Origin of the sequence: Yoonia sp., assembly GCF_046292185.1 — a bacterium.
GTDB lineage: Bacteria > Pseudomonadota > Alphaproteobacteria > Rhodobacterales > Rhodobacteraceae > Yoonia.
Genome location: NZ_JBKBQY010000010.1, coordinates 1 through 49,887 on the forward strand (window position 1 = coordinate 1; position 49,887 = coordinate 49,887).

General features: G+C 59.0%; 46 protein-coding genes and 1 pseudogene. 28 read left to right on the top strand and 19 right to left on the bottom strand.

Annotation, left to right across the window (positions count from 1 at the left end):
* Positions 1 to 224, bottom strand: a 224-nt coding sequence (locus ACK4TM_RS03350; protein ID WP_409696705.1) for a carboxymuconolactone decarboxylase family protein, incomplete at its 3' end; no start/stop codon positions are given.
* Between the two features lie 224 nt (positions 225 to 448).
* Entirely contained in the window at positions 449 to 1,645 is a 1,197-nt protein-coding gene (locus tag ACK4TM_RS03355; protein WP_409696707.1) for a LysR family transcriptional regulator, read from the bottom strand.
* 290 nt (positions 1,646 to 1,935) lie between these two features.
* Between ACK4TM_RS03355 and ACK4TM_RS03360 the strand changes: the two genes are divergently transcribed.
* The 4 genes from ACK4TM_RS03360 to ACK4TM_RS03375 all read left to right on the top strand — a co-directional run bounded on the left by ACK4TM_RS03360 (position 1,936) and on the right by ACK4TM_RS03375 (position 5,746).
* The gene (locus ACK4TM_RS03360; protein ID WP_409696710.1) at positions 1,936 to 2,670 is read left to right on the top strand and encodes a PIG-L deacetylase family protein; all 735 of its coding nucleotides are present in this window, start codon (positions 1,936 to 1,938) and stop codon (positions 2,668 to 2,670) included.
* Between the two features lie 132 nt (positions 2,671 to 2,802).
* Entirely contained in the window at positions 2,803 to 3,474 is a 672-nt protein-coding gene (locus tag ACK4TM_RS03365; RefSeq protein ID WP_409696713.1) for a 4-carboxy-4-hydroxy-2-oxoadipate aldolase/oxaloacetate decarboxylase, read from the top strand.
* Entirely contained in the window at positions 3,467 to 4,585 is a 1,119-nt protein-coding gene (locus ACK4TM_RS03370) for a 4-oxalomesaconate tautomerase (RefSeq protein ID WP_409696716.1), read from the top strand. Before ACK4TM_RS03365 ends, ACK4TM_RS03370 begins: the two co-directional genes overlap by 8 nt.
* Positions 4,586 to 4,777: 192 nt before the next feature.
* Positions 4,778 to 5,746, top strand: a complete 969-nt coding sequence (locus ACK4TM_RS03375; RefSeq protein ID WP_409696835.1) for an AbrB family transcriptional regulator — start codon at positions 4,778 to 4,780, stop codon at positions 5,744 to 5,746.
* Here ACK4TM_RS03375 and ACK4TM_RS03380 read toward each other — a convergent pair.
* From ACK4TM_RS03380 to ACK4TM_RS03390, 3 genes are all read right to left on the bottom strand, one after another.
* Positions 5,736 to 6,455 carry a transporter substrate-binding domain-containing protein gene (locus ACK4TM_RS03380; protein ID WP_409696719.1) on the bottom strand — a complete coding sequence of 240 codons (720 nt, stop codon included), beginning with the start codon at positions 6,453 to 6,455 and terminating at the stop codon, positions 5,736 to 5,738. The genes ACK4TM_RS03375 and ACK4TM_RS03380 overlap by 11 nt on opposite strands.
* Entirely contained in the window at positions 6,452 to 7,561 is a 1,110-nt protein-coding gene (locus ACK4TM_RS03385; RefSeq protein WP_409696722.1) for an isocitrate/isopropylmalate dehydrogenase family protein, read from the bottom strand. Before ACK4TM_RS03385 ends, ACK4TM_RS03380 begins: the two co-directional genes overlap by 4 nt.
* A gap of 113 nt (positions 7,562 to 7,674) precedes the next feature.
* Positions 7,675 to 8,727: an Ldh family oxidoreductase gene (locus tag ACK4TM_RS03390; RefSeq protein WP_409696725.1), complete on the bottom strand. Its 1,053-nt coding sequence runs from the start codon at positions 8,725 to 8,727 to the stop codon at positions 7,675 to 7,677.
* Positions 8,728 to 8,843: 116 nt separating this feature from the next.
* On the opposite strand from ACK4TM_RS03390, the gene ACK4TM_RS03395 reads away from it, so the two are divergent.
* Both ACK4TM_RS03395 and ACK4TM_RS03400 read left to right on the top strand, forming a co-directional pair.
* Positions 8,844 to 9,767: a GntR family transcriptional regulator gene (locus ACK4TM_RS03395; protein WP_409696728.1), complete on the top strand. Its 924-nt coding sequence runs from the start codon at positions 8,844 to 8,846 to the stop codon at positions 9,765 to 9,767.
* A gap of 106 nt (positions 9,768 to 9,873) precedes the next feature.
* Positions 9,874 to 10,566, top strand: a complete 693-nt coding sequence (locus ACK4TM_RS03400) for a transporter substrate-binding domain-containing protein (protein WP_409696731.1) — start codon at positions 9,874 to 9,876, stop codon at positions 10,564 to 10,566.
* On the opposite strand, the gene ACK4TM_RS03405 is transcribed toward ACK4TM_RS03400, so the two are convergent.
* On the bottom strand, positions 10,561 to 11,313 hold the full coding sequence (locus tag ACK4TM_RS03405; protein ID WP_409696734.1) for a sulfite exporter TauE/SafE family protein: 753 nt from the start codon (positions 11,311 to 11,313) through the stop codon (positions 10,561 to 10,563). The two genes, ACK4TM_RS03400 and ACK4TM_RS03405, sit on opposite strands and share 6 nt — an antisense overlap.
* Positions 11,314 to 11,402: 89 nt before the next feature.
* Here ACK4TM_RS03405 and ACK4TM_RS03410 point away from each other — a divergent pair, with 89 nt between their 5' ends.
* Positions 11,403 to 12,344 (top strand): LysR family transcriptional regulator, encoded by a 942-nt coding sequence (locus ACK4TM_RS03410; RefSeq protein WP_409696737.1) that lies wholly within the window; start codon positions 11,403 to 11,405, stop codon positions 12,342 to 12,344.
* On the opposite strand, the gene ACK4TM_RS03415 is transcribed toward ACK4TM_RS03410, so the two are convergent.
* The 6 genes from ACK4TM_RS03415 to ACK4TM_RS03440 all read right to left on the bottom strand — a co-directional run bounded on the left by ACK4TM_RS03415 (position 12,304) and on the right by ACK4TM_RS03440 (position 20,582).
* Positions 12,304 to 13,299 carry an NAD(P)-dependent oxidoreductase gene (locus ACK4TM_RS03415; RefSeq protein WP_409696740.1) on the bottom strand — a complete coding sequence of 332 codons (996 nt, stop codon included), beginning with the start codon at positions 13,297 to 13,299 and terminating at the stop codon, positions 12,304 to 12,306. The genes ACK4TM_RS03410 and ACK4TM_RS03415 overlap by 41 nt on opposite strands.
* Positions 13,296 to 14,978, bottom strand: a complete 1,683-nt coding sequence (locus ACK4TM_RS03420; RefSeq protein ID WP_409696743.1) for a thiamine pyrophosphate-binding protein — start codon at positions 14,976 to 14,978, stop codon at positions 13,296 to 13,298. The genes ACK4TM_RS03415 and ACK4TM_RS03420 overlap by 4 nt, the downstream gene beginning before the upstream one ends.
* 129 nt (positions 14,979 to 15,107) lie before the next feature.
* Complete coding sequence (locus tag ACK4TM_RS03425) at positions 15,108 to 16,193, bottom strand: 4-oxalomesaconate tautomerase (protein WP_409696746.1); 1,086 nt, start codon at positions 16,191 to 16,193, stop codon at positions 15,108 to 15,110.
* A 10-nt stretch (positions 16,194 to 16,203) separates the two neighbouring features.
* The gene (locus tag ACK4TM_RS03430; protein WP_409696749.1) at positions 16,204 to 18,144 is read right to left on the bottom strand and encodes a tripartite tricarboxylate transporter permease; all 1,941 of its coding nucleotides are present in this window, start codon (positions 18,142 to 18,144) and stop codon (positions 16,204 to 16,206) included.
* 148 nt (positions 18,145 to 18,292) lie between these two features.
* Positions 18,293 to 19,372 (bottom strand): tricarboxylate transporter, encoded by a 1,080-nt coding sequence (locus ACK4TM_RS03435; protein ID WP_409696752.1) that lies wholly within the window; start codon positions 19,370 to 19,372, stop codon positions 18,293 to 18,295.
* A 130-nt stretch (positions 19,373 to 19,502) separates the two neighbouring features.
* On the bottom strand, positions 19,503 to 20,582 hold the full coding sequence (locus ACK4TM_RS03440; protein ID WP_409696754.1) for an AbrB family transcriptional regulator: 1,080 nt from the start codon (positions 20,580 to 20,582) through the stop codon (positions 19,503 to 19,505).
* A gap of 28 nt (positions 20,583 to 20,610) precedes the next feature.
* Here ACK4TM_RS03440 and ACK4TM_RS03445 point away from each other — a divergent pair, with 28 nt between their 5' ends.
* From ACK4TM_RS03445 to ACK4TM_RS03495, 11 genes are all read left to right on the top strand, one after another.
* Complete coding sequence (locus tag ACK4TM_RS03445; RefSeq protein ID WP_409696757.1) at positions 20,611 to 21,318, top strand: GntR family transcriptional regulator; 708 nt, start codon at positions 20,611 to 20,613, stop codon at positions 21,316 to 21,318.
* A complete protein-coding gene (gene tcuA, locus ACK4TM_RS03450) occupies positions 21,311 to 22,714 on the top strand; it encodes an FAD-dependent tricarballylate dehydrogenase TcuA (RefSeq protein WP_409696760.1) in 1,404 nt (467 codons plus the stop codon). The genes ACK4TM_RS03445 and tcuA overlap by 8 nt, the downstream gene beginning before the upstream one ends.
* Positions 22,704 to 23,816 carry a tricarballylate utilization 4Fe-4S protein TcuB gene (tcuB, locus tag ACK4TM_RS03455; RefSeq protein ID WP_409696763.1) on the top strand — a complete coding sequence of 371 codons (1,113 nt, stop codon included), beginning with the start codon at positions 22,704 to 22,706 and terminating at the stop codon, positions 23,814 to 23,816. Before tcuA ends, tcuB begins: the two co-directional genes overlap by 11 nt.
* A 17-nt stretch (positions 23,817 to 23,833) precedes the next feature.
* Positions 23,834 to 24,742, top strand: coding sequence for a DUF1932 domain-containing protein (locus tag ACK4TM_RS03460; RefSeq protein WP_409696766.1), 909 nt, complete (start codon positions 23,834 to 23,836; stop codon positions 24,740 to 24,742).
* 648 nt (positions 24,743 to 25,390) lie between these two features.
* Complete coding sequence (locus ACK4TM_RS03465; protein WP_409696769.1) at positions 25,391 to 26,044, top strand: TetR/AcrR family transcriptional regulator; 654 nt, start codon at positions 25,391 to 25,393, stop codon at positions 26,042 to 26,044.
* 42 nt (positions 26,045 to 26,086) lie between these two features.
* Complete coding sequence (locus tag ACK4TM_RS03470) at positions 26,087 to 27,022, top strand: TAXI family TRAP transporter solute-binding subunit (RefSeq protein WP_409696772.1); 936 nt, start codon at positions 26,087 to 26,089, stop codon at positions 27,020 to 27,022.
* Between the two features lie 13 nt (positions 27,023 to 27,035).
* Positions 27,036 to 28,979 (top strand): TRAP transporter permease, encoded by a 1,944-nt coding sequence (locus ACK4TM_RS03475; protein WP_409696775.1) that lies wholly within the window; start codon positions 27,036 to 27,038, stop codon positions 28,977 to 28,979.
* Between the two features lie 2 nt (positions 28,980 to 28,981).
* Positions 28,982 to 29,857 carry an amidohydrolase family protein gene (locus ACK4TM_RS03480; protein WP_409696778.1) on the top strand — a complete coding sequence of 292 codons (876 nt, stop codon included), beginning with the start codon at positions 28,982 to 28,984 and terminating at the stop codon, positions 29,855 to 29,857.
* A 19-nt stretch (positions 29,858 to 29,876) separates the two neighbouring features.
* Positions 29,877 to 30,608 carry a PIG-L deacetylase family protein gene (locus ACK4TM_RS03485; protein ID WP_409696781.1) on the top strand — a complete coding sequence of 244 codons (732 nt, stop codon included), beginning with the start codon at positions 29,877 to 29,879 and terminating at the stop codon, positions 30,606 to 30,608.
* A 147-nt stretch (positions 30,609 to 30,755) separates the two neighbouring features.
* Complete coding sequence (locus ACK4TM_RS03490; RefSeq protein WP_409696784.1) at positions 30,756 to 31,427, top strand: 4-carboxy-4-hydroxy-2-oxoadipate aldolase/oxaloacetate decarboxylase; 672 nt, start codon at positions 30,756 to 30,758, stop codon at positions 31,425 to 31,427.
* Positions 31,420 to 32,478, top strand: coding sequence for a 4-oxalomesaconate tautomerase (locus tag ACK4TM_RS03495; protein WP_409696787.1), 1,059 nt, complete (start codon positions 31,420 to 31,422; stop codon positions 32,476 to 32,478). Before ACK4TM_RS03490 ends, ACK4TM_RS03495 begins: the two co-directional genes overlap by 8 nt.
* Before the next feature lie 164 nt (positions 32,479 to 32,642).
* Here the strand turns inward: ACK4TM_RS03495 and ACK4TM_RS03500 are convergent, their stop codons facing one another.
* Complete coding sequence (locus ACK4TM_RS03500) at positions 32,643 to 33,665, bottom strand: LacI family DNA-binding transcriptional regulator (RefSeq protein WP_409696790.1); 1,023 nt, start codon at positions 33,663 to 33,665, stop codon at positions 32,643 to 32,645.
* A 223-nt stretch (positions 33,666 to 33,888) separates the two neighbouring features.
* On the opposite strand from ACK4TM_RS03500, the gene ACK4TM_RS03505 reads away from it, so the two are divergent.
* From ACK4TM_RS03505 to ACK4TM_RS03525, 5 genes are all read left to right on the top strand, one after another.
* Positions 33,889 to 34,410 (top strand): TRAP transporter small permease, encoded by a 522-nt coding sequence (locus ACK4TM_RS03505; protein ID WP_409696793.1) that lies wholly within the window; start codon positions 33,889 to 33,891, stop codon positions 34,408 to 34,410.
* Positions 34,407 to 35,684 (top strand): TRAP transporter large permease subunit, encoded by a 1,278-nt coding sequence (locus tag ACK4TM_RS03510; RefSeq protein ID WP_409696796.1) that lies wholly within the window; start codon positions 34,407 to 34,409, stop codon positions 35,682 to 35,684. The genes ACK4TM_RS03505 and ACK4TM_RS03510 overlap by 4 nt, the downstream gene beginning before the upstream one ends.
* A gap of 42 nt (positions 35,685 to 35,726) precedes the next feature.
* Positions 35,727 to 36,734 carry a DctP family TRAP transporter solute-binding subunit gene (locus tag ACK4TM_RS03515; RefSeq protein WP_409696799.1) on the top strand — a complete coding sequence of 336 codons (1,008 nt, stop codon included), beginning with the start codon at positions 35,727 to 35,729 and terminating at the stop codon, positions 36,732 to 36,734.
* Between the two features lie 144 nt (positions 36,735 to 36,878).
* A complete protein-coding gene (locus ACK4TM_RS03520; protein WP_409696802.1) occupies positions 36,879 to 37,778 on the top strand; it encodes a DMT family transporter in 900 nt (299 codons plus the stop codon).
* Positions 37,775 to 39,556, top strand: a complete 1,782-nt coding sequence (locus ACK4TM_RS03525; RefSeq protein WP_409696805.1) for an IlvD/Edd family dehydratase — start codon at positions 37,775 to 37,777, stop codon at positions 39,554 to 39,556. Before ACK4TM_RS03520 ends, ACK4TM_RS03525 begins: the two co-directional genes overlap by 4 nt.
* Positions 39,557 to 39,586: 30 nt before the next feature.
* Here the strand turns inward: ACK4TM_RS03525 and ACK4TM_RS03530 are convergent, their stop codons facing one another.
* Together ACK4TM_RS03530 and ACK4TM_RS03535 are read right to left on the bottom strand one after the other, a co-directional pair.
* Positions 39,587 to 40,324, bottom strand: coding sequence for an SDR family oxidoreductase (locus ACK4TM_RS03530; RefSeq protein WP_409696808.1), 738 nt, complete (start codon positions 40,322 to 40,324; stop codon positions 39,587 to 39,589).
* Positions 40,321 to 40,458 (bottom strand): NAD(P)-binding domain-containing protein, encoded by a 138-nt coding sequence (locus ACK4TM_RS03535; protein ID WP_409696811.1) that lies wholly within the window; start codon positions 40,456 to 40,458, stop codon positions 40,321 to 40,323. Before ACK4TM_RS03535 ends, ACK4TM_RS03530 begins: the two co-directional genes overlap by 4 nt.
* Positions 40,459 to 40,631: 173 nt before the next feature.
* Here ACK4TM_RS03535 and ACK4TM_RS03540 point away from each other — a divergent pair, with 173 nt between their 5' ends.
* The 5 genes and pseudogenes from ACK4TM_RS03540 to ACK4TM_RS03560 form a co-directional block, all read left to right on the top strand.
* Positions 40,632 to 41,771 (top strand): fumarylacetoacetate hydrolase family protein, encoded by a 1,140-nt coding sequence (locus ACK4TM_RS03540; RefSeq protein WP_409696814.1) that lies wholly within the window; start codon positions 40,632 to 40,634, stop codon positions 41,769 to 41,771.
* Positions 41,768 to 42,751: a D-erythronate dehydrogenase gene (denD, locus tag ACK4TM_RS03545; RefSeq protein ID WP_409696817.1), complete on the top strand. Its 984-nt coding sequence runs from the start codon at positions 41,768 to 41,770 to the stop codon at positions 42,749 to 42,751. Before ACK4TM_RS03540 ends, denD begins: the two co-directional genes overlap by 4 nt.
* A 296-nt stretch (positions 42,752 to 43,047) precedes the next feature.
* Positions 43,048 to 43,596 (top strand): helix-turn-helix domain-containing protein, encoded by a 549-nt coding sequence (locus tag ACK4TM_RS03550; protein WP_409696820.1) that lies wholly within the window; start codon positions 43,048 to 43,050, stop codon positions 43,594 to 43,596.
* 28 nt (positions 43,597 to 43,624) lie between these two features.
* Positions 43,625 to 45,577, top strand: a complete 1,953-nt coding sequence (locus tag ACK4TM_RS03555) for a serine hydrolase domain-containing protein (protein WP_409696823.1) — start codon at positions 43,625 to 43,627, stop codon at positions 45,575 to 45,577.
* A 142-nt stretch (positions 45,578 to 45,719) separates the two neighbouring features.
* Positions 45,720 to 45,785 (top strand): annotated as a pseudogene (locus ACK4TM_RS03560) (DUF2087 domain-containing protein); the annotation flags it as partial.
* A 58-nt stretch (positions 45,786 to 45,843) separates the two neighbouring features.
* Here the strand turns inward: ACK4TM_RS03560 and ACK4TM_RS03565 are convergent.
* The 4 genes from ACK4TM_RS03565 to ACK4TM_RS03580 form a co-directional block, all read right to left on the bottom strand.
* On the bottom strand, positions 45,844 to 46,848 hold the full coding sequence (locus ACK4TM_RS03565) for a LacI family DNA-binding transcriptional regulator (protein WP_409696826.1): 1,005 nt from the start codon (positions 46,846 to 46,848) through the stop codon (positions 45,844 to 45,846).
* A 65-nt stretch (positions 46,849 to 46,913) separates the two neighbouring features.
* Entirely contained in the window at positions 46,914 to 47,972 is a 1,059-nt protein-coding gene (locus tag ACK4TM_RS03570; RefSeq protein WP_409696829.1) for an ABC transporter ATP-binding protein, read from the bottom strand.
* A gap of 3 nt (positions 47,973 to 47,975) precedes the next feature.
* Complete coding sequence (locus tag ACK4TM_RS03575; protein WP_409696838.1) at positions 47,976 to 48,809, bottom strand: carbohydrate ABC transporter permease; 834 nt, start codon at positions 48,807 to 48,809, stop codon at positions 47,976 to 47,978.
* A gap of 44 nt (positions 48,810 to 48,853) precedes the next feature.
* Entirely contained in the window at positions 48,854 to 49,885 is a 1,032-nt protein-coding gene (locus ACK4TM_RS03580; RefSeq protein WP_409696832.1) for a carbohydrate ABC transporter permease, read from the bottom strand.
* Positions 49,886 to 49,887: the final 2 nt, after the last annotated feature.

Below are 49,887 nucleotides of genomic sequence, written 5' to 3' on the forward strand. Positions count from 1 at the left end.
ATTTCTTCAAAGGTGCCGGTGGCCGCCAGCAAGGCCAGCGTGATCATCGAACGTTCACGCAGGGTAATCGCCTCGGACGCCCATACAGTGCCCCATGCCGCTTCGGTGATAAGCGACTGAAAGCTCGCATCAAAGTCGGTTTTGGCAGCCTCGGCACGATCCACATGCGCATCACCCAATACGGACCGGCGCACGCGCATGCCTTTTTCAAAGCGGTCAGTCATCGTTTCAGTATCCCTTTCTGGCGCGTGGATAGGCAGCACAGGCCTTGCCGTAAATGTCACACGTGCGATAACGCATCTTTGTTACCATACCGCACAACAGGATAGCCATGATAGTCACCGCGCGCGATACGATGACCGGACTGGCCAAGGGATTGGCAGTGATCAGGAAATCAGCAGCTTGTTATTCCGCGCCAGTGTTGACATCAAATCAGAAAACGGCGCGTTTACAATGGCAAAGCGCGTCGGTCGGGCCGCGTCCTGCACGCAATGTCGCGAATGAGATCCAGTATCAGCGCCTGACCCTGCGTCGGCATCCACCCTACGCGGGATGTGAGCCCGATCATCCGGCCAGCCCAACTGCTGCGCACATCCAGCCGGGCCAGCAAACCCTTGGCAACTTCCGCTTCAGCCTGTGCGCTTGAGATGCAGCCAAGGTGATTGCTGATCAGCAAAAGTTCGCGCATCAGCAGGATCGACCCGGTTTCGATGACAGAAGGTGGCAGCGTGCCTTCGGCAAAGCTTGAATCGAATTGCTGGCGCGCAGGCGTGCCATCCCTTGCCACCACCCATTGGTAATTCACGAGGTCAGCCAGACGCAGGTCCGGCGTGCTGGCCAGCGGGTGATCGGGGCGGGCGAGGATTGACAGCCCGTCATTAAATAGCGGCTCTTGCACCACATCGCGGATTGGCAGTGGATCACGCAAGGCACCCAGCATCGCGTCAATGTCACCGCGGCGCAGGCCACCCAACAGTTCGTCATACAGCCCATCTATCACGGTGATCTTCTGGGTAGGGCGCAGGATACGAAACTGGGCGAGCGCCTGCGGCAGGATGATCGATTGGGACAATGGCAATGCACCCAGGACGATGCGGCCACCCTCGCCACCGTCCAGCTCGGTGATTTCTGCGCTGGCCTGACCAATCTCGACAAAGGCAAGGCGGGCAGCAAGGCAAAGATCGCTGGCCTGCCGTGTCGCCAGCAACCCGTATGATGTGCGCTTGAACAACAGGCGCTTGGATTCCTGTTCAAGCCGCGCAAGTGCGCGGTGCACGGTCGGCTGCGCAAGGCCAAGACGCCGCGCAGCAAGCGTCACATTCTCGACCTCATGCACCGCAATCAGCGCGTCCAACTGCGCCGTCGTCACGGTCAAGGGCATCCGTGGCGAAAGTTCTCTGAGTGCCGGATCAAGATAGGCGAAAGCTCTTTTGAGTCGCGCGCGCAGAATCTCGCCGCATGGTGTCGGAAACAGCCCTTGTGGCGTCCGGTCGAACAGGGGCAGCCCCAAACCTTGTTCCAGCTTTTTAAGGGCTTGCGTCACCGCAGGTTGGGAAACATGCGACAACGCGGCGGCGCGTGTCACTGATGCGGTCTGTGCAATTGCAAGAAAGATGCGCAGGTGGCGCAGGTTACGATAGATCACAGCAGGGCCGGATATCTGATGCCACGCTCATGGTGCGACTGGAGTGGGGGTTGCTGCGCCAGCTTGCGCCAACGTCGGGCGTGGCCGTCCAAAGCTGATGAAAACGCATGGTTTGGCAGTCGCCGGCGTGGAGGTCATGAACTCTTTTCCGCGTTGTGCATAATGTGCCGTTCTTATCATCTCGGTGCGATCTGCAATAGCGAATACTTATAACGTCTCACGCACTTTGGAATTGAAAGGCGGTGTTTCTTCGTGGGATCAATCATGCATATCCAGCAAAGGAAGCCGCAATGCCCGCGAACAAAAGCGCACTTGTCATTTCTGCCCATGCGGCTGATTTCGTCTGGCGATGCGGTGGGGCAATCGCGTTGCATGCCGAAATGGGCTATGACGTGACAGTTCTCTGCCTGTCCTTCGGAGAGCGTGGCGAAAGCGCCAAGCTGTGGAAGGATGAAGGTATGACGCTGGACCGCGTCAAGGACGTGCGCCGAAAAGAGGCGGAGGTGGCAGCCAACAAGCTTGGCGTGCATGACCTCGTCTGCCTTGATCTGGGCGATTACCCTCTCGAATTTACGCGCGAGAACAAGATGAAGATGGTGGACGTGATCAGAAAGGTGCAACCGGCCTTTATGCTCAGCCATTCACGATACGACCCCTACAATACAGACCACATGAATACGACACAGGCGGCGCTGGAATGCAGGATGATCGCACAGGCCTGGGGGCATAATCCGGGGGAAAAGGTGCTGGGCGCGCCGCAAATGTATCTGTTTGAGCCGCACCAGACCGAGCAGATGGGCTGGAAGCCCGACACCTTCCTCGACATTACCCCGGTCTGGGACAAAAAGCGCGCGGCGATCGAGGCGATGCAAGGGCAGGAACACCTGTGGGAATATTACACCCGCGTCGCGATCAACCGAGCAAACCACTTCAAACGCAACTCTGGCGGTATGTCCGGCGGGCGTGACTGCAAATATGCCGAAGGGTTCGAGTCGATCTTTCCACGCACTGTTGATGAACTTTAGGCGCCATCGCCCGTCGCGTGACGCGGCTTGAACGCGCCTTCCACCTGTGTCGGGATCATCACGGTGGTGGTCGCGCCTTGTCAGACGGGTCTGGGATTGCAGGTTTTCGCCACTGAAACAGGAGGACTGAAAATGGCTGTCGTCAAACAGAACATCGAAAGGGCGGACGCCGGCGTAATCGCGGCACTTGGGAAAGCGGGTGTCGCAACGGTGCACGAGGCGCAGGGGCGTAGTGGATGCCTCGCCGCGAACATGCGCCCAATTTATGAGGGCGCGCAGATCGCCGGATCTGCAGTCACCATCAGCGCTCCGCCCGGCGACAACTGGATGCTTCATGTCGCGATCGAGCAGCTGCAAGAGGGTGATATCCTTGTTCTTGCGCCAACCTCGCCCTGCAATAACGGCTATTTCGGTGATCTGCTGGCAACCTCCGCGATGGCACGCGGGTGCAGGGGATTGGTCATCGATGCCGGGGTGCGCGATATTCGCGACCTTGCTGCAATGGGCTTTCCCGTCTGGTCCAGCGCGATCAGTGCGCAGGGCACCGTCAAAGAGACCCTGGGTTCGGTGAATGTGCCCATCGTTTGCGCGGGCCAGACCATCATGGCGGGCGACGTGATCGTGGCGGATGATGACGGCGTGGTCGTCGTGGCCTATGCCGAGGCGGCGGAGGTCTTGGAAAAGGCCAAGGCCCGCCTCGACGCTGAAGAAGTCAAGCGGCAGAGGCTGGCGTCAGGGGAACTCGGGCTTGATATTTACGACATGCGGGCGCGGCTGCAGGAGAAAGGCTTGCGGTATGTCTAAGGACGAAATCGACGGCATTTCCTGCCTGTGGATGCGAGGCGGAACGTCCAAGGGCGCATATTTTCTGAGAGAAGACCTGCCCGCAGGGTCACAGGAACGGGATGCACTGTTGTTGCGGATCATGGGATCGCCTGATCCGCGCCAGATTGACGGGATTGGCGGTGCCGATCCGCTGGCATCCAAGGTTGCTGTCCTGTCCGCTTCGACGCGGCCCGACGCGGATGTGGACTATCTCTTTCTTCAGGTCTACGTCGACAAGTCAATCGTGAGCGACGCGCAGGGTTGTGGCAATATCCTTGCGGGTGTCGGCCCTGCGGCAATCGAACGTGGTCTTGTCGCGGTCGCGGGCGACGAAACCCCGGTCCGTATTCACATGCTCAACACCGGGCAGGTGGCTACCGCCCGGATCGCGACCCCGGGCGGGCACGTCAGTTATGCAGGCGCTGCGTCGATTGACGGCGTTCCAGGCGCGCATGCGGCCGTTCCGCTGATGTTTGAAGATACCGCCGGAGCGATGTGCGGCGCGCTTTTGCCGACCGGGAACGCGGTAGACGTGATTAACGGCATCGCCTGCACGCTGATTGACAACGGCATGCCCTGTGTGATCCTGCGCGCAAGCGACGTTGATGTGACAGGGACCGAAAGCCGCGACGACCTTGATGCAAACGCCGATTTGAAAAAGAAGCTGGAGGCGATCCGCCTGATCGCCGGGCCAATGATGAACCTTGGCGACGTGACAGACAAAAGCGTGCCAAAGATGACGCTGGTCGCACCGCCGCAGGCAGGCGGCACGATTAACACGCGCTCTTTCATCCCGCACCGCTGCCACGCGACCATCGGCGTCTTTGCCGCCGTCAGTGTTGTCACCGCCTGCACCTTGCCAAGCTCTGCGGCAAGCGCGGTCGCGCAACTGCCCGATGACGGGATCTGCATGGTGGAACATCCGACCGGGCGCACTGAAATCCTGATAGAGCGGGACGACAAAGGCCGCGTGATCCGCGCCGGAACGCTGCGCACGGCGCGCAAGCTTTTCGACGGACGTGTTTTTCCGGCACCAAGACTGAGACCATCTGCGGGAACCGGGGTAAGCGGATCGAATTCAGGTCATTAGAGCGCGCTTTGTTCGCCCGACCCTTACTTGGTCTGTTGTCCGGCACCCTCGCCCGCTGTCGGGAATAGTGAAGGAACGATCATGCGCGCCTATCGAATCAACTTTGCAGGATTAAGGCACGTCTTGCTGATTTATGCAGGCGCGCTTGGGTGTGGGGCCATTGGGAACTGGCTGAATTTACCCCTTCCATGGATGATTGGCGCGATGGCTTTTGCAACAGCGGTGCGCCTGTCCAACCTGCCTGTGAATGTACCCGCAGTGACACGGCCCATCGGTCAGACGATTGTCGCGTCTTCAGTGGGGTTATCGTTCACGCCGACGGCAGTTGCAGCTTTATCCAGCTTGTTCATTCCGATGATCAGCGGGGCAGTCCTGACAATCGTCGCTGGTTTCGCTGTAGCGGCCCTTTTGATGCGCATGGCAAAAGTTGACGTCATCACAGCAACATTGTCGTCCATCCCGATGGGACCGGTGGAAAGTGCAAACCTCGCCAATCGCCACGGTGTTGCGCCGGGACCGGTCATATTTGCGCAGACGTTGCGCATTATGATTCTTGTGATCTTTATCCCCCCCGCCTTGGTCGCCCTGTCCGACAATATCCAAGATCCGATTGCTATTCTGCGCGCAATGCCTTGGACGCCAGCGGGTGCCATTCTTTTATGCTGTTGCGGCGTGGCGGGGGCGTTCACCGCGCTGACGGTCAGGCTTGGAAATCCGTTTTTTGTCGGGTCTATCGGCGGTTCCGCCGTCGCTGCCGCGCTCAGCCTTCCTGTGACGGCATATCCCTACCCCGTTTTGGTGGTCGCCCAGGTCTTTCTGGGGGTCTGGCTCGGGGCCGCGTTTGATCGTGACCTGATCAGGCGGGCCGGCAGCTTTATACCAGCGGCGGTGGCCTCTTCACTCGTCATGGTAGCGCTTTGCGTGGGTATGGGCCTTGGGCTTTCGTGGATCACGGGCCAGCCTTGGACAGTCATGGTTCTGTCAACTGCGCCCGGCAGTGTCACGGAAATGGCCCTGACCGCAAAAATATTGCAAGAAGGGATCGCGGTTGTGACTGCATTTCACTTGGTCAGGATATTCATTATCCTGCCGACGGCACCGCTGATTATCAATATGACCGCACGTCTGGCGACCCTATGGGGGCTACATCCTAAGCGATGACAGCCCCTTTGGTGTTGTTCTTCTCCATCAACTCGCTGATCAGTCCAGTGCTTTTGGCTGTCGCCAGAAATGCGTTCAATGCCGCTGTCAAACGCGGATCACGCCCTGCGGGCAGCCCCATGGCCTGCGCGATGACCATGAAACGTTCAGGCAACAAGCGCAGGCCCGGCACGCGGCGCTGATCGGCTTCCAGCTGCTGACGGATTCCGGCCGCAACCTCAAACCCCTCGCGCAGGCAGAAATCGACCACCTCCTGCGAGGTCTTCACACGTTCCAGCGAGGCGTGGGCAATCGTACGGCTGAGATAAAGGTCATAGGCGCTGCCTTTGCCCACCGCGATGCGGATACCGGACTGATCGACCTGATCCAGCGTTCGGATCGGGGACGCGTCGGGAACCAGATACCATCCCTCGATCAGCACCCAAGGGTTGGTAAAGGTGACCGTTGCAGCACGGGCGGGATCGACCGCGAAAAAGCCCAGATCCGCCTTACCGTCAGAAACCAGCCCGACTGAGGCAGAGGCATTCGGCACCGTCAGCAAATCCAGCGGCAGGCCGCGTGCCGCGGCAAAGGCGCGCGCCAGGTCGACCGAAACACCGGCAGGCTCTGGATCGTCGCTTGGCCGCGTCAGGATCGCATTGCCTGTGTTGATCACCACACGCAGCGTGCCAGTAGGCGCCAAAAGCGCATTCAGATTGTCACTGTTCATTCCATCTCTCCCGCTTGTGTTGTCTCGATGGCCGCCACGATCTTCGCGGCGAACGCCGAGGTTCCCAGCGGCCCACCCATATCGCCCGTGCGCCACTGCGGTACCGCAATGACTGTGGCGACCGCCTGTTCAATCATCCTCGCTGCGGTATGCAGGCGCGGATCGGCGCGACGCCCGCCAAGCCAGCGCAGCAGCATGGCGGTCGAATTGATCAGCGATGCCGGGTTTGCCCTGTCCTGCCCCGCAAGTGTGGGCGCCGACCCGTGTTGCGCCTGCGCCATCGCGTGATCCGCCCCCGCATTCAGCGAGGCCGCAAGACCAATGCTGCCCGCAATCTCGGTCGCTTGATCAGACAGGATGTCGCCGAACATATTGGTCGTCACAATCGTATCGAATGCCGACGCGTCGCGCACCAGAAGCGCCGCCATCGCATCGACCAGTATTTCCTCTACCGCGATGTCGGGATATGCCTTGGCCACCTCACGCGTGCAGGCCAGAAACAGCCCGTCGCTGATGCGCAGCACATTCGCCTTGTGAACAACAGTCAACTTGCCACCGCGCTGGCGGGCGATGCGAAACGCAGCCTCGGCGATGCGGGTAGAGCCTTCACGCGTCACTTTGCGCATGGCAATGGCGACGTCCTGAGTGGGCATGAACTCTCCGGTTCCGGCAAACATCGTGCGGTCGGCATAGAACCCTTCGGTGTTTTCGCGCACGATCACCAGGTCGACCGGGACGCCGCAGCGCGCTGGAAAATCGGGATGTGACAGGGCGGGACGAATATTGGCGAAAAGGTCCAGATGCTTGCGCAGAAATCCCGACGGGTTGATGCCGCCCTCGGATTCCGGGGGATAATCATTGTGCGATACCGGACCAAGGATGACACCATCTGCAGCACGCGCCTGATCAAGCAGTTTGTCAGGAACGGTCGTGCCAAATGTCGCTAGCGGCTTCAACCCGACCTCGGCGCGCGTCAGGTCAAACGGCAAATCAAGACGGCGTTGCACCGCATCCAGCACATCCAGCGTGGCACGGATGATTTCGGGGCTGATGCCGTCGCCATCAAGCACCAGCAACGAAACGGGGGCGTGATCGTCAGTACGCATATTCGGCGTTCCTGTTTAATCGGGTTTCCATATATCGCCTATCAGCTGTCCGGTCTGCGTCAGGCAGTCGTTCCACCGCGGATCACAGACGCCACATTTTCGCACCATCCGCATTAGTGGGGCAACGCCACGCCGACGCGGGCCGCTTCCTCTGCCAGCAGGCGTAAATCGTCGCCATCGATGCGGATGCCCTCGCGGCGACGCGTCTCCGTGGCGCGGGCCTCGATTTCGCCGGGCATCATGATTTCGTCGACACCGGCGGCAAGCGGCTGGTCCTTGGCGCGGCGGATCAGGTCAGTCATCCGCTCCTCGTACGCGCCGGGTTCTAGAAAGACGTCGGGGCGGAAAGCCATAAAGACATGGCCCACATCCTGCGGCGCGTCAAAATCGGTATATTGGTTGCGCACATTGCCGCCGAATGCCGAGCCGGACATGACCCCCGCGATGATTTCCATCATCAACGACAGCCCGGACCCTTTCGCACCAGCCAGCGGCAACACGACACCTTCGTATCCTTTCTGCGCGTCGGTGGTCGGGTTGCCATCCGCGTCCAGCGCCCAGCCAACCGGAATGGGTTCGCCCCGCGCAGCGGCGCGGCGGACCTTGCCGCGGGCAACGACCGACAGTGCCATATCCAGCACCACGGGCCGTTCACCGGCTGGCGCGGCAAAGGCGAATGGACTGGTGCCCAGAAAAGGCGACCGCCCGCCCCAGATCGGCATGGCCCGCGATGCATTGGTAAAGACAAAGGCAGCCATACCGCTGTCCGTGGCCTGTAACAGATAATTCGCCGCCATCCCGAAATGCGTCGAACGGCGCACGGCGCACATGCCCATCCCGTGATTGCGTGCCATATCGACCGCCTCGGCCATCGCGCGGGTCGCCGCCACAAAGCCAAGCGCATCATCCGCATCCAGACGCGCCGCTACTGAAAGCGGCCGTTCCATCACCATTTGCGGCTGCGCTTTGACAAGGCCGCGACGCAAGCGATCAAGATAGATCGGGACACGCGAAACCCCGTGCGAAACGACGCCGCGCAGGTCGGCCAGCACAAGACATTCGGCCACCCGGCGGGCATCCCCTTCGGGGACGTCATGGGCAACAAACATCGCAGCGACAGCAGAGGTCAGCGCAGCTTCGGTAAAAATTGCACTTTGCTCTGGCATCACTAAGATCCTCCCCTATCCGTGGATAGTGATATTCTTTTTAAGCTTAAAAATACAATAGTGAAACCGGCCCGCCCCTGTGATATCGTAAAGGTCCAGTTCAGAAAGCACCGCTATTGTCCACGTCGCCGCCTTCGCGCAACCGTATCAGCCCACGCCTTGCCGCCGATATCGCCGCGCTGATCGAGTCTGAATCCCTGCCCAAAGGGGCGCATTTGCGCACGGCTGACCTTGCGCGGCGGTTTGCGGTATCCCGCTGGCCGGTCGAACAGGCGCTACGGGAGCTGGCCAAAACGGGCCGCATCCGCCACGCCCCGAACCGCGGTTTCTTTGTGTGCCAAGATGCTGCCGCGACGCCAGAACCGCCCCTTGATCCGGTCCATATCGCCTATCTAAAGCTGGCGCGTCTTCTGGTGGCGCAGACCATCGGGCAGCAGATCACAGAGCAGGAAATCCGCGACAGGTTCGCCCTGACCAAACGTCAGACCGCCGACCTGATGGGCCGGTTGATCCGCGAAGGGATTGCCGAAAAGCGGGCGGGTTATGGCTGGAACATCAATACTGACCTGACCGCGCCCGATGCGCTGGCGCATACAACGCAGATGCGGCTGATCCTCGAACCGGCGGCGCTGCGGCTGCCATCCTATCACCTGCCCGCCGAGGTGATCGCGCGGCTGCGCCGTGTAGAATATGACCTGCTGGATGGCACGATTGACCGGGTTCCGCCCGATACGCTATATCTTCATGGTGCCGAGTTCCACGAGATGGTGATGACAGGCGCGCGCAACCCCTTTATGTTACAGGCGCTGGTGCGGGTGAACCGGGTCAGGCGATTGCTGTCCTACAGCGCAATGGATGACCGCAATCGTTATTACCGCCAGGCGCGCGAACATCTGCAGATTCTTGACCTCATTGAAGCGGGCGACCACGAAGCGGCTGCCCATCAGATGGAGACCCATCTGCGCAAGGTCCGCCACAGCCTTTCGGCACTTGGCTTGATCCCCGCGCAGGACATGACTAGCGCAGGCACATCATGCTGACGGCAGCGGTAGAAAAGCCGCTGAATACCCCAAGAAAGTGACGTTATTACAAATTGATAGGAGCCTGAGTCGTGAACGATCTACGCCACGAATTTGCGCCGACTGGTTGCTGCGGGTCGCCCTGAATTTTGGCAACCGGCTGCTGGCCGGGCGTGACCCCGCAGGGCAACCTGTCGGTATCAGTGTCGATATCGCCAATGCCCTGGCAAAACACATGTCGCTCGGCCTGACATTCGTTGGCTATCATCGCGCCAAGGATGTCGCTGATACAGCGCAATCGGACGCTTGGGATGTCTGTTTTCTGGCCGTTGATCCAGAGCGCGCCAAAACTCTGGCTTTCTCAGCCCCCTATATCCAGATTGACGGCAGCTACCTTGCCGGCCCGCGCTGCGATGTTGCCGATGGGGCCGCGCTGATCGGCGCGGGGCTGCCTATCGGGACAGTCGCGGGCAGCGCGTACGGACTTGCGCTGGAACGGCAGCTTGATCAGGCAAATCTGGTGATCTTTGACGATATGCGGGACGCTCTTGCTGCGCTGGATGATGGCACCATCGCAGCGATGTCAGGGATCAGATCTGTCATGCAACGCGAGGCAAACAACCGCCCCGGCGCACGCGTCTTGCACCCGCCTTTCATGCAGATCAAGCAGGCAATGGCCGTGCCAATCAATCGCCCGAACGCGCATGCGGCGCTGGTCGCTTTCCTGGGGGATTTGTCGGCAAGTGGTGCGATTGCAGCAATATGTGAACGCCACGGAATGGACCCCGGCTGCGCCCTGCCCTGCGCGGATGCCCTATAAACCGGTCAAGCCCGCGTAGATCAGATGTATCGATAAAAGGAGCAGAACTGCGTCCAGACAAAAGCGAAAGCGCCGGTCATCAATCCGGTTCAGAAACCGGCTGCCAATCAGCGACCCAAGCAGGCCCGCAACGCTCATCACGACGATGAACGGCAGCCAGGGTGCAAACGCAAAGCCAAGCAAGCCAAAGACAAACGTCTTTAGTCCATGCTGCACCGTCATCAGCGCCGCATGGGTCGACACATGTGCATGCCGCCCAAGCTCTTGCGCCTTAGTAAAGGCAGCCACGAACAAACCCGTCGCACCAAAAAACATCGTCAGAAAACTGGATACTGCGCCTACCGCCAGTGGCCAGCGCCGTAACCCCGTCGGGGTCTTGCCCAGCACCGACCATGCGACAAATGCACCGATGCTGATCTGCACCCAAGCAGGCGGCAGGCTGACAACGACCATGCCACCCAGCACCGCCCCAAAGACAGAGCCGACAACAAACGCAGGCAGCGCGGGCCAAAACACATGACGAAACACGATCACCACGCGCCCTAAATTCGAACTTAGCTGTATCACGCCATGCGTCGGGATCAGTGCGGCAGGCGGCACCAGCGCCGCCATAATGGCCAGCAATAGCCCGCCACCACCAATTCCGAACACAAATGTAATGAGCGAGGACAGGAAGCTGGCCATAACAAGAATGCCGAACGTCAGCCCGGTCATGCCGTCAGGCATTAAAAATTCCAAGAGGTTCATCTTGCACTTCCATTGATTATGATGACTGCTGTCCCGGCATTTGCCCTGGCACGAACACTGCAGCAGGCAAGCATGCGAAGGGGGCGGACATGAGGGTCGATTATCTGGGGCTGGAGGCATTTCTGGCGATTGCCGAATACGGATCGTTCCAGCGCGCGGCGGATGCGTTGAACCTGACGCAAGCGGCTTTGTCGCACCGGCTGCGCAAAATCGAGGAGGACCTTGGGGCGCCACTGTTGATAAGGTCCAGTCGCGAAGTGTCGTTGACAGAGATCGGTCAGGGGTTGCTTCCCGAAGCACGCAGCCTTTTGACGGCCCTGCATGACGCCTATCATGCGGTGCGCAAGACAGCGCAACGACGAAACCGGCACCTTGGCTTTGCCTGTCTGCCGTCTATCGCCAATTCGGTGCTGCCCATCGTGCTGGACCAGATGGCCGAACGCCATACAGATTTTGCCGCTGAAGTGCATGATATTGCCGCCGCCCGCATTTCCGAAGTGGTGCGCAGCGGTGTTGCTGAATTTGGCGTGACCATCGTTTCGGCAGAACTGCCCGATTTGCGGATGCGCCCGATTGTTGTCGAAGACTATCTGCTGTTCTTGCATCGCAACCACATTCTGGCAGGCCGGGACAGCGTGACGTTGAAAGATCTGGTCGGGCTACGGCTGGCGCGCATCTCGACGCAATCGCGTAACCGGCAACTTCTGGATGTCGCTTTCGGGGACATGCGCGAAGAACTCCGTTGGCATTTCGAAGTGCAATCCGGGCCGCTCGCGCTGAAACTTGTCGATGCTGGCCTCGCCGCGACCATTTTGCCTGCAACCGCCATTTCGATGGCTCCTCCGGGCGTCATCAATGTACCGTTTCAGGATGTCCGCCTGCAACGAACGCTTGGTATCGTTTCACGTCGGGGCGTGCCGTTGTCGCCGCAGGCCACGGAACTGATGGACCTGATAGAGGCAGAGCTACGCGCAAGGTTCCACCATCATATCACTTCGCCGCCTGCAGCTTCGCCCATACCTCAGGATTGATCATATCCGTCGGCTGTCCTGCAGCATACGCATTCACCACCGTGTAAATATCCTGAAATTGGCGGTCCAGTTCTTCTGCCGTCACAAAGCCTATATGCGGCGTTGCGATCACGTTGGGATGGGCGATCAGCGCGTCATTGTCCGGCGTCGCCGGCTCGTTTTCGAACACATCAAGTGCTGCGCGCCCGATGCGCCCTGCCGTCAGGGCAGCAAGCACCGCCCCCTCTGCGATCAAACCCGCACGCGATGTGTTGACCAGAACAGACTCTGGCTTCATCGCCATCAGGTCACTTTGGACAATCTCACCGCGCGTCTCGCGCGTCAGACGCTTATGGATTGAAATGACATCACATTCAGCGAAAAACGCCCGTCGGCTGCTGGCAACGGTACGCCCGTCGGCTTTGGCCCGCTCTTGCCCCGCCTCTGACGCCCAGACCACCACCGGCATCCCGAACGCATCGGCAAATCGAGCAAGCACCTGTGCGATACCACCGTATCCGTAAAGCCCCAGCACCTTGCCTGACACATTGCGCCCCACGGGGGCGGCGCCCTGCCAGTGCCCTGCGCGGACTGATGCGATCTGCTCAGGTAGATAGCGCAGGGCGGCGATGATCTGACCAAATGCCAATTCAGCCGTCGACAGCGACGGACCGTCCTTGGACATGCGTGAACAGAACAAAACACCCGCCTGCGTCAGTGCATCAACCGCGACATGCCCATATTGACCCCGCATCGCGACAAGCTTGGGTCCCGTCAAACGCGCTGCGATATCAGACGTTATCGCGGTCCGGTCTCTGAACAACACTACAACGTCAGCATCCGCAAGACGTTCAGCCAACAAGGCTGGGTCGGTAACATTGTCCTGACAGACGGTCACTTCGTGGTCTTTCAGCATGGCAAAAGACGGCAGGCCACGCAACGTGTCATACCAGTCGTCAAGTATTTGAATTTTCACAGTAATCCCTTCAACGAAATCGGATGTTCGGTGCCAACATGCCCGCCCGGATGTGCCCTGCGCACCACCGGCGAGGCGACGCGGTCCGAGGTCGGGAAATCCCACACTTCCACGCCCCCTCTGGTCGCGAAGTCCTGCAAAAGATCCGGCAGCATCGACAAATCGTTCACCCGGTGCCCTTTGACGCCAAAGCCGCGCGCGAGTTGACCAAAATCGGTCCTGCCAAAGACAGCGCCCGCATCAGACAATCCTTCGTCGCGCAACTTGTGGATTTCAGACCCGTAGGCCCCGTCATTGAGAACGCAGACCAGAATGTTCAACCCGTGCCGACGGCAGGTTTCCAATTCCTGAACATGCATCAGAACCGATCCGTCACCGTCAAAAAGAACCACCGTTTCTTCAGGACGGGCCGCCGCCACACCGATGGCGTAGGACAGGCCGTTGCCGATGGCACCGAATTCACGGATCGTTAGAAACTTTGCGAATGGCCGCTGCATATGTGCGAAAAAGAATGAACAATGCCCAGATGAATTGACCATCTGCCACTCTTGCGGCAGGATCGCGTCCAGACTGGCGACCACCTCTCTTGGGTCAAGCACGTCGGGTTCCACCGGAAAGGTCGCCAGATCGGAAGGCGCGGTCGCAATCGCCGCGCCCAGTTTCGGATTTCGCCAGCCCTTTTTGGCATCGACCAGCGCCAGCAATGCCTCAGCCGCCTGCCCTGCATCAGCGCGCATATGTCCAGATGCGGCCACCATACCTTGGCTTATGGTGCGTGGATGCGTGTCAATCTGGACAATCTCGACACCCGCAAACAGCTTGCCTTTGTCCATATTGTGCTGTGCCAGCCGACACCCGAAGGCCAGCACCAGATCCGCCTTTGCAAATAAGGCGCGCGCCAAAGGTGTGGAAAATCCCCCTGCAATGCCAACGGAATAAGCATCACCATTGAATAATCCGCGGGCTGGCAGTGTCGTCGCAAGAAGTGCGCCAACCCTGTCAGCCAATTGCCGCAAAGCAGGGTCCGCACCTGCCGCCGCCGCGCCAAGACCGCCAAGAATAACGATACGTTCTGCAGCATTTATCCGTGCCGCGATGCGCGACAGATCATCGGGATGCGCAGGCATCGGCGCGATGCGCGGCATGATCGCGTCGGACGGATCCGGCTGTGGCAAGGGCGCATCCAGCAGTTGGGACTGAAGATCAAACGGCACACCCAGAACGACAGGGCACCGGTTTTCTCGCGCCATGACAAACGCGTCACGGATTTCGGTTGTCATGCGGGGGATGTGGTGCAGCGAACGATAGTGTGCTCCCGTCGCCCGGACGAAGGGGGCTTGATCAATTTCCTGATTATACCACCCGGCGCCCAGCGGTGCTTCGCCCGCAAAAATGACAAGCGGTATCCCCGCACGCACCGCGGCAGGCAAGGCAGTCAACACCTGCGTCAACCCCGGCCCGCAGGTCACGGTCGCCACGCCGACCTTGCCCGTTTTACGCGCATAGGCGGTTGCGGCAGCCACCGCACAATGTTCGTGCCGAACATAAATCATCCGCGTCGATTGTTCCGCAAGGGTCGTCGCCCAGTTCATATTCGCGTCGCCCAGAAGGGCAAAACACGTCTCTACCCCCTCCCGGGTAAAACTTTCCGCGAGCGATTCAAACACATGGTGAGCCATCGTCTTTCCTTCATAAATCATTTGTTCTTCGCCCCTCGGGTGTTCGATGAAACACCCGAAAGGTTGCGCCTTTTAAACCGGCTCAATTTTAAACCGAAAAAGGTGATCCTGCGATTTGCAGCCCAAGGCTCAACGGGATTGCGGCACAAACACATCCCCGCGCGCCAGCAGCCGCGCAGTCCGCACGACCCCGGCAGAGTGGAAGGACACATCTTTCCCCTCACGCGCAAAATCGACCACGACATCAAAGGTCCCGCTTGGATGTTCAATGCCAATCGTCAACGGTCCCGCATCGGCATCCGCGCCTTGCGCTAACCCGTCGGCCACTGTCCCCGGAACAATGGTGCAGGCAGCAAGACATTGCGCACCTGTTACCGCCATCGATGGATGACAGGACCACGGCATGAAATACCGGGCCGAAATTGTTCCGCCATGACGCGGCTTGGCCAATAGCGTCAGTTTCGGCGTCACCGAACTGGCCACGTCACCCAGCCCCATCAGTTGACCCGCCTTGAGGCGGATCGGTTCGATACGGTCAAAAAACGCAGTGTTTGCATCCAGCTCGTCACGTGTTTCATAGCCGGTCAAGCCAAAGTCCTCGGCGCGCGCGATCATGATGGGCATAGCCACGTCCATGCAGGTCACAGCAATGCCGTCGATCATGTCAATGACCTGCCCCGTCGGCAGCAGCGCACCTGTCACAGACCCGACAGTTTCCATGAAACCAAGCGATATCGGGGCAGCCGTCCCGGGCACACCAGCAATGGCGACATCCCCGGCATAGTTCACCTTGCCCGCGGGTGTCTGTATCCGCGCCGCGACGATCGCACCGGTATTCACCGCGTGAATGCGGACCAGTGTTTCACCATCCTGCGCGGCCACTATCCCCATTTCGATGGCGGCTGGCCCGACGCCGACCAGAATATTACCGCAAGTCGGACGGTAGTCGACCTCGCGCTTCTCGACGGCGACTTGCGCGAAAAAGTAATCGACATCGCAGTCATCGCGCTGCGATGGCGACAACATCGCGACTTTGGTGGTCACAGCGTTGCCGCCACCAATACCGTCAATATTCAGCGGATGCCCGGCACCGACCGCAGCCATCAGAACTTCGGACAACGCGCTCTGATCCTCGGGAAGATCCGCACGCTTGAAATAAGGCCCTCGAGAAGTGCCACCTCGGAGAAAAAGATAAGGAATTGCAGTTTGTGTCATGTTGCTCTCGTCAGATAAGGGGCCATGGAAGGTCGGTGTAGGATTGCAGCATTCCCGGCGGAAGATCGCGGCCAAGCACCCAGGCAAGCCCGACAATAATGCCAAGCCCGATCGCAGCACCCAGCAAGGTGCGCCACCAGTTAAAGCGGCCCTGTTTGCGAAAGAAGGCCACCAGGAACACAGTCAGCGCCAGAAACAAGCCAACTGCAAATGTCATCACGACAAGAAACAAGAACCAGCTCAGCGTTGCCCAAAGACCGTGGGGTGCCTGCCCTTCATCCCCCGCTTCAAGGTCGATGAACACTTCATCAGTGGCAGACGTGCGCAGCATCCGCAGACACAGCAGCAGCGAACAGCCCAGTGTGACCAGTCCGATTGTCAGCGGAAAGATGCGATCCTGCAGGCGCGACACAGTCGACGCGTCATAAGTTGATATCGCAAGATAGGCGGTAACCAGCCCCAGAAAAATGGCTGGTGCCATCTTGCCGGCTGTCGGCGCCTCAATATTCTCGCGAATATTGCGCGACGCCTTTATGCCCACGACAATGGACACGATTGTGATCACCAGCAGTGACACGGTGATGGGTGAAATCAGATAGTCCATCCCGATCTCAAACGACCGGCGGAACCGGGCGCCCGCGACCTGATAAACCTGATTAACAAAAATCTCGGTTTGCGTGCTTAACACAAAGCCGATCAGAAAGGCCGGACGCGAGAAATCGAACCGGCGCAGGAAAACACCGATGATGCCAATGCCGACCAGCGCTGCCAGATCAAGCGCCGATTGCCGTGACTGGAACGCCGCGAAGGCGATGATCATGAACAGGTAAGGCGCGATAATCGTGAAACGGATAGTGGTGATCTTGGCGATGTGCCGCGACAACAGAATGCACAGCGCTGCGCCCAACACGTTGGCTAGCGCAAGCGACCAGATAATTGTATAGGTCACATCCAGATTGTTGCGGATCATCTGCGGGCCGGGGGTCATGTTCAGCATGGCCAGGCCGCCCAGAAAGATCGCCATCGACCCAGAACCGGGGATACCGAAAATCAAGGTCGGGACAAGTCCCCCACCCTCTTTGGCGTTGTTAGAGCTTTCGGGCGCGATCACACCGCGGATATCGCCCTGACCGAACTTGGACCGGTCCTTGGCCGTCTGCACGGCCGAACCATAGGCCAGCCAGTCAACGACAGATCCGCCAAGACCGGGGATCACGCCGACCAACACGCCGATAATTGCACAGCGGAATGACAGCCATTTATGTTCCCACCAATCGCGCAGACCCTGAACCCAGCCATCACCAAGCGACGCCTTGTCCGATATGGCGCGGTCGCGCCGTAAAAGCGACACGATCTCAGGGATGGCATAGATGCCAAGTCCGACGATCACCAATTGGAACCCGTCGATCAGATAAGGTGTGTCAAAGGTGGACATGCGCAGGCTGCCACCTGACGGGGCCGACCCAATGGTGCCCAGCATGATCCCGAGCCCTGCCGCGACAACGCCCTTCAGCGGGATACGCCCCGACAAGATCGCGACCATCGACAGGCCAAGCACGGTGATCATCAGCATTTCAGGCAGACCAAAGGACAAAATCAACGGTCTTGCGATCAGGATGAAAAATGTCAGGATAACTGCCCCAAAAACACCCCCGAACAGCGACGACACGAATGCAGCAGACAATGCGCGTGCCGCGTGTCCCTGTTTTGACAGTGGAAATCCGTCCAGCACTGTGGCCTGACTGGCAGACGATCCCGGAATACCCATCAGGACGGATGAAAATGTGTCCGACGTCGGGATGACAGCAATCATGCCGACCATCAGCGCCAAACCTGAAACCGGGTCGATCCCGTATAAAAACGGCAGAATCAGCGCCAGACCGGCGATGCCACCAAGTCCTGGCAATACACCGACAGAAAGCCCGAGCAGGACACCCGCGGTGAGGTACATCAACTGCGCTGGCTGAAAAATGAGCGAAAGGGCCTCAAGCAATTGAGGCATAGCAAAAGCAAGCGTTTCCATAATGGTCTCCGATCAGCGGCTGGGGAAACATGCCCCGCCCGGCACATTCGGGCGGGGGCGCTGTAGGTTGTCGGAGTTAATTCATCGAGATGCCGTAAGATTCCATCAACCAGTCCAATACATATTGCTTGGACTCGTCAGAAATTGTCGTCGCCTGTTCTGTCGCAGTGACGGCAGCAGTGCCGGTAAGCTGCTCGTAGACGCCAAGAACTTCGGCCGCTTCTTCCATGAAACCGGGCGCAGAAATGATCTCGTTCAGCGCGGTGGTATACATGTCGACAACCTCCTGAGACGCCGAAGAGGGCAGGAAAATGGTCTTCTGGTTTGCAAAGCCTGCAATCAGGAAAGACCTGTATGCGTCCCACGCGACACCTTCGGTTTCACATCCGTCGGTCGCCTCGCAAACCTCTCCGAAATGTGGAAGATCAGGGAACGTCGGATCGCGGACGATATCGCCATCAGCGTTCAAAGCACCCCATGTGAAAATCGGAACGGCCAGACCATCCTCGACCAAAGGTAATACGTTCGCGATGTAAGCGGACGATGTTTGATAGTCGATATTGGCCTCGCCACGTTCGAACATCAACCGGCCACCACCGCGACCATCAACCCCGAAAACCGGATCGACCTGCAGGCCCAGCATCCTGAAGGCCAGCAGCGGCACAAGGTCAAGCGTCGTGGCACCTTGGCTGCCATAGAGATAGAATTCATCCTGCAAGTCATTCATGCTACCGTCGTAGCGCGCACCAAGATCAGCAGGCAGGACAACGACACCGCCTGTTGCCGAAGCAAGAATAGGTTGCCAGTCATTGTATTCGTAACGAACCAAAGGATCACCCAGAAGATAGGGGAATTTGGTTGAACCGGAATCACCGAAAATGGTCAGGCCATCGCCGCGGGCTTGCTGGCCCTGAAACCAGTTGGCCCCTTCGGTCGAACCCGCACCGGGCCGATACCGGACCACGACAGTTGGGTTGCCGGGCAAGGCTGCCGACAGACGCGGGGCAAAAAAGTTTGCCCATTGGCCCGAACCGCCAGATTCCGAAAATGGAATCGTAAAGTCGACTGTCTTACCCTCAAGTGTCTGCGCGTGCAGTCCGCCCGAGGCTGTCATTAACGCGACCAAAGCCGCGGCTTTCACCATATGTTTTGTCATGATTTCTCCTCCCAGTAGTCAATTTGCGGCAATGTGCCACACAACAGCAGCGCCTAGACCCCACCGTTTTCAAATGATGACCAAGACAGGCTCATAATACAAATGCATATAAATAAAACTTGGATGAAATTTATTCATCCATACCTTTAAGCGGACGCCGCAGCCCGACGAACGCCGCAAACAACGGTGCGCCCAAAATGACAAGGGTCAGTCGTGTCAGATGATGGATCACGACAAACCCGAGATCGGCACCGGCGACAATTGCCAGCACCGTCATCTCTGCCTGACCACCCGGCGCGAAAGCCAGGAATGCTTCAACGGGCGACGCGAGGCCGAGTACCACGACAATCTCTGTCACCAGAACGGCCAGGATCGCAAGTATGATGACAAACACCGTGCCAGATAGAACCACCTTGCGCAATTCGGCGAATGTCACACCGACATAACCGACACCGATCATCAGACCGATGAAAAATTGCGCGGCTAATATCGCCTCGCGGGGGGGGCGATGCTCGATTACTCCGGCAAGTGACAGTGCCGCGGTCAAGATCGTCGGGCCAAGTATCGCCGCACCGAAAAGACCGACCCTTTCGGCCAGCTTCCAGCCGGCGATCGCCGCGAACGCCATGATCAGCAGCTGCATCGCCGGAATGTCTGACGCGGGCGCGCCAATCGGTTCAGACAAAGGCCGCCCAAAGAAATAGATCAGCACAATCGGTGCAATCGTGACAATGATCAGGACCCGCGTTGCATGAACCAACGACAACGCTCGCGGATCGCCGCCCGCCTCTTTGCCCAGCAAAACCATGTCCTGCAATCCGCCCGGCATCGCCGAAAAATAGGCCGTGGGCAGATCAAAACCACAAACCTTACGGAAATACGGCACGCCCACCAGCCCGATGACCGCGATGTAAAGCGGGACGAAGGCAACTGAACCCAGCATCTGCGGCACCTGCTGCAATACCGCAGGCGATATCGAAGCACCCACCGCAACCCCCAGCACCGTGCGTCCAATATCCGACACGGGGCCAACGCCTTTCAGCGACGCACCCGACAAAGCAGCTACAAGACAAGCGAACATCGGGCCGAACAGCATCGGCAATGGCACACCCATAAACCAGAACAGCACAGCACCCCCAGCGGCTAGCACCAGCGTCTTTGCACGCAGCAGGGCAGGTCTGCCCGAAGGAGGGGTGGCATCTTGACTCATTTGTATCCGACCGTATACACGTGGATGCATGACGCAAGATAAAAACGCCATACCCGCGAGCGCAGACAGTGGTCAGCACCTTTTGCAAAGCGAAACTGCCTATGAACGCATCCGTGCCGAAATTCGCGCGGGCCGTCTTTTGCCGGGGACCCGTTTGACGGAAACAGAACTCGCGGAGCGCTTGCAAACCAGCCGCACGCCCGTCCGCGAAGCGATCAGGCGCCTCGAATCCGAGGGAATGATAGACCATCAGCCACGCACCGGCGCGGTCGTTCGAATCCTCGAATATTCTGAAATCATGGAACTTTACGAAATGCGGACAGTGCTGGAAGGCACTGCTGCGCGTCTTGCGGCGCGCGCGGCATCCGCTGTTGAACTGGACGAACTGGCAGCGATCAACGACGACATGCGTGGCGCGCTGACAGACACGTCCCGGCTGATCGGGTTGAACCGGCAGTTTCATCTGCGGCTGCTCGACGCGGCGCGCAACCGGTTCTTACTGCGCGCGATGGCCTCGGTTGAGAATGCGTTGCTGCTGCTTGGGCCATCGGCACTGGAATCACCTGACCGGGCGCGCATCGCGGTGCAAGAACATCAAACCGTGCTGGATGCGCTTATCCAGCGCGACGGCACTGGTGCAGAAGCAGAGATGCGCACTCACATGGAACACGCACAGCGCACGCGGCTGCGCATGCTGCGACAGGCAACTACGCAATCGGGAGGACAAAATGACTGAAAAGGACCAGATCGAAAGCCGCATCTGGGACGTGGTCATCGTGGGTGGCGGCAATGCCGGGCTTTGTGCCGCATTGGAAGCCGCCGAAACGGGGGCATCGGTTTTGGTTCTTGAAGCCGCACCCGAGCGATACCGTGGCGGCAATTCACGGCATACGCGGAACTTTCGCTGCATGCATTACGGCCCGCTGGGTCCGCTCGTCGATACCTATGATGAAGAAGAATTCTGGCAAGATCTTCTGCGCGTCACCAAAGGCGAAACCGACGAAAATCTTGCGCGCCACGCGATCCGCTCGTCCGAGGAATGCCTGCCCTGGATGCAGGAACACGGTGTGCGCTTTCAGAAATCCCTGTCCGGTACATTGTCGCTGGACCGCACGAATGCGTTTTTCCTGGGTGGTGGCAAGGCGTTGATGAATGCATACTATCTGACCGCCGCCGATCTTGGCGTGACCGTCGTCTACGAAGCAAAAGTATCCCACATCGCTTTTGACGGTGACCGGGCAACCCATCTTGATGCCGAGATCAATGGTGAGCCTGTCACCATCCGTGGGCGGGCATTCGTGCTCGCATCAGGTGGCTTTCAGTCGGATATCGACTGGCTTGCACGCGCATGGGGCGAAGCTGCACGCAATTTCCTGATCCGCGGCACGCCCTTCAATCGCGGCGTGGTACTCAAGGATATGCTTGATCAAGGCGCGCTTTCCGTGGGCGATCCGACACAATGCCACGCCGTGGCGATTGACGGGCGCGCCCCAAAATTCGACGGCGGCATCGTCACGCGACTGGACTGCGTTCCATTTTCGGTCGTGGTCAACAAGGACGGCCAACGGTTCTATGACGAGGGCGAGGATGTCTGGCCAAAACGCTATGCTATCTGGGGTCGGCTTGTGGCCGCCCAGCCCGATCAAGTCGCATATTCGATCATCGATTCTCGGTCCATCGATCTGTTTATGCCATCGGTCTATCCACCGGAATCCGCAGAAACGATCCCCGGCCTTGCACAGAAAATGGGACTCAACGCCGATGCTTTGCAAGCCACTATTAATGATTTCAACGCGGCTTGCCGCGACGGGCCATTCCAGCCGCAGAAACTGGACGGATTGGCCACAGACGGGCTGACGCCGCCCAAAACCAACTGGGCACGCCCGATATCAGAACCGCCCTATTACGCATATGAACTACGCCCTGGCGTTACCTTTACGTATCTGGGGCTGAAAGTTGATCTGGGCGCCCGTGCGACGGGCCCCACAGGTCTTTACCCCAATGTCTGGAGCGCAGGTGAAATGATGGCAGGTTCAATCCTCGGCCAAGGCTATCTTGCCGGATTTGGCATGACGATAGGAACAGTTTTCGGACGTATCGCAGGAAAAGAGGCCGCAGCCCATGTCGCTTGATGTTACCCTTCAAACTGACCCCGGTGCCATTTCGACCGATCCGGTCATGGAAGCCCGCCGTCAGATAGAAATCTGCAATGCCTGCCGCTATTGCGAAGGCTATTGTGCCGTCTTTCCCGCGATCACCCGCGAAAAGGTTTTTGCCGATGGCGATATCACCCAGCTCGCCAACCTGTGCCATAACTGCCGGGGCTGCTATTACGCTTGCCAATATACGGCTCCACATGAATTCGCGCTGAATCTGCCGCGTGCACTGGCCGCAACCCGCACGGATAGCTGGGAACGGCTTGCATGGCCCGCGGGATTGGCGCGGACATTCCAGTCGCATGGGTCAGCACTCGCCGTTGCGCTGATCGTCGGTGCCGCGCTGATCTTTATCGCCATCGCGGCCTTGCCCGGCGGCGGCGAAGGGTTTTACGCCTATCTGGGGCATAACATCATGGTGGCGATCTTTGCCCCCGCCTTTCTGCTACCATTGTTCGCCATTGCCATCAGCTTGCGGCGATACTGGATCGAGGTTGGTGGATCACGTCCCCTTCTTTCCGATTTTCGGTCTGCCGTGGTTGCGGCCGGCCAAATGAAAAATCTCTCCGGCGGGCAGGATCAGGGCTGCAATTTCGAAGATGGCGCGCGGTATACGAATGCACGGCGATACGCACATCATGCGGTCATGTATGGGTTTTTGCTGTGTTTTGCGTCAACAAGCTCTGCCACGATCCTCCATTACGTCTTTGACCAACCCGCACCTTATGGTTTCTTTTCAATTCCAAAGCTGCTGGGTATTCCGGGTGGCCTTCTCTTGGTCGTCGGCTGTGTTGCGATGTTGTTACTGCGCAGCAAAGCCGACCCGGACCTTGGCACACCTGGTCACCAATCTGGCGAGGTCGCGTTCATCTGGCTTTTGGGCTTCGTCGCTTTTTCCGGGCTGGCGTTATATGCCGCGACTGGCACCGGCGCACTTGGGCTGATGCTGGCACTGCATCTGGGCGCGGTGCTGACGTTCTTTCTGTTGATGCCATATTCAAAGATGGCGCATGGGTTCTACCGTTTTGCTGCTCTTGTGCGCGAGGCACAGGATAAACGTCAGCGCGAAATCAGCTAAGGACAAGGCATAAAATCATGACATCCAGCAACATACACAATGCTTTGGCATTCATCGGCTTCGGTGAAGCCGCCACCGCCTTTCTGTCCGGCTGGGATAAAAGCCAGCTAATGACGGTCTGCGCCTTTGATATCAAAAGCAACCACCCGGACAGTGCGGCGGCAATACAAGACAGGATGACGGCGCACGGCGTCACTGGCGCCGCGACAGCACGTCAGGCCGTCGGCGGGGCGCAAAAGGTATTCAGCGTTGTCACGGCAGATCAAGCCCTTGTCGCGGCCGAGGCTGCGGCCCCGGGCATCGCACAGGGCGTTTTGTGGTTCGACTGTAATTCCTGTTCACCCGGCACAAAAAGGGCCGCATCCGATGTGATCCAGAAAGCGGGCGGGCGTTATGTCGATGTTGCCGTTATGGCACCTGTCTATCCAAAACAGCATCACGTCCCTTTGCTGATATCCGGCCCTCATGCCCACGCAGCAGAGCAGGCCTTGCTCGCGCTGGACATGAAGCCACAGATTGTCGGCGATCGGATCGGTCAGGCCTCCTCTATCAAAATGCTGCGGTCGGTGATGATCAAAGGGATGGAAGCGTTGACTGCCGAATGTTTTCTTGCTGCGCGTCAGGCCGGTGTAGAAGACGCGGTCATCGGTTCGCTGGAAGCATCAGACCCCGATATTCAATGGCGCAAACGCGGCAGCTATAATCTGGAACGCATGATGGTCCACGGGGCCCGCCGTGCCGCCGAGATGGAAGAAGTCGCCCTGACAGTGCAGGAACTGGGCCTGGGCGGTCGCATGTCTGCCGCCGCGGCCCAGTGGCAAGCCTTGGTTGCCGCCATCGCCGCTGATCCGGGTAAAGATGATCTTTACGCGCGGGCAGATGTGATTTTATCGCGGCTTATAACGGACCATCCACCAGGCAGATAATCCGGTCCAGACGCCGGACTGGTTTGGTCAGCAAATGATCCTCGAAGAAGCTCCTGCCTTCGTAGTATTTCTGGGCCGTTTACTTCGTTCCCGTAACAGAACCGTCCTGATCTGTTTTCGAGCAGCACACGAGGCAAGCTGCTGGACTGCATGCATTTCAAATTGACGGCTTATGTCGGCACGCTGTCAAAATACAGGACGGCTTTGTGCTCAGGACTTCGGTAACGGGTCTTTCCCGGTCAAGTCATTTTGCACAAAAAGACTGATCCCGCCGAAGCGGGGAAAAAGAATTTTTGACGTCCGTGCCTGATCTTCACTCCGCTCGGTAAGTAGGTCCTTTGGGGACATGCTTCGGTCCGTGATCAGCGCTTGGCTGCCGACATGATGCTGGCGCTGTAATTCCGATATGCCCATCTCATAAGCGTCCTTGACGCATGTCAGCGACAGGCCAGACCACGACATCATCGGACCCACGTCCCTGCTCCGGGTGTGAGAGTCTGCCTCTTGCGCGGGGATGGCTTCACGCTCGCGTTGGAAGTCAACAACACAGAGGTTTTGCGAAATTCGTACAAGTGTTCGAAAATATAGACACATAGAATAATTTTCTGTACAAGCGTATGTAGGTGCTCGAATCAGGGAGGGTTCACGGTGGGGAAATCGGACCGAAATCTGGGAACGGCAGAGGCAATTCTGCAAGCGGCTGAGAGGCTTTTCGCTCAACGTGGCTTTGGCGCGGTGTCGCTGCGTGAAATAGCGCGGGAAGCTGCAGTTTCCGTCTCTAGTATCGGCTACCACTTTACCGACCGCATCGGCCTGCTGGCTGCGATCTATGCCCGCCATACCGAACCGATGAACGCACGACGGCGAGAGCTGCTGGGCGAGGCGCTCCGCACGGATGATTTGTCGGCCCGTCTTACAGCCATTTTGCGCGCCTATTTGCTGCCTGCTTTCACGTCCTCAGCCACGACGGGCGATGGTGCCCGGTTCACCCGTTTGCGGGCGGTCATGTCTGCAGAAGGCGATCTCGAAGCGCGTCGCATCATCGCTGAATCCTTCGACGACACGACCCGCGCGTTTCTTGACGCCATCGCAGGCTGTCTCCCGGGCGCTGACCGCGAGGATATCGTTTGGCGCAGCCAGTTCCTGCTTGGCGCATTGTATTACACGCTGATCAACCCCGAGCGGATTGACCGGCTTTCGGACGGACACGCCAGCGGCGCCGACCACGGCGCGGCCATTGATGCCCTCGTTAGCGCGACCCACGCCAGCCTTATTGCGCTGACACCGCCGCGCGAAGCCTGAACCGACAACAGATCACTAACTAAACCAAGGGAGGAACGACACTTGACTATCAAACTCATCCTGGCCGCCGCCGCTGTGACAACCGGCCTTGCTGCCCCGACCCTCGCGCAGGAGCGCGTTTCCATCGGCACCGGAGGCACCGGCGGCCTGTTCTACGTCATCGGAGCCGGCATCGCCGATGTCATCAACAAGCATCTGGACGGCACCACAGCCCGTGCGGAAGTGACCGGTGCGTCAGTCGAGAACATCCGACGGGTTGCAGCCGATCAGATGACCTTCGGCTTTTCATCGGCCTCGACGCTGTTCGAAGCGGCCGAGGGCATTGGCCCATTTGCGGACGGCGCGCAGCCCGTCGCTGGAATGGCGTACCTCTATCCCGCGGTTCTGCAGGTCGCGACCACCGCAGGCACAGGCATCACGTCCTTTGAGGGTCTGGACGGCAAGCGTATCAACCTCGGCCCACCGGGATCTAACGCCGCCGTTCTGGGCCAGCGTCTGCTGGAAGCTTACGGTGTCTTCGATGCCAGCAAGGTCGAGTTTCTGTCCTACACCGAAGGTGTGGCGGCCCTGACCAATGGCACGGTCGACGCGACGGTCGTGCTGGCCGGCGCACCGACAGCGGCGCTGATCGATCTCGATGCGCAGGACGACATGGTGCTTTTGTCGCTGGACGAAACCGCGATTGCGGGAATGTTCGAAGAATACCCTTTCTATCAGCCTTACAGCATCCCGGCCGGCACCTATCCCGACCAGACCGAGGCCGTGTTTGTCGTCAACGATCCGGCGACGCTTTTCGTGAATGCAAACGCTGATCCGGCACAGGTCGAGGCGCTGACCGCCACGATCTTCGACAATCTGGAAGAGCTGAGCCAGGTTCATCCGCAGGCCGCCGCGATAAACGCCGCTGACGCGCCCAACACGCCGATCCCGCTGCACGAAGGCGCGCAAGCCTACTTCGATGCGCAGTCTTCTAACTAGAACGGATCAGAACATGGCCCGCAGTCTGGAAAATATGTGGCTTGTCCGTGACGCCAACCGTGGGCAGAGGGAGACGGTAATCGTCTCCCTTCTCTACGCGGGTCTTGCCGTGCTTGTGACCGCGCTGGTCATCTATGGCGCGTATTTTGGCCTGATCACGGCGCTGATACTGCGGGCAGTATTCTTTTCGATGGTCGCCTGCGCCGGGCTTCTGGCGCTGGGTCTGCGGGCACAGCGGAACTGGGTACGGTTCATGTGCTATGCGCTGGCCATTGTCGCCCTGGTGCCGGGATTTCATATCGAACAAAGTTATGTCGACATCGTCATGCGCGGTGCGATGGCGACGTCGCCTGATCTGCCGATCTTTATCGGCCTGATGGCCGTCGTCTTCGTGCTTGTGCGGATGTCCTTGGGTTTGCCTTTGGTAATCCTGATGACGATCGCCCTTATATATGCCTGGTTCGGCTATATGATACCCGGCCAGTACGGCCACGGCGGCTATGACCTGCGGCGGCTGACCTCGACGTTGATGCTCTCGACCGAGGGGGTATTCGGGGTGCCGATGGGCGTTGCCGTCGAATACATCTTTCTTTTCTCGCTGTTGGGCGGTCTTTTGATGAAGATTGGCACCGGCGAGGTCTTTGTCGATATCGCCCGTGGCCTGACCGGCCGCATGGTGGGTGGGCCCGGCCTTTCGGCGGCTCTGTCATCGACGATGCTGGGCACGATCAATGGCTCGGCGGTGGCCAACGTGGTGACCACCGGCACCTTTACGATCCCACTGATGAAAAGGTCCGGCTATTCCGCCAATACGGCCGGTGCCATTGAGGCGGCGGCGTCTTCCGCCGGACAAATTTTGCCACCGGTCATGGGCGCGGCTGCCTTTCTGATGGCCGAAATCATCGGGGTGCCCTATGGGACGATCGCCCTTGCAGCGTTGATACCGGGGCTGCTTTACGTACTGGCCCTGATGGTCTCGGTCCGGCTCGAAGCCGGGCGTCTGGGGCTGAAGCCTGACATGGATGCCGGGCTGGCACTTTTGTGGCGCACACTTGCCACGCGCGGCTATCTGCTGTTGCCGCTGATCGGGCTGATTGGCTTTCTGATCAGTGGCGACTCGCCCACCCGCGCGGCCGTCAAATGTCTGATCATTGGCCTGCTGATTTCACCTTGGCGCAAGGACACGCGGATCGGTCTGGTCGGACTGGTTCTCGTTTGCCGTGATACGCTGCTTGCAACCATGCCGATTGTCGCGGCGGTCGCGGCGGCCGGCGCCGTGATCGGGGTGCTGAACCTGACCGGGCTGGGCCTGATGCTGTCGGGTCTGATTGTCGAACTTGGCGGATCGAGCATGATCGCGATCCTGCTTTTGACAGCAGCGGTGTCGTTCGTGTTGGGGATGGGGCTGCCCACCTCAGCGGCTTACCTGCTGCTGGCGGTGCTGGTTGCCCCTGCCTTGACCCGGCTTGGGTTGGAACCGATCGTGTCGCACATGTTCATCTTCTATTATGGCCTTGTGTCAGCCATCACACCACCAGTCGCGCTGGCCGCCTATGCCGCCGCGTCGATCTCTGGCGGCGACCCCAATGCCACCGCGTTCGAGGCTGTCCGTCTGGGTTTCGTGAAACTGTTCATTCCGTTCCTGTTCGTGACGATGCCGGGCCTGGTGATGGTGGGTTCGGGGCTGGATGTCACGCTGTCGGCAATCCTAGCGGTCATCGGCGTTTCTGGCCTCACCGTTGCCTTTGCCGGCTGGTTCGTCAGGCCGCTGGCAGGGCTCGAACGACTTGGCCTCATCGTGGCGTCACTTCTGGTTCTCTGGCCAAGCGCCGTCACGGCAATCGACCCCGTCACATTGGCGGCCCGCCTGATCGGCTTAGCTGGACTGGTGGCATTGACCCTCCGTTTCTGGGCGACGCCACCTCTCACCGGCCTATCTGCCACGCAAAAGGACTAATCATGGCAAACGAAAATCTGCCTTTTCACCCGTCCCCGTCGATCCCGGCGCTGAACTTGCCTACCGGTGCCTGCGATGCGCATTGTCACGTCTTTGGCCCGGCTGCGGATTTTCCCTTCGCGCCACAGCGGACCTACACGCCCGTTGATGCGCCGTGGTCCACACTTGTGGACCTGCACGAAAAGCTGGGCCTTGATCGCACGGTTCTTGTGCAGGCCAGTTGCCACGGCACTGACAACGCAGCCATGCTTGATGCCATCGCGCGGTCAAACGGCACCTGTCGGGGGGTCGGCATGGTGGCGCGCGACGTATCTGACGCCGAACTTCAGCGCCTGCACGATGGCGGTGTCCGCGGTATCCGATTCAACTTCGTTACCCACCTGGGACAGGACGCCGATACCGATGCGGTGCGGGAACTTGCAGCCCGCATCGCCCCCTTGGGCTGGCACGCAGTCGTGCATTTTGAGGCGGACCGCCTCGAAGTCCTCGCACCCCTTCTTAAAACCCTGCCGGTCCCCTTGGTGATCGACCACATGGGCCGCCCGGATGCATCACGAGGTGTCGATCAGGCACCGTTCAAGATGCTGCTGGATCTGATGGAAGATGACCGGTTCTGGGTCAAGGTCAGCGGGGCGGAGCGGATCACCAAGTCTGGCCCCCCCTACGCCGACGCAGTCCCCTTTGCCCGCACCCTTGTCACCCGGTTTGAGGATCGCGTGCTTTGGGGCACCGACTGGCCCCATCCCAATATTAAGAAGAACATGCCCGACGACGGTGCCTTGGTGGATCTGTTGACGCAGATCGCACCGACCGAAGAGTTGCTGAAAAAGCTTCTCGTCACCAACCCGTCCCGCCTTTACTGGCCCGAAACGATTTAGAGAAACAGGAGACATCACAATGTCGGAAAGAACCGCGCTCGTCATTTCCGCCCATGCGGCTGACTTCGTTTGGCGCTGTGGTGGGGCCATTGCCCTGCACCAGCAACAGGGCGTCAACGTTACGGTACTATGCCTGTCCTACGGGGAACGCGGCGAAAGCGCCAAGCTGTGGAAGCAAGAGGGCATGACCCTGCAAAAGGTCAAGGATGCCCGCCACGCTGAGGCAGAAGCGGCGGCCAAGGCCCTGGGGGTTCACGATCTGGTCACACTGGACATGGGGGATTACCCGCTGGATTTCAGCCGAGAAAACAAGGCGCGTATCGTCGATGTGATCCGCGATGTTCAGCCGTCTTTCATGCTGAGCCACAGCCAATATGACCCCTACAACACCGACCACATGAACACGACAAACGCCGTTCTGGAATGCCGCATGATCGCACAAGCCTGGGGCCACAATCCGGGGCAGAAGGTGTTGGGCGCGCCCCAGCTTTACTTGTTTGAACCGCATCAGAGCGAACAGATGGGATGGAAACCGGACACCTTCCTCGACATTACTTCAGTCTGGGATCGCAAACGCGCAGCAATCGAATGCATGCAGGGGCAGGAGCACCTATGGGAGTACTACACCCGCACAGCCCAGCAACGTGCCAACCATTTCAAACGCAACTCCGGCGGCCAATCCGGCGGACGTGACTGCAAATACGCCGAAGGTTTCCAGAGCATTTTTCCGCGCACCGTGGACAGCCTGTAATTGCCCGTTTCGGCCATGGAGAGGCCTTTAATGAAGGCTTACTTATTTACCCGCGTCTACGGTCTGACGCTGTCGACGCAGCCTGAGGCCCATAGATCATCGACGAATTTCACACCCTCGGCACTACGCCGATTATAGGAGACTGACATGGCAAAGGTCGTGCAAAATATCATCCGCGCCGACGCGGAAATCATTGCTGCATTGGGGCAGGCCGGGGCGGCGACGGTCCACGAGGCGCAGGGGCGCAGCGGCTGTATGTCGTCCAGCCTGCGCCCGATCTACACCGGTGCACAGATCGCTGGTTCCGCCGTCACGATCAGCGCGCCCCCGGGGGACAACTGGATGATCCATGTTGCTATCGAACAGTTACGCGACGGCGATATCCTTGTCCTCGCGCCGACCTCACCCTGCGACATGGGATATTTTGGCGATCTTCTGGCGACCTCAGCGCAGGCGCGGGGATGTCGCGGGCTGGTGATCGACGCAGGCGTGCGCGATGTGCGCGACCTCACGCAGATGGGTTTTCCGGTCTGGTCGCGCGCGATCAGCGTCGCCGGCACGGTCAAGGAAACCATCGGGTCCGTCAACGTGCCTATCGTCTGCGGCGGGCAGGCGATCGCAGCAGGTGATGTGATCGTGGCCGATGATGACGGCGTCGTCGTCGTGAAACGCGCAGATGCCGCTGCGGTCAACGAGAAGGCGCAGGCTCGGTTGGCGTTAGAAGACGCCAAGCGCAAGCGGCTAGCGGATGGCGAACTTGGCCTCGATATATATGACATGCGGTCGCGGCTGGCAGAAAAGGGCCTGAAGTATGTCTGAGTCAAGCGGCATCCCTTGCATGTGGATGCGCGGCGGCACGTCCAAGGGCGCATACTTTCTGGCCAGCGACCTGCCGTATGATATCGCCGCACGGGACGACCTGTTGCTGCGGATCATGGGGTCCCCCGATGCAACACAGATCGACGGCATCGGCGGGGCGGACCCATTAACCTCCAAGGTGGCGATCCTGTCACCGTCGCGCCGGGACGACGCGGACGTCGATTACCTGTTCCTGCAGGTCTTTGTCGATCAACCGCTCGTCAGCGATGCACAGGCCTGCGGCAATATACTGGCAGGCGTCGGACCCTTCGCAATCGAACGGGGGCTGGTCGAGACACAGCATGAAGAAACGCAGGTCCGCATCCACATGCTGAACACAGGTGAGGTGGCGACCGCCGTCATTCAAACGCCACGGGGCCGGGTCTGTTATGACGGTGCTGCGCGGATCGACGGTGTGCCGGGTTGCCACGCGGCAGTGCCGCTGATGTTCGAAAACACTGCCGGGTCAATGTGCGGCGCACTGCTGCCGACAGGCAACGCCGTGGACATGATCGACGGCATCGCCTGCACCTTGATCGACAATGGCATGCCCTGCGTCGTCATGGCCGCCCGCGATCTGGGTATCACGGGCGACGAGGATCGCGCCACGCTTGATGCGGACACAGCCCTGAAGTCCCGGTTGGAAGCAATCCGCCTGCAAGCCGGGCCGCTGATGAACCTGGGCGACGTGACCGATAAAAGCGTGCCCAAGATGACGCTGGTGTCGGCGTCTGCCACCGCCACGATCAACACCCGGTCGTTTATTCCGCATCGCTGTCATGCAACAATCGGGGTCTTTGCCGCGGTCAGCGTAGCGACCGCCTGCGCCCTGCCCGGATCGCCCGCCGCCGATCTGGCACATCTTCCGGACGGGGACACCTTTGTCATTGCGCACCCGACCGGCGCGGCAGAGGTCGTGCTGGAACGCGATGCCGCAGGTCAGGTGCAGCGTGCAGGCACCCTGCGGACGACGCGAAAATTGTTCGATGGCTACGTGTTCCCAAGAACATAATCATGCGCTGGCGGAGATAAACGGGCGACGTTCCTCAATGCAGCCGATGGCACCGTCGCCGATTGGTAAACGGTTCCGGTCCTATCGAACGCAAGGGAACCGAAGGCAAAGCCATACGCGACCAGAACCTTGACCGAACGCACCGACTTAAGCGCAATCCAGGGTCACCTGGCCGTGCTCTGCCGCGCTTTGAGTTCATACCCCACATTCACGACAGCTGGGTCTGGTCGTGCCCCCTGTGAGGTGGCAATGACCATCTCGACAGCGCGACGCCCCATCTCATAACGAAGTGTACGGATCGTGGAAATGGTCGGTGCGCTGGCGGCGGCATAGTCGAGATCATTATATCCCATGATGCCAAAATCCTGCGGCACCCGAATGCGGCGGCGTTGACATTCGAACAACGCGCCCAAAGCCATGTCATCATTGTTGAAAAAGACCGCGTCGGCATCAGGAGCCCTCTCCAGAAAATCGACGAACATCTCGCTTCCGCGCATCACTGAAGACGGCTGGGGCGAAGTCAGGATCAGCGTCTCGTCATATAGGCCCTCGGCTTGAAGAATGTCGCTATAGCCATCCAGGCGTCTTTGCGCACGTGGGTCCATGCGCGCGCCAATGAAACCAATACGCCGGTAGCCCTTGGCAAGCAGATGCCGCACAGCGGCGCGTCCACCCTCGCGATGGTCAAAACCGATCATCATGTCGATGGGGTCGGGTCCGATATCCATGATCTGAACGACCGGACATGTGAAACTATTCAGCAAGCCGCGCGCCGTCTCGGAATGGTCGATGCCGGACACAATCAGCCCCATGGGGCGCTGCGCTGCAAACACGCGCAGCAGCTCTTCTTCTTTGCGATTGGTATAGCGGGTATTGCCGAGTTGAACCTGATTTGGCGTGTTTTCAACCGCGTCATAGATCCCGCGCATCACTTCTGCAAATACGAGGTTTGTCACCGAAGGAATCAGCACACCAATCGTTGACGTTGTTGAGGAAGCCAACGCTCGCGCGGCCAGATTGGGCCTGTAGCCCAGGGTGCTGACAGCCTGCTCTACCCGCAATCGCACCTTTTCCGACACAATGTCGGGGGTTCGCAGGGCGCGTGATGCAGTGATAACGCTAACATCGGCAGTAGCAGCGACATCTTTTAACGTAACAGCCTTATATTTATCGTATTTTGCTGACATAAAGTCTCTCGGAACACACGAACAGCCAAAAGCTATCGTTGACAATGATATACGCTATCATTTAAGTATTGTCTATAATAACGCTCGGCGCGTCACGAAATTCGCCGCTATGCTGACAGAGTTCGCAGCGCCAACGACGATGGCGCGCCTTTGGGAGGAGGCCTGAACATGTCCAATCTGCAAGCTTTTGCATGGGCGGGGTGATCCGCTCATGAACCGCGCCATGAATCTCATCGTCGGGCTCGTTGAGTTCGTCCTTGCTGCCCTTTTGTTCGGCATGGTTGTCATGGTCGCGACCAATGTCGTGCTGCGGTATGGGTTCAACAGCGGACTGAACTACTCCGAAGAGATGAGCCGCTATTTCTTCGTCTGGCTGACCTTCGTGGGTGCTGTGCTGGCCTTCAAGGATCATGGTCACATCGGTGTCGAAACCGTTGTGCGGCTCTTGGGTCGTCGGGGCAGACTGGTTTGCATGGTGATCACAAACCTCATCATTCTGATGACGGCGGTGGTGTTTTTCCACGGCACCTATGTGCAGCACCCGATCAACGCGTCAATGACTGCAGCGGTCGTCGGCATGTCGATGATCTGGGTCTACGGCATTGGCTATTTCACGTCTCTGGGCATCGGAATTATCGCGGTTTTCCGCATTTTCGAGATCGTCACCGGTCGCGTCGCGGATAGCGAAATCGCCCGTTTCGTGGGCGAGTATGAAGACGAAAAAGCCGGAGATCGCGCTGTATGATTATCCTCGTCTTTTTGGGCTCGCTCTTTATCGGTCTGGCAGTCGGGCTGCCGGTCGCCTTCGCGCTACTGACCACGGGCATCGTGCTGATGTCCTATATGGGCATCTTCGACACCCAGATCATCGCGCAGCAGATGATCACTGGCGCCAACTCCTTTACGCTTCTGGCGATCCCGTTCTTTCTTCTCGCGGGCGAGCTCATGAATGCGGGCGGGCTGTCGCGCCGGATTGTCCATTTCGCCGTCACCTGCGTCGGCCATATCCGGGGCGGGCTGGGATTTGTTGCAGTGATGGCAGCGGTCATCATGGCCTCGATGTCCGGCTCGGCGGCCGCAGATTCCGCAGCGCTCGCGGCGATCCTCGTGCCGATGATGCGCGATGCGGGTTATAACGTGCCACGCGCTGCCGGTCTTATGGCCGCTGGCGGTATCGTCGCCCCGGTTATTCCGCCCTCGCTCGCCTATATCATCTTCGGTGTTGCCGCGAACGTCTCGATCACCGGCCTGTTTCTGGGTGGAATCGTTCCGGGTCTGATGATGGCGATTTCTCTCGCGATCATGTGGGGCTTCGTCACACGTAGCGAAAAGGTCGCGACGCTGCCCCGGAGATCGGGCAAGGAACGCATGAAAGCTGGCGGCGCCGCAATCTGGGCGCTTTTCATGCCGGTCATTATCCTGTCCGGTATCCGGTTCGGGCTTTTCACCCCAACAGAGGCCGCAGTGGTTGCGGCCGTCTATGCGCTTTTCGTCGGCGGCGTCATCTACCGCGAACTCACATGGTCCAAGCTGTACCGCGTCTTCGTCACGGCAGCAAAGACCACCGCCATCGTAATGTTCCTCGTGGCAGCGGCGCTTGTCACCTCATGGCTGATCACCTCGGCCAATATTCCGAACCAGTTGATCGGCCTCGTGCAGCCCTTCATCGACCGGCCAAAGCTGCTTATGCTCTGCATTGTGATCCTGCTGCTGATCGTTGGCATGGTTCTTGATCTCGCGCCGACCATCCTGATCTTCGCGCCGGTTCTTATGCCGATGATCCGCGCTGCCGAGATCGATCCAGTCTATTTCGGCATCATGTTCGTGATGTCGGCCTGCATCTCTCTGATCACCCCGCCTGTTGGCGTTGTTCTCAATGTCGTCAGCGGTGTCTCGCGGGTGCCTATGGGCAAGGTCATACGCGGAGTCCTGCCGTTCATCCTGTCCCAAGTCATTGTTCTGGTGCTGCTTGTGCTGTTCCCCGAAATCGTCATCACGCCGCTGAACTGGCTGCGTTGATACGGTACCACCCTTGAAAACCCAATATGGGAGGAGTTTTCTATGAAGACCTATATCACAACCTCAACGGCTGCCATTCTTGCACTGAGCGTGGCGATACCAGCCAATGCCGAAATTTCCGAGCGGACCATCCGCATTGCCAACGGCATCGCCGAGGATCACCCCGTTGGGGATGGCGTGGCAGCGATGACCGAATGCATCAACGAGGCGACGGACAATGCATGGACAATCAATGCGTTCTGGAGTTCGGCACTGGGTGACGATCTGCAATCGGCGCAGTCGCTGCGTTCGGGAACACTTGAAATGGTCGTGTCCTCGACGTCGCCGCTGGTCGCCATCGAACCGGCTCTCGGTGTGTTCGATCTGCCCTTCCTCATCTCGGACGAGGCCGAGGCGGATGCCCTGCTCGACGGCGAATTCGGTCAGTATATGGCCGATATGATGCCCGAGCATAATCTCATCAATCTGGCCTATTGGGAGAACGGTTTCCGCAACCTGTCGAATTCACTGCGCCCGGTGGCGAGCCTGGAGGATTTCACCGGGATGCGGGTGCGCGTCATGCAGAACAACATCTTCCTCGACACGTTCCAGACACTTGGCGCCAACGCCACGCCGATGGCCTTCGGAGAAGTGTTCACGGCATTGGAAACCGGTGCCATCGACGCACAGGAAAATCCCTATGTGACAATCGACACGTCGCGTTTTTATGAAGTACAGGATTACGTCTCTAACACACGTCACGCCTATACGCCGTTCATGGTTCTGTTCTCGAAGCCGATCTTCGACCGGTATTCCGAGCAAGAGCAGCAGATTCTGCTCGACTGCGCGATTGTCGGGCGCGACGTCCAGCGCGATGCCAGCCGTTCGCTTTCGGATGAATCGCTGCAGCGGATCATGGAGGCCGGTCTCGAAGTCAACGATATCTCGGAAGATGCCATGGCCCAGATCCGCGAAGCCGTTGCGGGTGTCTATGACCGCAGTGCGGATTCAATAGGTGCCGATGTGATCGAACGCGTGATGACTGAACTCGCCGAAATTCGCGGTCAGTAAGCTTTCTGTCCGACGACGAAGGGCGGGGGCGGGCCCGGCCGTTTTGCTGACGCTGTCAGGACTGCCGCATGCAGATTACAGCCGCCAAGACATTGCGGCGCGGCCAATGGAAGGTGAATTGTGATCCGTAGCGCTTTCTCCACCATGTCACCCACCCGCATGGGTGTGCTCGTGATGCTGCTCGCCATGTTCCTCTTTTCGCTGAATGACGCGATGGGAAAATGGCTGGTCGCGACCTATTCCGTCGGTCAGGTATTGCTGCTGCGGTCGGCTGTCGCGCTGGTGATCCTGCTGCCATTTCTCTGGAAGGCCGGCGTGAAACCGATCCTCTCGGCAGAACGCCCTTTGCTACAGTTCGTCCGCGTCGTGTTTTCCACTGCCGAAGTCTTCTGTTTTTACTGGGCGGTCTATTATCTGCCTCTGGCCGATGTCATGACCTATTGGCTGGCCGCACCAATCTATGTCGCAGCGCTGTCGCCGTTTTTGCTGAAAGAGAAGGTCGGCCCCGTGCGGTGGGCCGCCATAGGGCTCGGGTTCATCGGTGTGCTTATCGCGCTGACCCCGTCGGGCGAAGTGGAACCCGTCGCCATTGTCTTTGCCGTCATCGGCACGCTGGCCTTTGCGCTCATGGTTGTCACCGGGCGCACCCTGCGCGGCACGCCTGACATGACGCTTGTGTTCTTCCAGATTGCGGGCGCACTTGTCGCGGGACTGATTTTCGCCCCCTTCGGCTGGGTCAATCCAACCATGCCCGACTTCATGCTGCTCGGCGCTCTGGGTGTCGTGGCTATGTTCGCCCATATCTGCGTCAACCGCGCGGTAAAGCTCGCCGATGCCGCCACCGTCGCCCCGTTGCAGTATACGCTGCTGCCCTGGGCGATTATTCTCGGTTATCTGTTCTTCAACGAACTGCCGGGTCTGCTGACGCTGGTTGGGGCCGCCTTCATTCTCACGTCGAGCTTTATCATCTACCTTCGCGAACAGCGGACCAACCGTGGCGCTGTTCCGGCGGCATCAACATCTGAAACTGGAGAAACCCTATGAAAAAGCTGCGCTCGCGTGCATGGTTCGACAATCCCGAAAACCCGGACATGACCGCGCTCTATCTGGAGCGCTACATGAACTACGGGATCACACGCGAAGAACTCCAGTCAGGCAAGCCGATCATCGGTATCGCGCAAACCGGGTCCGATCTTTCCCCCTGCAATCGTCACCACATCATTCTGGCTGAACGCGTCCGCGAAGGTATCCGCGAGGCAGGCGGCATCGCTTTCGAATTTCCGGTTCACCCGATTCAGGAAACGGGGAAACGTCCCACTGCAGGCCTTGACCGCAACCTTGCCTATCTCGGGTTGGTGGAGGTGCTTTACGGCTATCCCCTTGATGGCGTGGTTTTGACAATCGGTTGCGACAAGACGACGCCGGCCATGCTCATGGGTGCAGCAACCGTCGATATCCCGGCGATTGCCCTGTCAGTCGGTCCGATGCTCAATGGCTGGTTCAAGGGGCAGCGCACCGGTTCGGGCACGATCATCTGGAAAGCCCGCGAAATGATGGCTGCCGGTGAGATCGGCTATGAAGAGTTCATCGAACTCGTCGCGTCCTCCGCACCGTCTGTGGGCTATTGCAACACGATGGGCACGGCGACAACAATGAACTCACTCGCAGAGGCGCTCGGCATGCAGCTTCCGGGGTCTGCCGCCATTCCTGCCCCGCACAAGGACCGCGCGGCCATCGCGTGGCGCACGGGCAAACGCATCGTCGACATGGTGCATGAAGACCTCAAACCCTCCGATATTCTGACGCGCGAGAATTTCCTCAACGCCATCGTCGTCAATTCCGCCATCGGTGGCTCGACCAATGCGCCCGTCCACATCAACGCCATCGCCCGCCATACCGGCATCGATCTTCAGATCGAGGATTGGCAGACGCATGGTCACCACGTCCCGCTTCTGGTCAATCTTCAACCCGCGGGGGAATATCTGGGCGAGGATTACCACCGCGCCGGTGGCGTGCCTGCCGTTGTGAACGAACTGATGAAGAAAGGGTTGATTTACGAGGATGCCCCGACAGCGAATGGCCAGACCATCGGCGAAAACTGCCGCGCGACCCCCACTCTCGACCCGGATGTCATCAGACCTTTCGAGACGCCTCTGACCACCGATGCCGGTTTCATCGTCCTTTCAGGCAATCTGTTCGACAATGCCATCATGAAAACCTCGGTCATCTCGCCCGAGTTTCGTGATCGCTACCTGTCCAATCCCGACGATCCCAACGCATTCGAGGGTAAGGCCGTGGTCTTCGACGGCCCCGAGGATTATCACAAAAGGATCGACGATCCGGCGCTCGCCATCGACGAATTCACCCTGCTTTTCATGCGGGGTGCCGGGCCAATCGGGTATCCGGGTGCTGCCGAAGTCGTCAATATGCGTCCGCCCGATTATCTCATCAAACGTGGCATCCATGCGCTGCCCTGCATCGGCGACGGACGCCAGTCAGGCACGTCAGGCTCTCCCTCGATACTGAACGCCTCGCCCGAAGCTGCTGCTGGCGGCGGGCTGGCCTTGATCCGGACAGGTGATCGCGTGCGCATCGATCTGAACACCGGCAGCGCCGACATGTTGATTGATGACGCTGAGCTCCGCCAGCGTCGCACCGAACTTGAGGCGCAGGGCGGCTACCCTTATCCGGCCCACCAGACCCCTTGGCAGGAAATCCAGCGCGGGCTGGTCGATCAGCTTGGCAGCGGTGCAGTTCTGAAGCCCGCCGTCGCGTACCAGCGCATCGCGACATCAAAAGGGGTGCCGCGCGACAATCATTGAGCAACCAAATCGCAGCCCTTTATCGGCGCTTCAACCGCGTCCGATAAAGGGCATCTTCGTTGCCATGACGTTCATGAACTGGATATTCGCGTCGGGTGGCAGGGACGCCATATGCATGACTGCATCGGCCACATGAGCCACGTCGATCACCGGCTCGACCGCCATTGACCCATCGGCTTGCGGCACACCTTGGGTCATCGCCACCGCCATATCGGTAAGCGCGTTGCCGATATCGATCTGCCCGCAGGCAATATCGAACGCGCGGCCGTCAAGCGAGAGAGTCCGCGTCAGCCCGGTGACCGCATGTTTGGACATCGTATAGGGGGCCGAGCCGGGGCGCGGCACATGCGCCGAGATCGATCCGTTGTTGATGATCCGTCCACCCCGCGGGCTTTGGCGTCGCATTAATCCGAAGGCACCGCGCGCGACAAGGAACATCCCAGTGATGTTGACGTCGCAAACCTGCTGCCATTCGGCGACGGTGATTTCGTCAATGGGCCGGCCTTTGACATTGGTGCCTGCGTTGTTGAAAACCACATCGAGCCGGTCCCATTCATCCGCGATACGCGCAAAAAGCGCGTCCACAGCCGCCTCCCTCGTCACGTCGCACGGCACGACCAACGCTGCGGCTTGAGCCGCCGCAGTTTCGTGCAAGGCGTCCTCGCGCCGCCCGGTCAGAGCCACGCGCCAGCCTGCGTTTAGAAAATGCCGGGCCGTGGCGCGTCCGATGCCGCTGCCTGCGCCGGTGATCAGAATCGATTTGGTCATGTTATGCTTTCGTGATTGTGGAACGGCAGGTCGCGCGTGTCGGGTAGCGCATGCCCCGCCTGCATCAGGTTCGACGCCATCCCCTGCCCCATCCAACCCAAGCCGATGAAGCCTATTTTCCGGACATCTGCCATGTTCATCCCGCCCTTCCGGTCTGATGACCGCCTTGTTTCTACACGTGAATGCTATACCAATTGCAACGAAGGACAAGCGCAGGCCCACGTCGTGCTTGCGGGAAATCAAACCCATTCCGCAAATCCGGGCAGGCCTCTGCCACAGGAACAAAGCCACGAAGAAAGGCGCTAACATGTTACCAAATGACCATTCCCACGCCCTGCTGATCGGCCGCGTTCAGACCGCCGACGGCCCCGCTGTCGTCACTCTGCGCAATGGCCGCGTGATCGACATCACCTCGCGCGAGGTGCCGACGATGCGCGATCTGTTGGAACGCGATGACCTTGTCGCCTATGTGCAAAACGCCGATGGCACCGATATCGGATCGCTCGACGCGATTGCGAGCGCCTCTACCGAAGCGCCCGGCACCCCGCATATCCTCGCGCCCGCCGACCTTCAGGCGATTAAGGCTGCCGGCGTGACCTTTGCCGAGAGCATGGTCGAGCGAGTCATCGAGGAACAGGCGGCGGGCAATGCCGACCGCGCGCAGGACATCAGGCTGCGGGTGCAAGGCGTGATCGGCGATAGCCTCGCGGGGATCGTGCCCGGTTCCGAAAAGGCGATGCAGGTCAAGGCGGTGCTGCAAAAGGAAGGTCTCTGGTCGCAATATCTGGAGGTCGGTATCGGCCCGGATGCCGAGGTCTTCACCAAATGTCAGCCAATGGGCTCGGTTGGATGGGGTGCCAGCGTCGGGTTGCACCCGATATCAAACTGGAACAACCCCGAACCCGAAATCGTGCTTGCCGTGGACAGCCGTGGCCGCATCCGGGGTGCCACGCTTGGCAATGATGTCAACCTGCGCGATGTCGAGGGACGCTCGGCGCTTTTGCTGGGCAAGGCGAAAGACAACAACGCCTCCTGCGCCATCGGGCCGTTCATCCGCCTGTTCGACGACCACTACACCGTCGATGATATGCGCCGCGCCGAACTGTCGCTCAATGTGACGGGCAAGGACGGCTTTGTGCTGGAAGGCCGGTCCTCGATGGCGAAGATCAGCCGCGATCCGAGTGACATCGTCGCACAGACCATCGGGCGGCATCACCAATATCCCGATGGATTACTGCTTTTCCTCGGGACGCTCTTTGCCCCGGTGCAGGACCGCGACACCCCCGGCCAGGGGTTTACGCATAAGCCAGGCGATGTCGTGACGATTTCAGAGGACCGGCTTGGAAGTCTGCGCAATACCGTGCAGCTTTCGACGACCTGTCCGGAATGGACCTTCGGCACGGGCGCATTGATGCGCAATCTGGCAAAGCGGGGATTGCTGACGTGAATATCCTGATCATTGGCGGCGGCGGCTTTCTGGGCCAAAAGCTGGTCCGTGAACTGGCCACGCAAGGCAAGCTGCGTGACCGCGAGATCGTCGGGCTGACGCTGGCCGACATTGTTGCGCCAGCGCCGTGCGACGCTCCTTTTGCTGTAAAGACCGCCAGTTGCGACATCACCGACCGCGCGGCGGTGGACAGCCTTCTGGCCGCGCGGTTCGATGTAATCTTTCTTCTCGCTGCCGTGGTCTCATCCCATGCCGAGGCAGAGTTCGATGTCGGCATGCAGGTCAATCTGCATGGCGTGCTGAACGTGCTGGAAGCCGCGCGCAGCCAGCAAAACGCGCCGGTCCTTCTCTTCACCTCGTCGCTTGCTGTCTTCGGTGGTGACGTGCCCGACCCGATCCGCGACTGGACGGTTCCCAATCCTCAGACCTCCTATGGTACGCAAAAAGCGATCGGCGAGTTGCTGGTCAACGACTATGCGCGCCGTGGTTTCGTCAATGGCCGTTCGCTGCGCCTGCCCACGATCTCGGTGCGTCCCGGTCGCCCGAACCGCGCCGCGTCTTCTTTCATGTCGTCGATCATCCGCGAACCTTTAAACGGCGAAGAAGCCATCTGCCCAGTGGCCCCCGATTTCACGCATTACTATCTGAGCCCGCGTCTCTGCATCCGGAACCTCGTCCGTGGTGCAGAAATCGACGCCGAAGAGCTTGGAGAGAACCGCACCATGACAATGCCGGGGCGTACGCTCACGATTCGCCAGATGATCGCAGCAATGACATCCGTCGTCGGCCCGGAACCCGCCAAGCTCATCCGGTTCGAAGACGATCCTGCGATACGTGATATCGTGGCAGGCTGGCGTTTCGACTACGATCCAGCCAAGGCGCTGGCGCTCGGTTTAGAGGCTGACGAAAGCTTCGAGGATAACGTGCGCTACTATCTGGCAGACGACATAGAACGGCAGCGCGAAAGTCAGCTACCATAGCGGCGGCAGGCGGCGCAGCGTTTCAACATTGCGCGCGATAACACGGCCAAGAAGACGGCATTTTCGGTTCCGCCTGGGTATCGGCGATCACCACCGATCAAGCCGGGGCGACTTCGGCGATCTGATCTCATAAATCGCGACACAGCAGGCCGTGCCCGTTCTTCGCGATCATCCTCTACCTGGCGAGGACCATGTCACTATACCCTAACTAATCAGAAATCTGCGGATGACGAGCAACATCTGATGGGACATTCCAACCTATACAAACGCCATCATTATCAATATTGATATTGTTTATGGACATTGCAGAGATTCTTCATCCGGTCCGGCTCAGGATCGTTCAGATGCTTCTTGGTGAAGACGGGCTGACGACCGCGCAGTTGCATGCGCTGCTACCGGATATACCGATCGCATCGCTTTACAGGCAGGTTGCTCGGCTTACCGAAAGCGGCATTCTCGTTGTCAATGACACCACCAAGGTGCGCGGCACCGTCGAAAAGTCTTATTGCCTGTCCGATAAGCTGGTTTCTCTCGGCTATGACGCTCTTGGGTCGTTGAAGCCTCACGAACTGAACGCGACTTTCATTGCATTTTGCGCCGGCATGATCGCAGATTTTGAGCGCTACACATCATCTGGCGACATCAATCTCGCTCGTGATCAGGTTCATTTTCATCAGATACCTTTCTGGGCGACGGCCGCGGAAATAGCCGCGTTCACGGATAACATGGGACACAACCTTGACCGCCTGCAGGCTAACCCACCCACCGGTGATCGCAGCCTCCGCATATTCAGCTCTACCCTCATTCCCCGGATTTCTGCAGGGACGTCCGAGGGCGAAACATGACGCATGTCGTCATTCAAGGACCAATCAAATGAATGTTCGATCAAGCCGAATATACGCTCTTGTCGCCTGTACCGTGGCGTCACTGACCTTCGGCGCACCTGGTAGCGCGCAAATGACAACGCGTCCCGATTTCACCGCTTCCTACACCACGGCGGCGCCGACACCCGAAGATCTCGAAGCCTGGCTTGACGGTTTTCTCCCTTATGCGCTCGCTTCAGCCGACATTGCCGGTGCCGTTGTCGCCGTGACCTCCCGCGATGGCGCTCTCCTGACCAAGGGTTATGGCGTGTCGGACATCGCGTCTGGTGCCCCCGTTCATCCGGGTCGGACCCTGTTTCGGGCGGGATCGGTTTCCAAGCTTTTTACCTGGACGGCGGTCATGCAGCTTGTCGAAGACGGCAAGATCGATCTGGACGAAGATGTGCAGAACTACATCGATTTCTCGGTGCCCAGCATCGGGCGCCCGGTAACCATGCGGGATCTCATGACCCACCGGGCCGGGTTCAGTGAGGTGCTCAAATCCATGATCGGTGATATTGGAAATGGCGTCCCTCTTGAACAATACCTTCGTGAGAACGTGCCAGTCGCGCTGACGCCCCCAGGCGACGCTGCGGCCTATTCGAATTACGGGACCGCTCTTGCAGGGTATATCGTGTCACGGGTTTCCGGCCTTTCGTTTGAGACATATGTCGAGCGTGAAATATTTGGCCCCTTAGGCATGGATGCGTCGACTTTTCGTCAACCATTGCCACAGGAACTCTCCGGGCGGCTTTCCTCCGGGTATGATCGCGCGTCGACCGGCACCCTCATGCGCTTCGAGGTCGTTGTGCCGTCTCCGGCGGGGGCATTATCCAGTTCAGGCGATGACATGGCACGTTTCATCATGGCACATCTGGCCGGAGACGTGCCTGGCCTGACTCCCGAAACGCTTCGCCTCATGCATACCACTGCTGCAGCGGACTATCCTGGTCTAGATGGCATGACGTTGGGTTTTCTGGAGCAACACTGGGGAAATACCCGCATCATCGGCCACGGTGGTGACACCCAGTATTTCCACTCCGATCTCCAAATCTTTCCTGAGCAGGGCCTCGGATATTACATCGCGCTGAACTCAAACGGAACAGGCGCCGCGAGTCACCAACTCAGGCAGGCGCTGCTGGAAGGCTTCGCGAGACGTTACATCGGCCCGCCGCCGGAGGTTCCTTTGGCGCTCGACACCGCTGTTGCGCATGGCAGCGATGTTATCGGCACCTATGACACTTCCAGGACTAGCGGCGGAAATTTCCTTGATGCCTTTTATATCCTTGGTCAGACGCAGGTTTCCATGAACCAGGATGGAGAACTTCTGGCAACCGTCCTCCCCGGGCTTGCTGGTGAACCGAAGCGTTGGCGCGAAGTAGAGCCGTGGATCTGGCAGGCCGTGGATGGGGGCGAACGTCTTGTGGTCACGCGGAAAGACGGTCACGTGACAGGTTTCGTGATGGAGCCGTTCTCCTCCATCATGGAATTCAGGCGAGTCCCATGGGTAAAATCCATTGCCGTGCTGACGCCAGTGCTTTTCATCTCTATGGTCGTCATTGGACTGACGCTGGTAGGCTGGGCAACCAATGCAGTGTTCCGTCGTTATTACCTGGTCAAGGTTCACCGGTCCCCGGCCCTGCGGTGGAGCCGTATCGCGGCAATGGTATCTGGTGTTGCTGTCCTTATGCTGACGGGGTTCTGGATCTGGCTTTTTGCTTATGCTTTGGCTGATCTGAGCCGGTTTTCAGCTTCGTTGGACCCATGGTTGCGCGCACTGCACTGGGGCACCCTCCTTTCCTGTATTGCGATCGTTTCGCCTGTCTGGAATGTCGGAGCGACTTGGAGAGCTACGGCACCCCTGACGGCAAAGGTATGGTCAGTGGTCTATTGTCTTGCCGTGTTCGGCATCCTCTGGAGCATCTACAGCGCGGGGCTGTTTGCCGCGACACTGAATTATTGACGGGATGAAATCGATCTGCACTCACCGTCTGAAGGTAATCCCCTCATTCGTCTCTGCACCAGGTAATCGATATAAAACACCTCCCCAGTATCGTTCGCAATAGCGCAAAGGCGAGCTTGTCGAGCACACTGAACATACATTCAAGGATGCGGCGACTGTGCGGCGGACGATGATCTCTTGCGGGTTGATGAGCAGACATCAGGACGGCTCCGACTATCGTCCGGTGGAGCAGAAGCCGCCCACAGACACAAACAACCTCATCGACTTTATTCGGGCCGTGTCGTGCCGCGCACGATCGGAGTCGGCGGTATCCGTATCTTGCGGACATCAACCGCCCCTTCGATCGCCGCGATCAGTTCGGCCACCGCTGCTGAAACCATCTGGTTGATCGGTTGGCGGATCGTTGACAGGTTGAACGATGGCCACGCCGCCTGCGGCAGATCGTCGAAACCGACAACCGCCACTTCGTCGGGCACCCGCAGTTGAAACTCGTGCCGGATCACGTCCAGCGCTGCCATGGCCATATGATCATCGGTTACGAACAGCGCATCGGGCGGATCGGCCACATCGAACAATTGCCGTGTGGCGTCGGCGGCATCGGCATAATGAAAATTGCCTTCGGCACGGGCGTGCAGGCCAGTGCCCGCGTCGCCCAGTGCGTCTAAAAATCCCGCCTCGCGGTCAATCTGGGTGGAGGCGCCGGAAAACCCGGCCAGATGCGCGATCCGTTTTGGCCTGCCGCGCAACAACAACCGCGCCGCCATGCGCCCGCCTTCGTAATTGTCGCTGGTGACTGCGCGCAGCCGGTCGCCTGGCTGGTCACGGTTGAATAGCATCACGGGGATGCCCATTTCGCGGCAACGGTCCGACAGGGTTGACGAAACCGAGACCGACACCATGATGATCCCGTCCACCCGGTAATCCAGTATTTCCTGCACCACAGGTTCCACATCACCCACAGTGGATGCTGCCATGAACAACAGGACATGATAGCCGTTTTCCTGCAAGGCGACGGACAGCTTTTCCACCGCTTCGGGGTAGAACTGGTTTTCGAAGTAATAAACCACCAACCCGATGATCCGGCTTTTGCCGGTGATCATCGCGCGCGCGAGCACGTTGGGACGATAGCCCAGTTCGTCCGCCGCGATGCGGATCTTGTCGGCCATCTTGGCTGATACCGATGCCCCCGGAGTGAAAAAACGCGACACGGCGGATTGGCTAACACCCGCCTTTCGGGCGACATCGACAGAAGTGACCGCCTTGCTGCTCATCTGGCCTCCGCAGGGTTACGTCGTCCTTACCTAGCCGCCCGCACAGGCAGTGTCACGCCAAGACATCACCAATCCGCCGTCAGACGCGCCCCGGTTGTGGCATCGAACAGATGGCAGGTGCTCGCCTGCAGGCTGGCATGAATCACCGCGCCGATATCGGCACGATATTCCTTACCCGCCTTGAGGTTGACCAGATCGCCCCCGACACGCAACGCCACCATCGACGCATCGCCCAGAAGTTCCAGCGCATAGACCGGCGCGGCAATCTGGCCGCCGCTGTCGCCGATCACCACATCCTCGGCCCGGAAGCCCAATGTGACAGGCCCGTCATGGGCGGGATCAAAGCCCGCGACACGGATATTTTCCGCCTCGAACACGCCGCCAGTGATCTGTCCGCTGACCAGATTCATAGCGGGCGACCCGATGAACGACGCGACGAAAGTATTGGCCGGATTGTCGTAAATCTGTGTCGGCGTGCCGACCTGCTGGATCACGCCACCATTCATCACCACCACGCGGTCGGCCAGTGTCATCGCCTCGATCTGGTCATGGGTGACATAGATCGTGGTGGTTTTCAGCCGGTATTGCAGATTCTTGATCTGGGCACGCGTGGACACACGCAGCTTCGCATCCAGATTGGACAAAGGTTCATCCATCAAAAATACCGTTGGTTCACGTACGATGGCGCGGGCCAGCGCCACGCGCTGACGTTGGCCGCCTGACAATTCGGCTGGCCGCCGGTCAAGAAGATCGGTCAGATCGACCATTTCGGCGGCACGCATGACGCGGTCTTTATGTTCGGCCTGTGGTATCTTGCGGACTTTCAGTGGAAAGCGGATATTTTCGTAGACCGAAAGATTGGGGTAAAGCCCGTAGCTTTGGAACACCATCGCGATATCGCGGTCTTTCGGTTCCAGATTGTTCACCACCCGGTCGCCGATCACGATCTCGCCTTCTGTGACATCTTCCAGCCCTGCGATCATCCGCATTGTCGTGGTCTTGCCGCAGCCTGACGGGCCGAGCAGCACCAGAAATTCCTGATCCGCGATATGCAGATCAAAATTCTGCACGCCGACCACACGGCCCCAGCGTTTGCAGACGTTTTTCATTTGGATTTCGGCCATGGTTTACCCCTTGACGGCGCCGGCGGTCAGCCCGCTGACGATCTGGCGTTGGAAGAACATTACGAGGATGAACAAAGGCACGGTTGCCGAAACGGTGGCGGCCACCGCAAACATGATCGACCCTTCGGTCTGGATCGTGCCCAGGAAAGAGTTGATCTTAGGAACCATCGTCTGATTGGACTGGTTCAGCAGTAGCGCCGTGACCGAAAAGTCGTTGTAGGCCAGAAGAAAGCTGAACAACCCCGTGGTGATGACACCCGGCCACATCACCGGCATGATCGCCAGACGGAACGCTTGGAACCGCGTGCATCCATCGACCATGGCACTTTCGTCCAGATCCTTTGGGATGGATTTGAAAAAGCTGTGCAGCATCCACAAGGTGAACGGCTGGTTGATTGCCACCAGCACGATGATCGCGGTCGGCAGATGGCCCCAGATGTTCATCTCAAAAAACGGCAGCAGATAGCCCGACACCAGCGTGATATGTGGCATGGCGCGGAAAACGAGAGCGGCGATCAGAATCCAGAACGTGTAATTTCGCGTGGACCGCGACAGCGCGTAACCACCCAAGGTGCCAAAAAACAGCGAAATCGTGGTGACACAGACGGTCACAATCACAGTATTCCAAGCGGCAAGGTAGAATTCCCGTTCCACCCATGCGCCGCGATAGCCGTCCAGCGTAAACGATCCGCCAGTCTGGCGCTGCGTTGCGGGGCCGGTGATCGCATTCCAGAACGATTCACGGCTGAAAAAATCCGCTTCGACCTTGAACGACCCCCAGACCGTCCAGATGAACGGGAAGGCCGCCAGGACCAGCCAGACACCAAGCACCAGCATCGACCCAATGGCGACAGGGCGCGAATATCCTATTTTTTCCGACATCAATGGGCCTTTCTTTTGAACTCGCGCCATGTCCGGATCAGGATCGGCGTCAGCAGGATGACAACGCCCAGCATGGTCAGGATCGAGGTCGCGGCGGCAGAGCCATACATCTGGTTCACCTGACCGGTCAGATCGTTGTAGATCAGCCATGACAGTGAAGTGGCATGCGCCTCGGCCGAAAAGCCGATGATCGGTTCGAACACCCGGAAATTATCCATCAATAGCACCAGCCCGACAAAGGTTGCCAACGGGGCCAGATGCGGCATGATCACATAGCGGATACGTTCCCAACGGTTCGCGCCGTCGATCATCGCGGACTCCAGCGTATCCTTGGGCAGCGTCTGCAATCCGGCGTAAAAAACCACAAAGGCGAAAGGCGCCATATGCCATGTTCCATAGACGATCAGCGTGACCCAGGTGAGCGTCGGGCTGGCCTTGAGTGACAGGTCAGGATCGTTGAAAATGAATTGCAGCGTCGCCCCGATCACCCCGTCGGCATTGATCATCCAGTACAGGATCAGCGACCCCAGCAGCGGTGTGACGATATAGGGCAAAAGCGAGATGAAGATCACAACACCTTTTAGGCTGCGCGAAATCCGGTTCACACCAAGGGCAATCGCAAAGCCAAAGATCATCGCCAAAGGGGTGACCAGAAATGTGTAGAGCAAGGTAAAGGCCAACGCCTTGTAGAACGGCAGGTTCATTACCCGCGCCACGGTATCACCGAAACCCTGATTGTCGGACAGAATTGTCGAGACTTCGTTAACAGCCAGATGCGCGCGATTTGTATAGGTGCCAAGGCCATTGAACCGCCCCAAAGGTTCCTCTGCCCGTTTTGCGGCGGTCGCGGTGGTATCCACGCGGGTTTCCTGCGTGCATCCGAAAGGTCCGCAATTTTCCGCTGTCACCAGCACTTGATCATGTTCGACATAAAGCGACTGGATCGCCACCGATACGATCGGCAGGGCAATGAACAACAGCATCGCCAGCGCCGAAGGCCAGATGAAGGCCGCAAAATCCCTGTGCCGCATGG

Coding starts and splice junctions, on each gene's coding strand:
- ACK4TM_RS03555 (WP_409696823.1), top strand. CDS start 43,625: ATGAATGTTCGATCAAGCCGAATATACGCTCTTGTCGCCTGTACCGTG.
- ACK4TM_RS03535 (WP_409696811.1), bottom strand. CDS start 40,458: ATGGCAGATGTCCGGAAAATAGGCTTCATCGGCTTGGGTTGGATGGGG.
- ACK4TM_RS03460 (WP_409696766.1), top strand. CDS start 23,834: ATGACATCCAGCAACATACACAATGCTTTGGCATTCATCGGCTTCGGT.
- ACK4TM_RS03390 (WP_409696725.1), bottom strand. CDS start 8,727: ATGCCAGAGCAAAGTGCAATTTTTACCGAAGCTGCGCTGACCTCTGCT.
- ACK4TM_RS03445 (WP_409696757.1), top strand. CDS start 20,611: ATGACGCAAGATAAAAACGCCATACCCGCGAGCGCAGACAGTGGTCAG.
- ACK4TM_RS03510 (WP_409696796.1), top strand. CDS start 34,407: ATGATTATCCTCGTCTTTTTGGGCTCGCTCTTTATCGGTCTGGCAGTC.
- ACK4TM_RS03505 (WP_409696793.1), top strand. CDS start 33,889: ATGAATCTCATCGTCGGGCTCGTTGAGTTCGTCCTTGCTGCCCTTTTG.
- ACK4TM_RS03520 (WP_409696802.1), top strand. CDS start 36,879: ATGTCACCCACCCGCATGGGTGTGCTCGTGATGCTGCTCGCCATGTTC.
- ACK4TM_RS03565 (WP_409696826.1), bottom strand. CDS start 46,848: ATGAGCAGCAAGGCGGTCACTTCTGTCGATGTCGCCCGAAAGGCGGGT.
- ACK4TM_RS03475 (WP_409696775.1), top strand. CDS start 27,036: ATGGCCCGCAGTCTGGAAAATATGTGGCTTGTCCGTGACGCCAACCGT.
- ACK4TM_RS03370 (WP_409696716.1), top strand. CDS start 3,467: ATGTCTAAGGACGAAATCGACGGCATTTCCTGCCTGTGGATGCGAGGC.
- ACK4TM_RS03435 (WP_409696752.1), bottom strand. CDS start 19,372: ATGACAAAACATATGGTGAAAGCCGCGGCTTTGGTCGCGTTAATGACA.
- ACK4TM_RS03530 (WP_409696808.1), bottom strand. CDS start 40,324: ATGACCAAATCGATTCTGATCACCGGCGCAGGCAGCGGCATCGGACGC.
- ACK4TM_RS03430 (WP_409696749.1), bottom strand. CDS start 18,144: ATGTACCTCACCGCGGGTGTCCTGCTCGGGCTTTCTGTCGGTGTATTG.
- ACK4TM_RS03495 (WP_409696787.1), top strand. CDS start 31,420: ATGTCTGAGTCAAGCGGCATCCCTTGCATGTGGATGCGCGGCGGCACG.
- ACK4TM_RS03425 (WP_409696746.1), bottom strand. CDS start 16,193: ATGACACAAACTGCAATTCCTTATCTTTTTCTCCGAGGTGGCACTTCT.
- ACK4TM_RS03490 (WP_409696784.1), top strand. CDS start 30,756: ATGGCAAAGGTCGTGCAAAATATCATCCGCGCCGACGCGGAAATCATT.
- ACK4TM_RS03440 (WP_409696754.1), bottom strand. CDS start 20,582: ATGAGTCAAGATGCCACCCCTCCTTCGGGCAGACCTGCCCTGCTGCGT.
- tcuB (WP_409696763.1), top strand. CDS start 22,704: ATGTCGCTTGATGTTACCCTTCAAACTGACCCCGGTGCCATTTCGACC.
- ACK4TM_RS03580 (WP_409696832.1), bottom strand. CDS start 49,885: ATGCGGCACAGGGATTTTGCGGCCTTCATCTGGCCTTCGGCGCTGGCG.
- ACK4TM_RS03525 (WP_409696805.1), top strand. CDS start 37,775: ATGAAAAAGCTGCGCTCGCGTGCATGGTTCGACAATCCCGAAAACCCG.
- ACK4TM_RS03380 (WP_409696719.1), bottom strand. CDS start 6,455: ATGAACAGTGACAATCTGAATGCGCTTTTGGCGCCTACTGGCACGCTG.
- ACK4TM_RS03375 (WP_409696835.1), top strand. CDS start 4,778: ATGATTGGCGCGATGGCTTTTGCAACAGCGGTGCGCCTGTCCAACCTG.
- ACK4TM_RS03540 (WP_409696814.1), top strand. CDS start 40,632: ATGTTACCAAATGACCATTCCCACGCCCTGCTGATCGGCCGCGTTCAG.
- tcuA (WP_409696760.1), top strand. CDS start 21,311: ATGACTGAAAAGGACCAGATCGAAAGCCGCATCTGGGACGTGGTCATC.
- ACK4TM_RS03405 (WP_409696734.1), bottom strand. CDS start 11,313: ATGAACCTCTTGGAATTTTTAATGCCTGACGGCATGACCGGGCTGACG.
- ACK4TM_RS03485 (WP_409696781.1), top strand. CDS start 29,877: ATGTCGGAAAGAACCGCGCTCGTCATTTCCGCCCATGCGGCTGACTTC.
- ACK4TM_RS03480 (WP_409696778.1), top strand. CDS start 28,982: ATGGCAAACGAAAATCTGCCTTTTCACCCGTCCCCGTCGATCCCGGCG.
- ACK4TM_RS03410 (WP_409696737.1), top strand. CDS start 11,403: ATGAGGGTCGATTATCTGGGGCTGGAGGCATTTCTGGCGATTGCCGAA.
- ACK4TM_RS03575 (WP_409696838.1), bottom strand. CDS start 48,809: ATGCTGGTGCTTGGTGTCTGGCTGGTCCTGGCGGCCTTCCCGTTCATC.
- ACK4TM_RS03570 (WP_409696829.1), bottom strand. CDS start 47,972: ATGGCCGAAATCCAAATGAAAAACGTCTGCAAACGCTGGGGCCGTGTG.
- ACK4TM_RS03420 (WP_409696743.1), bottom strand. CDS start 14,978: ATGGCTCACCATGTGTTTGAATCGCTCGCGGAAAGTTTTACCCGGGAG.
- ACK4TM_RS03550 (WP_409696820.1), top strand. CDS start 43,048: ATGGACATTGCAGAGATTCTTCATCCGGTCCGGCTCAGGATCGTTCAG.
- ACK4TM_RS03385 (WP_409696722.1), bottom strand. CDS start 7,561: ATGCGTACTGACGATCACGCCCCCGTTTCGTTGCTGGTGCTTGATGGC.
- ACK4TM_RS03515 (WP_409696799.1), top strand. CDS start 35,727: ATGAAGACCTATATCACAACCTCAACGGCTGCCATTCTTGCACTGAGC.
- ACK4TM_RS03360 (WP_409696710.1), top strand. CDS start 1,936: ATGCCCGCGAACAAAAGCGCACTTGTCATTTCTGCCCATGCGGCTGAT.
- ACK4TM_RS03365 (WP_409696713.1), top strand. CDS start 2,803: ATGGCTGTCGTCAAACAGAACATCGAAAGGGCGGACGCCGGCGTAATC.
- ACK4TM_RS03500 (WP_409696790.1), bottom strand. CDS start 33,665: ATGTCAGCAAAATACGATAAATATAAGGCTGTTACGTTAAAAGATGTC.